General features: G+C 59.7%; 48 protein-coding genes, 7 tRNA genes and 1 riboswitch (1 of these 56 running past the window's edge). Of the genes, 15 read left to right on the forward strand and 40 right to left on the reverse strand.

From position 1 onward, the window contains the following. The 4 genes from QLG12_RS00005 to QLG12_RS00020 form a co-directional block, all read right to left on the reverse strand. Window positions 1-356: hypothetical protein (locus QLG12_RS00005; protein ID WP_282473679.1), on the reverse strand; the 356-nt coding region annotated here is incomplete at its 3' end. Window positions 357-582: 226 nt separating this feature from the next. Then, entirely contained in the window at window positions 583-1,929 is a 1,347-nt protein-coding gene (locus QLG12_RS00010; RefSeq protein WP_041475405.1) for an ATP-binding protein, read from the reverse strand. Beyond that, window positions 1,926-2,603: a response regulator transcription factor gene (locus tag QLG12_RS00015; protein WP_011335499.1), complete on the reverse strand. Its 678-nt coding sequence runs from the start codon at window positions 2,601-2,603 to the stop codon at window positions 1,926-1,928. The genes QLG12_RS00010 and QLG12_RS00015 overlap by 4 nt, the downstream gene beginning before the upstream one ends. A gap of 123 nt (window positions 2,604-2,726) precedes the next feature. Then, the gene (locus QLG12_RS00020) at window positions 2,727-3,332 is read right to left on the reverse strand and encodes a hypothetical protein (RefSeq protein WP_064598671.1); all 606 of its coding nucleotides are present in this window, start codon (window positions 3,330-3,332) and stop codon (window positions 2,727-2,729) included. 141 nt (window positions 3,333-3,473) lie between these two features. On the opposite strand from QLG12_RS00020, the gene QLG12_RS00025 reads away from it, so the two are divergent. Continuing rightward, window positions 3,474-4,265: a dienelactone hydrolase family protein gene (locus QLG12_RS00025; protein ID WP_197871857.1), complete on the forward strand. Its 792-nt coding sequence runs from the start codon at window positions 3,474-3,476 to the stop codon at window positions 4,263-4,265. 92 nt (window positions 4,266-4,357) lie between these two features. Then, window positions 4,358-5,083: a 4'-phosphopantetheinyl transferase gene (locus QLG12_RS00030; protein ID WP_282473680.1), complete on the forward strand. Its 726-nt coding sequence runs from the start codon at window positions 4,358-4,360 to the stop codon at window positions 5,081-5,083. 6 nt (window positions 5,084-5,089) lie between these two features. On the opposite strand, the gene QLG12_RS00035 is transcribed toward QLG12_RS00030, so the two are convergent. Together QLG12_RS00035 and QLG12_RS00040 are read right to left on the reverse strand one after the other, a co-directional pair. After that, window positions 5,090-6,700, reverse strand: a complete 1,611-nt coding sequence (locus QLG12_RS00035; RefSeq protein ID WP_282473681.1) for an ATP-binding protein — start codon at window positions 6,698-6,700, stop codon at window positions 5,090-5,092. Continuing rightward, complete coding sequence (locus tag QLG12_RS00040; RefSeq protein WP_236194817.1) at window positions 6,697-7,419, reverse strand: response regulator; 723 nt, start codon at window positions 7,417-7,419, stop codon at window positions 6,697-6,699. The genes QLG12_RS00035 and QLG12_RS00040 overlap by 4 nt, the downstream gene beginning before the upstream one ends. Before the next feature lie 736 nt (window positions 7,420-8,155). On the opposite strand from QLG12_RS00040, the gene QLG12_RS00045 reads away from it, so the two are divergent. Next, window positions 8,156-11,050, forward strand: a complete 2,895-nt coding sequence (locus QLG12_RS00045; protein WP_011335505.1) for a ribonucleoside-diphosphate reductase subunit alpha — start codon at window positions 8,156-8,158, stop codon at window positions 11,048-11,050. Between the two features lie 160 nt (window positions 11,051-11,210). Here the strand turns inward: QLG12_RS00045 and QLG12_RS00050 are convergent, their stop codons facing one another. From QLG12_RS00050 to QLG12_RS00080, 7 genes are all read right to left on the reverse strand, one after another. Continuing rightward, window positions 11,211-14,474 carry a calcium-binding protein gene (locus QLG12_RS00050; RefSeq protein WP_282473682.1) on the reverse strand — a complete coding sequence of 1,088 codons (3,264 nt, stop codon included), beginning with the start codon at window positions 14,472-14,474 and terminating at the stop codon, window positions 11,211-11,213. Between the two features lie 210 nt (window positions 14,475-14,684). Beyond that, entirely contained in the window at window positions 14,685-16,016 is a 1,332-nt protein-coding gene (gene flgE, locus QLG12_RS00055) for a flagellar hook protein FlgE (RefSeq protein WP_197871820.1), read from the reverse strand. Window positions 16,017-16,046: 30 nt separating this feature from the next. Continuing rightward, complete coding sequence (flgD, locus tag QLG12_RS00060; protein WP_011335508.1) at window positions 16,047-16,775, reverse strand: flagellar hook assembly protein FlgD; 729 nt, start codon at window positions 16,773-16,775, stop codon at window positions 16,047-16,049. Between the two features lie 15 nt (window positions 16,776-16,790). After that, window positions 16,791-17,234, reverse strand: a complete 444-nt coding sequence (gene flgC, locus QLG12_RS00065; RefSeq protein WP_007960329.1) for a flagellar basal body rod protein FlgC — start codon at window positions 17,232-17,234, stop codon at window positions 16,791-16,793. 3 nt (window positions 17,235-17,237) lie between these two features. Then, window positions 17,238-17,645 carry a flagellar basal body rod protein FlgB gene (flgB, locus tag QLG12_RS00070; protein ID WP_007960328.1) on the reverse strand — a complete coding sequence of 136 codons (408 nt, stop codon included), beginning with the start codon at window positions 17,643-17,645 and terminating at the stop codon, window positions 17,238-17,240. Window positions 17,646-17,881: 236 nt separating this feature from the next. After that, complete coding sequence (gene cheR / locus QLG12_RS00075) at window positions 17,882-18,709, reverse strand: protein-glutamate O-methyltransferase CheR (protein ID WP_007960327.1); 828 nt, start codon at window positions 18,707-18,709, stop codon at window positions 17,882-17,884. A gap of 47 nt (window positions 18,710-18,756) precedes the next feature. After that, the gene (locus tag QLG12_RS00080) at window positions 18,757-19,689 is read right to left on the reverse strand and encodes a chemotaxis protein CheV (protein ID WP_197871824.1); all 933 of its coding nucleotides are present in this window, start codon (window positions 19,687-19,689) and stop codon (window positions 18,757-18,759) included. Window positions 19,690-19,771: 82 nt separating this feature from the next. Here QLG12_RS00080 and flgA point away from each other — a divergent pair, with 82 nt between their 5' ends. The 4 genes from flgA to QLG12_RS00100 all read left to right on the forward strand — a co-directional run bounded on the left by flgA (window position 19,772) and on the right by QLG12_RS00100 (window position 22,412). Further along, complete coding sequence (gene flgA, locus QLG12_RS00085; protein ID WP_084777063.1) at window positions 19,772-20,533, forward strand: flagellar basal body P-ring formation chaperone FlgA; 762 nt, start codon at window positions 19,772-19,774, stop codon at window positions 20,531-20,533. Between the two features lie 206 nt (window positions 20,534-20,739). Beyond that, complete coding sequence (gene flgM / locus QLG12_RS00090; RefSeq protein ID WP_007960324.1) at window positions 20,740-21,066, forward strand: flagellar biosynthesis anti-sigma factor FlgM; 327 nt, start codon at window positions 20,740-20,742, stop codon at window positions 21,064-21,066. Between the two features lie 48 nt (window positions 21,067-21,114). Beyond that, window positions 21,115-21,582, forward strand: coding sequence for a flagellar protein FlgN (locus tag QLG12_RS00095; protein WP_011335511.1), 468 nt, complete (start codon window positions 21,115-21,117; stop codon window positions 21,580-21,582). Between the two features lie 95 nt (window positions 21,583-21,677). Beyond that, a complete protein-coding gene (locus tag QLG12_RS00100) occupies window positions 21,678-22,412 on the forward strand; it encodes a flagellar brake protein (protein ID WP_085654889.1) in 735 nt (244 codons plus the stop codon). A gap of 61 nt (window positions 22,413-22,473) precedes the next feature. Here the strand turns inward: QLG12_RS00100 and QLG12_RS00105 are convergent, their stop codons facing one another. The 4 genes from QLG12_RS00105 to QLG12_RS00120 form a co-directional block, all read right to left on the reverse strand. Then, window positions 22,474-23,838 carry an MFS transporter gene (locus tag QLG12_RS00105; RefSeq protein WP_236194819.1) on the reverse strand — a complete coding sequence of 455 codons (1,365 nt, stop codon included), beginning with the start codon at window positions 23,836-23,838 and terminating at the stop codon, window positions 22,474-22,476. Between the two features lie 68 nt (window positions 23,839-23,906). Further along, window positions 23,907-25,148 carry a glutamine synthetase family protein gene (locus tag QLG12_RS00110; RefSeq protein ID WP_181457874.1) on the reverse strand — a complete coding sequence of 414 codons (1,242 nt, stop codon included), beginning with the start codon at window positions 25,146-25,148 and terminating at the stop codon, window positions 23,907-23,909. A gap of 202 nt (window positions 25,149-25,350) precedes the next feature. Next, entirely contained in the window at window positions 25,351-26,043 is a 693-nt protein-coding gene (locus QLG12_RS00115) for a HAMP domain-containing sensor histidine kinase (protein ID WP_011335515.1), read from the reverse strand. Then, window positions 26,040-27,644: a tetratricopeptide repeat-containing response regulator gene (locus QLG12_RS00120; protein ID WP_085745116.1), complete on the reverse strand. Its 1,605-nt coding sequence runs from the start codon at window positions 27,642-27,644 to the stop codon at window positions 26,040-26,042. Before QLG12_RS00120 ends, QLG12_RS00115 begins: the two co-directional genes overlap by 4 nt. A 215-nt stretch (window positions 27,645-27,859) precedes the next feature. Here QLG12_RS00120 and QLG12_RS00125 point away from each other — a divergent pair, with 215 nt between their 5' ends. Continuing rightward, window positions 27,860-29,230: a lysozyme inhibitor LprI family protein gene (locus tag QLG12_RS00125; RefSeq protein ID WP_197871828.1), complete on the forward strand. Its 1,371-nt coding sequence runs from the start codon at window positions 27,860-27,862 to the stop codon at window positions 29,228-29,230. 75 nt (window positions 29,231-29,305) lie between these two features. Here QLG12_RS00125 and QLG12_RS00130 read toward each other — a convergent pair whose 3' ends face one another. Genes QLG12_RS00130 through QLG12_RS00140 form a run of 3 tightly spaced genes read right to left on the reverse strand, consistent with a single transcriptional unit; the run spans window position 29,306 to window position 32,895 of the window. Continuing rightward, entirely contained in the window at window positions 29,306-30,940 is a 1,635-nt protein-coding gene (locus tag QLG12_RS00130) for a GMC family oxidoreductase (protein ID WP_282473683.1), read from the reverse strand. Continuing rightward, on the reverse strand, window positions 30,937-31,491 hold the full coding sequence (locus tag QLG12_RS00135) for a sorbitol dehydrogenase family protein (RefSeq protein WP_197871832.1): 555 nt from the start codon (window positions 31,489-31,491) through the stop codon (window positions 30,937-30,939). Before QLG12_RS00135 ends, QLG12_RS00130 begins: the two co-directional genes overlap by 4 nt. A 3-nt stretch (window positions 31,492-31,494) precedes the next feature. Further along, on the reverse strand, window positions 31,495-32,895 hold the full coding sequence (locus tag QLG12_RS00140; protein WP_197871834.1) for a cytochrome c: 1,401 nt from the start codon (window positions 32,893-32,895) through the stop codon (window positions 31,495-31,497). A 365-nt stretch (window positions 32,896-33,260) separates the two neighbouring features. Here QLG12_RS00140 and QLG12_RS00145 point away from each other — a divergent pair, with 365 nt between their 5' ends. Next, window positions 33,261-34,901 (forward strand): methyl-accepting chemotaxis protein, encoded by a 1,641-nt coding sequence (locus QLG12_RS00145; protein WP_197871836.1) that lies wholly within the window; start codon window positions 33,261-33,263, stop codon window positions 34,899-34,901. 55 nt (window positions 34,902-34,956) lie between these two features. Here the strand turns inward: QLG12_RS00145 and QLG12_RS00150 are convergent. Then, a tRNA-Arg gene (locus QLG12_RS00150) sits at window positions 34,957-35,033 on the reverse strand. Window positions 35,034-35,316: 283 nt separating this feature from the next. On the opposite strand from QLG12_RS00150, the gene QLG12_RS00155 reads away from it, so the two are divergent. Together QLG12_RS00155 and QLG12_RS00160 are read left to right on the forward strand one after the other, a co-directional pair. After that, on the forward strand, window positions 35,317-35,544 hold the full coding sequence (locus QLG12_RS00155) for a hypothetical protein (RefSeq protein ID WP_282473684.1): 228 nt from the start codon (window positions 35,317-35,319) through the stop codon (window positions 35,542-35,544). Window positions 35,545-35,564: 20 nt separating this feature from the next. Further along, the gene (locus QLG12_RS00160; protein ID WP_064383611.1) at window positions 35,565-35,744 is read left to right on the forward strand and encodes a PA3371 family protein; all 180 of its coding nucleotides are present in this window, start codon (window positions 35,565-35,567) and stop codon (window positions 35,742-35,744) included. Here the strand turns inward: QLG12_RS00160 and phnN are convergent. Continuing rightward, window positions 35,719-36,288 carry a phosphonate metabolism protein/1,5-bisphosphokinase (PRPP-forming) PhnN gene (gene phnN / locus QLG12_RS00165; protein WP_236194836.1) on the reverse strand — a complete coding sequence of 190 codons (570 nt, stop codon included), beginning with the start codon at window positions 36,286-36,288 and terminating at the stop codon, window positions 35,719-35,721. The two genes, QLG12_RS00160 and phnN, sit on opposite strands and share 26 nt — an antisense overlap. Window positions 36,289-36,677: 389 nt before the next feature. Here phnN and QLG12_RS00170 point away from each other — a divergent pair, with 389 nt between their 5' ends. Beyond that, window positions 36,678-37,004 (forward strand): Arc family DNA-binding protein, encoded by a 327-nt coding sequence (locus QLG12_RS00170; RefSeq protein WP_003178899.1) that lies wholly within the window; start codon window positions 36,678-36,680, stop codon window positions 37,002-37,004. A 116-nt stretch (window positions 37,005-37,120) separates the two neighbouring features. Here QLG12_RS00170 and mgtE read toward each other — a convergent pair whose 3' ends face one another. Then, a complete protein-coding gene (gene mgtE / locus QLG12_RS00175; protein WP_064383614.1) occupies window positions 37,121-38,563 on the reverse strand; it encodes a magnesium transporter in 1,443 nt (480 codons plus the stop codon). 320 nt (window positions 38,564-38,883) lie between these two features. Between mgtE and QLG12_RS00180 the strand changes: the two genes are divergently transcribed. After that, window positions 38,884-39,402 (forward strand): cell envelope protein SmpA, encoded by a 519-nt coding sequence (locus QLG12_RS00180; protein WP_197871271.1) that lies wholly within the window; start codon window positions 38,884-38,886, stop codon window positions 39,400-39,402. 19 nt (window positions 39,403-39,421) lie between these two features. Here the strand turns inward: QLG12_RS00180 and QLG12_RS00185 are convergent. From QLG12_RS00185 to ltaE, 10 genes are all read right to left on the reverse strand, one after another. Further along, window positions 39,422-39,498 (reverse strand) — tRNA-Arg (locus QLG12_RS00185). Window positions 39,499-39,570: 72 nt separating this feature from the next. Continuing rightward, a tRNA-Arg gene (locus QLG12_RS00190) sits at window positions 39,571-39,647 on the reverse strand. 72 nt (window positions 39,648-39,719) lie between these two features. Continuing rightward, window positions 39,720-39,796 (reverse strand) — tRNA-Arg (locus QLG12_RS00195). 72 nt (window positions 39,797-39,868) lie between these two features. Continuing rightward, a tRNA-Arg gene (locus QLG12_RS00200) sits at window positions 39,869-39,945 on the reverse strand. A gap of 72 nt (window positions 39,946-40,017) precedes the next feature. Beyond that, window positions 40,018-40,094 (reverse strand) — tRNA-Arg (locus QLG12_RS00205). Between the two features lie 107 nt (window positions 40,095-40,201). Further along, window positions 40,202-40,292 (reverse strand) — tRNA-Ser (locus QLG12_RS00210). Window positions 40,293-40,354: 62 nt separating this feature from the next. Beyond that, window positions 40,355-40,543, reverse strand: coding sequence for a carbon storage regulator CsrA (csrA, locus tag QLG12_RS00215; protein ID WP_002554426.1), 189 nt, complete (start codon window positions 40,541-40,543; stop codon window positions 40,355-40,357). 186 nt (window positions 40,544-40,729) lie between these two features. Next, window positions 40,730-41,971: an aspartate kinase gene (locus tag QLG12_RS00220; RefSeq protein ID WP_007951048.1), complete on the reverse strand. Its 1,242-nt coding sequence runs from the start codon at window positions 41,969-41,971 to the stop codon at window positions 40,730-40,732. 90 nt (window positions 41,972-42,061) lie between these two features. Further along, on the reverse strand, window positions 42,062-44,686 hold the full coding sequence (gene alaS, locus QLG12_RS00225; RefSeq protein WP_039772080.1) for an alanine--tRNA ligase: 2,625 nt from the start codon (window positions 44,684-44,686) through the stop codon (window positions 42,062-42,064). Window positions 44,687-44,832: 146 nt separating this feature from the next. Then, window positions 44,833-45,837 carry a low-specificity L-threonine aldolase gene (ltaE, locus tag QLG12_RS00230; protein WP_197871267.1) on the reverse strand — a complete coding sequence of 335 codons (1,005 nt, stop codon included), beginning with the start codon at window positions 45,835-45,837 and terminating at the stop codon, window positions 44,833-44,835. 197 nt (window positions 45,838-46,034) lie between these two features. Next, window positions 46,035-46,206, forward strand: a riboswitch (FMN riboswitch). 102 nt (window positions 46,207-46,308) lie between these two features. Here ltaE and QLG12_RS00235 point away from each other — a divergent pair. After that, window positions 46,309-46,818, forward strand: a complete 510-nt coding sequence (locus tag QLG12_RS00235) for a 6,7-dimethyl-8-ribityllumazine synthase (RefSeq protein WP_011335530.1) — start codon at window positions 46,309-46,311, stop codon at window positions 46,816-46,818. 99 nt (window positions 46,819-46,917) lie between these two features. On the opposite strand, the gene astE is transcribed toward QLG12_RS00235, so the two are convergent. The 7 genes from astE to QLG12_RS00270 form a co-directional block, all read right to left on the reverse strand. Next, window positions 46,918-47,928 carry a succinylglutamate desuccinylase gene (gene astE, locus QLG12_RS00240; protein WP_282473685.1) on the reverse strand — a complete coding sequence of 337 codons (1,011 nt, stop codon included), beginning with the start codon at window positions 47,926-47,928 and terminating at the stop codon, window positions 46,918-46,920. A gap of 12 nt (window positions 47,929-47,940) precedes the next feature. Continuing rightward, window positions 47,941-48,231, reverse strand: coding sequence for a hypothetical protein (locus tag QLG12_RS00245; RefSeq protein WP_011335531.1), 291 nt, complete (start codon window positions 48,229-48,231; stop codon window positions 47,941-47,943). Window positions 48,232-48,290: 59 nt separating this feature from the next. Further along, the gene (gene astB / locus QLG12_RS00250) at window positions 48,291-49,637 is read right to left on the reverse strand and encodes an N-succinylarginine dihydrolase (RefSeq protein WP_064598800.1); all 1,347 of its coding nucleotides are present in this window, start codon (window positions 49,635-49,637) and stop codon (window positions 48,291-48,293) included. A 137-nt stretch (window positions 49,638-49,774) separates the two neighbouring features. Next, entirely contained in the window at window positions 49,775-51,244 is a 1,470-nt protein-coding gene (astD, locus tag QLG12_RS00255) for a succinylglutamate-semialdehyde dehydrogenase (RefSeq protein WP_282473816.1), read from the reverse strand. Further along, the gene (gene astA / locus QLG12_RS00260; RefSeq protein WP_011335534.1) at window positions 51,241-52,266 is read right to left on the reverse strand and encodes an arginine N-succinyltransferase; all 1,026 of its coding nucleotides are present in this window, start codon (window positions 52,264-52,266) and stop codon (window positions 51,241-51,243) included. Before astA ends, astD begins: the two co-directional genes overlap by 4 nt. Window positions 52,267-52,317: 51 nt before the next feature. Further along, the gene (gene aruF / locus QLG12_RS00265; protein WP_064598807.1) at window positions 52,318-53,337 is read right to left on the reverse strand and encodes an arginine/ornithine succinyltransferase subunit alpha; all 1,020 of its coding nucleotides are present in this window, start codon (window positions 53,335-53,337) and stop codon (window positions 52,318-52,320) included. A 131-nt stretch (window positions 53,338-53,468) separates the two neighbouring features. Beyond that, entirely contained in the window at window positions 53,469-54,689 is a 1,221-nt protein-coding gene (locus QLG12_RS00270; protein WP_011335536.1) for an aspartate aminotransferase family protein, read from the reverse strand. 308 nt (window positions 54,690-54,997) lie between these two features. Here QLG12_RS00270 and QLG12_RS00275 point away from each other — a divergent pair, with 308 nt between their 5' ends. Further along, window positions 54,998-57,671, forward strand: the 5' end (the start) of a protein-coding gene (locus QLG12_RS00275) for a DUF6543 domain-containing protein (RefSeq protein WP_282473686.1). Its footprint extends 5,069 nt past the window's final position; the window shows 2,674 of its 7,743 coding nt (coding positions 1-2,674); the start codon lies at window positions 54,998-55,000; its stop codon lies beyond the right edge, outside the window.

Below are 57,671 nucleotides of genomic sequence, written 5' to 3' on the forward strand. Positions count from 1 at the left end.
GGTGGCGTAAAAGGTTCTGGTGCCTGGTTGAAGCGCGTCACCCGATAGGCCAGATGCCACGTACCGCTCTGAAAACGGCCCGGTGCGACGAACAAGGTAGCGCGCTGGGTCAGTTCGGCATCCTGGGTAACGGTTTGCTGATCGACCACGAGGTTGTTGAGCAACAGCTCAACCTTGTCGGCCAGACTTTTGTTCGACCAGACCGGGATCTGCACTTTCATGCCCAGAGTAGGAAAGTTGAGCAGTGCGGCGGCGCGGTTGATGGCCCATTCTCCGTTCGGCAGCTGCTTGGCGCCGGGAAGGTCTGGGTCGAGCAGGGCGAGTGTGCCGATGGCTTTTTTCGGTTGGACGAGCATGGCGAGAACTCCTGCCGAAGGATGTGGGCGATGGAGTGATTGAGCGATCAGACGGATGCTTTGGCTACTGTCAGATGTGACAGGTGGGAGAGGTTTTTCGACCGACGGGCTCGATCCCATGATGGACAAAAACAGAGTGTTGGAAATGCGCGGAATGAACCACTGTCAGATCTGACAGTGGCGATGAATGGCCATAACCCAGGCGCCGCCTGAAAGAGACTCGGCTTCACACAGCCGGGAAATGAATCCTGAACGCCGCCCCACCCATCGGAGAATCCCCCAGCGTCAATTTCGCGCTGTAGCTCTCGATGATGTCCTTGACCACCGCCAGCCCGATGCCCTGCCCCGGATGCTGGCGGTCCAGGCGTTCGCCGCGTTCGAGAATCCGTGCGCGCTGATCCGGTGGTACGCCGGGGCCGTCGTCTTCGATGCACAGTTCGATTCCGTCCAGACTTTCGCGCACGCTGATGCGCACTTCGCCCAGGCACAGGCGATAGGCGTTTTCCAGCAGGTTGCCCATCATTTCCAGCAAGGCGCCCTGCTCGATCGGCACGTAACAGTGCTCCGGCAGATCGAAGGCGACACGCACGTGCTTGTCGCGGTAGACCTTGTCCAGCGTGTCGCACAGGCTTTGCAGCACCGGGCGCAGGCGCACCTGATGGCGCACCAGACCGCTTTTGCGCAGGCTGGCGCGTTGCAACTGGTAGCCGATCTGCTGGCTCATGCGTTCGATCTGGGTTTGCAGCACCCAGGCCTGATCGCGGTCTTCGGGGCGCTGGGCCATGTCTTCGCTGACGCCTTGCAACACCGCCAGCGGGGTTTTCAGGCTGTGGGCCAGATCGTCGAGGGAGTCGCGGTAACGGCTGCGCTGCTGGCGTTCGCTGTGCAGCAGGCGGTTGAGCGAACCGGTCAGGCGCAGCAATTCGCGCGGGTGTTGTTCGCTGAGGCTTTCGAGGGTTCCGCCTTCGATTTCGTCGAGTTCCTGACTGAGCCGGCGCAAGGCTTTCAGGCCCCAGGTCAGGCCGATCCACAGCAGTGCGAGCAGCACCAGCAACGCCGCACCGAACCCGAGGTAGAGGTTTTCTCGCAGGCCTTCGAGGGTGGTTTCGTATTCGCGCACCGGTTGCAGGGCCACGATGCTGAAGGCCGCGCTCTTGCCGCCGAGCAGTTTGACTTCAACGTCGTAGACGAAGAATTCCTGACCGTTGGCTTCACGGATCCGCGCGAACTCGTTGCCGAGGCCGTCGTAGCGCGGCGTGTAGTTGATCTTCTCTTCCTGGGTGCCCTTCGAGCGCCAGACCAGGTGCCCTTCGCGGTCATAGATGTAGCCGAGCAGGCGATTGTCCGTGAGGTTGAAGCGCTCGTCGGGCAACTGTGCCGGCATCATCAAGCGGTTGTTTTCAACCCGTGCGGCGGAGATCAGCGTGGTGACGTCGGACGCCAGCCGCTGCTCGATCGAGTCCTGCAGCGCCAGGCTGAAAGCGCCCTGCATCGCCGGGAGCAACGCGAGCATGAACAACACCGCCAGGGTGGTGGCGGCGAGCATCAGGCGGACGCGAAGGGAACGGATCAAGTGCAACGCTCATTGAACAGGTAACCGAGGCCGCGCACGGTGTCGATCGGCTTGAACCCGGCCGGGCCTTCGAGCTTGCGGCGCAGACGGCCGACCAGCACTTCGATCACGTTCGGATCGCGCTCGTCGTCATCCGGGTACAGCTGCTCCATCAGCCGATCCTTGGGCACCACTTGCTGGTGATGACGCATGAGGTATTCGAGAATCCGGTATTCGTAGGCGGTCAGCGCCAGCGGTTGCTCGTCGAGGGTCGCCTGCTTGCGATTGAGGTCGAGCAACAGCGGGCCGGCGACAATGGTCGACTGGGTGAAACCGCTGGAGCGGCGCAGCAAGGCATTGAGTCGCGCTTCAAGTTCTTCGAACTGGAACGGCTTGACCAGATAATCGTCAGCCCCGGCTGCCAGACCTTCGACCTTGTCTTGCCAGTTGCCGCGCGCGGTGAGGATCAGGATCGGAAACGTCTTGCCGCCCGAACGCAGTTGGCGGATCAGGTCGAGGCCACTCATGCCCGGCAAGCCAAGGTCGATCACCGCCAGGTCAAAGTTGAATTGCCCGGTCTGGTACAACGCCTCTTCGGCATTGGCCACGGACTCGACCACGTGACCGCTCTCCGTCAGGCGGGTTTGCAGGTGATGGCGCAACAGCGCTTCATCTTCGACGACCAACAGTTTCATGACGCTCTCCCGGGTAAATCGACAACTCCAAAGGCTTTCGCCTCACATGGCTGCGCCGGGTCGCCCCTCGAAGGACGACCCCCCCCCCCCCCCCCCCCCCCCCCCGGGCCTGACGCCAATCGCTTAGAAAGCGTAGTTGGCCGACAGGTAAGTCTGGGCGCTGCTGGTCAAGTCCAGCGAGCCTTGCTTGCTGCCGCCGCTCTCTTTCATCTCGGTGCTGGCGTTGCTGCGCAGGTAACGGTAACCGAGTTCGACCGAGGTGTTCTGCGAGACTTGCTGCAGCACACCGAACTGACCGCCGACCGCGTAACCGATGTCGCTGTCGCGGCTGTAGCCCGGCGAATCCTGGGTCAACTTGGTCAGACCGGCCGTGGCACCGCCGAACAGCTTGGTGCTGCCGCCCACCGGGTAGAACAAATCGTAGCTGCCCAGCAGGTTTTCCTGGCGCAGTTTAATGCCATTGTGCGAGCCCGACACGTTGTCGTAGGTGGCGTAGTAGCGGCCCTGGCTGTTTTGCTGACCCAGGCGCAGGCCGTAGGTGTTGTTGCCGTCGATGGCCGCAGTGGCGTCCGGGTGGCCGAGGTTGTCGTTCAGGGCGTTGGATTTTTTGATCTTGTCGCTGGTCTGGCCAAAGGTCAGGCCGGCGAAGTTGCTGGTGGTGTCGGCATGGGCCGCGATACTGGCGCTCATTACGGTAAAAGCCAGCAGCAGTTTATTTAAACGAGTCATGGAGTTTCCTCTTTCACAGTGCTGTTTGGTATGGCGCAAGGTTACTGCCCCTCCCCTGTACCGCCCCTGAACGCTCTCTGAACCTGGCCTGAATGAAATGAACTAGTCTGTTTTGACCCTTTATTGTCAGGAGACCCGATCATGCGCCTGCTTCTAACCCTCGCCCTCCTTGTCTTCAGCGGCCTCAGCCAGGCTGCGATCAAGACCGAGGAAATCCCCTATCAGAGTGCTGACGGCACCAAGCTGATCGGTTACTACGCCTACGACGACGCGATCAAGGGCCCGCGCCCCGGCGTGGTGGTGGTGCATGAATGGTGGGGACTGAACGACTACGCCAAGCGTCGCGCCCGGGATCTCGCCGGGCTCGGCTACAGCGCGCTGGCCATCGACATGTACGGTGAAGGCAAGAACACCGAGCACCCGAAAGACGCGATGGCCTTCATGCAAGCCGCCACGCAGAACGCCGATGCAGCGAGCAAGCGCTTTCAGGCCGGGCTGGATCTGTTGAAGAAACAGCCGCAGACCGACAAGGATAAAATCGCCGCCATCGGTTACTGCTTCGGCGGTGGCGTGGTGCTGAATGCGGCGCGTCAGGGTGTGCCACTGGCCGGCGTGGTGAGTTTCCACGGTGCGCTGGCCACCAAGACCCCGGCTGCGCCGGGCAGCGTGAAGGCGAAAATTCTCGTCGAACACGGCGCGCTGGACAGCATGGTCACCCCGGACAACGTCGCGGCGTTCAAGTCGGAAATGGACAAGGCCGGCGCCGACTATCAATTCGTCAGCCTCGACGGTGCCAAGCACGGCTTCAGCAATCCTGACGCGGATCGCCTGAGCCACGGCGACCACGGTGGCCCGGATATCGGCTACAACAAGGCCGCCGATGAAAAATCCTGGTCGGACATGCAGGTGTTCTTCAAGAAAATCTTTGGCTGATTCCGGTTAACCGATCGCTCCTGCGCTCTGCGTGGGAACGATCACTTCCTCTGCACTATCCAGCCTGAAGACAACCCGGCAAAATGCCCGACATGACTGCCAGCCCTTTCCTCCCCGTCTGCTGCACCCCGCTCGATGCCCATTGGCCGCTGCCGACGGTCTTGCCTCATACCGTGCTGCTGAGCACCCATTTCGACCCGTCGCAACTGCTCGGCGATGACTTTCGTCGTAGCGCCATCGAGCCGCCGCCGAGCATTCAGCGTTCAGTGGCCAAGCGGCAAGCGGAATTCCTCGCCGGGCGGATTTGCGCCCGGGCAGCGTTGCAGGAGCTGGAGGGCACAAGCTGCGTTCCGGCGATCGGCGAGGATCGCGCTCCGGTATGGCCGGCACACATCTGCGGCTCGATCACCCACAGCACCGGCCGCGCGGCGGCGATTGTCGCCAACAGACAGCACTGGCGCGGGCTGGGCATGGACCTGGAAAACCTGCTCAACGCCGAACGCGCCGAACGACTGGCCGGAGAGATCCTGACCCCACCGGAATTGCAGCGCATGGCCGCCGGCTCTCGGGATCAGATCGCGTTGTGGGTGACCCTGACCTTTTCGGTGAAAGAAAGCCTGTTCAAGGCGCTGTACCCGATCGTGCAGCAGCGCTTCTACTTCGAACACGCCGAAGTGCTGGAATGGAATGAACAGGGTCAGGTGCGGCTGCGGCTGCTCACGGATCTGTCCAGTGAATGGCGCAACGGCACAGAGCTCGATGCGCAATTCGGTGTGCAGGACGGGCAGTTGCTGAGTCTGGTCAGCATCCCTGCCTGAAGTTTTTTAGCGCCGCTCCTGATTCCTCGGCCAGCTCAGGCTGAAGCACGCTCCGCCCAGACTCTTGCTCTTGCCGATCAGCGCCCGGCCGTCGTGCCAGTGGATGATCCGCCGCACGATCGACAGGCCCAGCCCGTGTCCGCCGGACGCCCGGGTGCGACTGTCGTCCAGGCGCAGGAACGGCGTGAAGATTTTCTCCCAGGCGGTTTCCGGCACACCGGGGCCGTCGTCCTCGACATCCACCCGGCAACGCATCTGCCCGACCTGATAACTGACCGTGACCTTCGAACGCGCATGGCGCATGGCGTTGCCCACCAGATTCTGCAAGGCGCGGTGCAGGTAACGCGGCTCGGCCTCGACCCACGCGTCATCGCAATCCGCCGCCGACAGGCACAGACCGCGTTGCACCGTGACTTCGGCACGCAGAGGCGCCAACTCTTCGATCACCTGATTGACCAGCGCATCCAGATCGATGCGCTGGAAGGTCAGCGCCGGTGAGCCCTGCTCCAGCCGGGCGTACGTGAGCATTTCGTCGACCAGCTTGTCGAGGTCCTCGATGTCGTGGTCCATGCCCTCGCGGTATTTTTCCAGCGCCTGCGGGGTGGTGGCCGAGCCGATCATCTCCAGACCGAAACGCAGACGCGCCACCGGCGTGCGCAGTTCGTGGGACACCGCGCGCACCAGTTCTCGCTGAATGGCGAGCAACTGCTGCAAGTGCTCGGCCATGCCGTTGAACGCCGCTGCCAGTTTGCCCACCGAGTCGGCACCACGGGCCGGCACCCGGGTTTCCAGACTGCCCTTGGCGATGCGCGTGGCCGCAGCTTCGAGCCCGCGCAAACGCCGCTCGAGCTGGCGCACCAAAAAATAGACGATCAGGCCGATCAGGGTCAGGCCGAGGGCGGCGATCAAAACCAGCCATTCCGGCGGGTACGGGTTCATCTGATACAGCGGCCCGATTTCCAGCACCCACGGCGTGCCGACCATCCCGGCGAACACCCGGATCGAATCGCCACCCTTGCCCAGCGCCATCACCGTATCGCCTTCGGATACCCGACGGCTCTGGTCTTCGTCCATATCCGCGTCGCTGACCGTGACCAGCCGCAAATCAAAGCCAAAGCCTTTTTCTTCCTTCAATTGCGCCAGTCGTTTGGGTTGCTCGCCCACCGGCACCCGCACCAGCTCATCGGCCAACAGGTAAATGGTCGCCCGGGCCAGTTGCTCGCTGATTTGCTGGACCTCGCCCACCAGCACCAATTGCTCTTTGTCGCTGACCAGCCGATAGACCTTGGCCGCGTGCGGCCCGGTCTGCTCCACCAGGGCCTGGCCGCGCTGCACGCGAGTGCGCTGGGTCAGGTCGAGATCGGTCTGAGCAAAGGTTTTCAATGCCAGCGGAATCCCGAGCAGCCGCTCCCACACCAGCAAGGCGCGATGGCGCTCGGTTTCGTTCATCGGCTGCAGGTCGTCGGCCATCAGCGAAAACGTGCCGTGGGCCAGACGCTCGCGGTACTGCTCGCTACGCACCTGGTTGAGCAGATGCAACGCGAGAACACCCAGCACCGCCACCAGGATCAGCGCCGCGCACATGCCGCCATAGATGCGCAGGAAGATCGAGTTCAAAGCGGCAGGTCTGCGCAGGCTTCCGGTACGAACAGGTAGCCTTTGCTGCGAATGGTCTTGATCAGGCGCGGATGATCGGGGTCGTCGCCGATCTTCGGGCGGATGCGCGAGATGCGCACATCGATCGAACGGTCCTGGCCGTCGTAGCCGATGCCGCGCAGTGCGGTGAAGATCTCTTCCCGGGACAGGATCCGCCCGGCGTTGGACACCAGCAGCCAGAGCAGATCGAATTCGGCACTGGTCAGCTCGATACCGCTGTCACTGAGCCACGCTTCGCGCAAGGCGTTGTCCACCACCAGCGGGCCGAATTGCAACCGACGCGAATTGCCTGCCGCCGGCTCCGGTGTGTCACTGCGTCGCAACAATGCCTGGATGCGTGCCAGCAACAGCCGCGGGCGCACCGGTTTGCAGACGTAGTCGTCGGCGCCGAGGTCGAGGCCGAGGATCTGGTCGGCATCATCGGTGCGCGCGGTGAGCATCAGGATCGGCCCGTCGTAGCGATCGCGAACCTTGCGGCAGATGCTCAGGCCGTCTTCGCCGGGGAGCATCAGGTCGAGGATCACCAGATCCGGTTGTTCCTTGATGATCCGCGCCGCCGCCAGTGCACCGTTGCCTTCGATTTCCACGCGCAATCCGTTGGCTTGCAGGTATTCGCGGGTCAGTTCGGCCAGTCGCTGGTCGTCCTCGACTATCAATACCTGCCAGGCTTCTTGCTCCACGGGTGACCTCTGCTTGCCGATGCTGCCTATAAAGGAAGGATCCTCCCGTCTTTTTGTCATCTTTAAGGAGGATAAGAATGCGTGCGCATGGGCCGATTGTATAAACGGCGTACAGCCAGAACACAAGTCGGTAAATGCGTTCGGACAAGGCGGATTTTTGTGATAGGGTTCGCGCCCTTAAAAATCCGCTGAAGCGTTTTTCCCGACTGAAAAACAGTGACAAACGGTCTAGCTCAACAGGTTAGCGGCCTACACGGGAATTCCTGGTTTCTTACACAATTTACGCACAGGTTTATCCACAGCTCGTACGTTGCAAGCCCCCTCGAAACGCATTATCTTGTAGCACGGCGCAAAGAGACCCCCTACATATAGGGTTTTCCGTTCTAGAGCCCAACCACATTTCAGACCTGAAACTCAAGTGCTTTATTGCCGGTTTCCGGTTGAACCAAGCAAGTTTTTCAAAGCCCAAACCGCACTTGCGGATGGCACCGTTTTTAAGGTTGGCAACGACCGGAACGGTACGGGTGTTGCAGTCGTTACTGTCACCCTGGAAGTAATCCGGCTTGAGCCTTGGCTCGCGGCCGAAAACTTCGGCAAGGATGCGGCGTCATTAGCCTTTTTCCTACTGATCCGAAGTTGTTATGCCCGACGCCCGTCGGTTGTAGTGCTTCGGACCAGAACGGTGAGCACCATGATGGTGCCCAAACAAACATAGAGAATGTGGAGATCACCCCCCATGCAAACCGACACAACTCGCGAGAACCCGCAGGGCACCTTGCCGCAGGCCGCCGATTCGAATTCGGATCTGGCTGCCACCGCGCCTGGCCAACTGCGTGTGATCAAGCGTAATGGCACTGTCGTTCCTTACACCGATGACAAGATCACCGTCGCTATCACCAAAGCGTTTCTCGCAGTTGAGGGCGGCACCGCTGCCGCCTCGTCGCGAATCCACGATACCGTTGCCCGCCTGACCGAACAGGTCACCGCGACCTTCAAGCGTCGCATGCCGTCGGGCGGAACCATCCACATCGAAGAAATCCAGGACCAGGTCGAACTGGCCCTGATGCGTGCCGGCGAGCAGAAAGTGGCTCGCGACTACGTGATCTACCGCGACGCCCGCTCCAAGGAACGCGCCACCCGCACCACCGCCGAAGCTCCGGTACAGGCGCATCCGTCGATCCGCATCACCCGCGCCGACGGCAGCCTCGCGCCGCTGGACATGGGCCGCCTGAACACTATCGTCACCGAAGCCTGCGAAGGCCTGGCCGAAGTCGACGGCGACCTGATCCAGCGCGAAACCCTGAAGAACCTTTACGACGGCGTGGCCCTGAACGACGTCAACACCGCTCTGGTAATGACCGCCCGTACCCTGGTCGAGCGCGAGCCGAACTACTCGTTCGTGACCGCCCGCCTGCTGATGGACACTCTGCGTGCCGAAGGCCTGGGCTTCCTGGGCGTGGCCGAGAGCGCCACTCACCACGAAATGGCCGACCTGTACGCCAAGGCACTGCCGGCCTACGTGGCCAAAGGTATCGAGTTCGAACTGCTGAACCCTGTGCTGGCCTCCTTCGACCTGGAAAAACTGGGCAAGGCGATCAACCACGAGCGCGACCAGCAATTCACCTACCTCGGCCTGCAGACCCTGTACGACCGTTACTTCATCCACAAGGATGGCGTGCGTTTCGAACTGCCACAGATCTTCTTCATGCGCGTGGCCATGGGCCTGGCGATCGAAGAGAAGCAGAAAGAAGACCGTGCGATCGAGTTCTACAACCTGCTGTCCTCGTTCGACTACATGGCTTCGACCCCGACCCTGTTCAACGCCGGTACCCTGCGTCCACAGCTGTCGAGCTGCTACCTGACCACCGTGCCGGATGACCTGTCGGGCATCTACCACGCGATCCACGACAACGCCATGCTGTCGAAATTCGCCGGTGGCCTGGGCAACGACTGGACCCCGGTTCGTGCGCTGGGTTCGTACATCAAGGGCACCAACGGCAAGTCGCAAGGCGTGGTTCCGTTCCTGAAAGTCGTGAACGACACCGCCGTCGCCGTTAACCAGGGTGGCAAGCGCAAAGGCGCTGTGTGTGCCTACCTGGAAACCTGGCACATGGACATCGAAGAGTTCATCGAGCTGCGCAAGAACACCGGTGATGACCGTCGTCGTACCCACGACATGAACACCGCCAACTGGATTCCTGACCTGTTCATGAAGCGCGTCTTCGATGACGGCAAGTGGACCCTGTTCTCGCCATCCGAAGTTCCGGACCTGCACGACCTGACCGGCAAGGCCTTCGAAGAGCGCTACGAGTACTACGAAGCCCTGACCGAATACCCGGGCAAAATCAAGCTGTTCAAGACCATCCAGGCCAAAGACCTGTGGCGCAAGATGCTGTCGATGCTGTTCGAAACCGGCCACCCATGGCTGACTTTCAAGGACCCGTGCAACCTGCGTAGCCCGCAGCAGCACGTCGGCGTGGTTCACAGCTCGAACCTGTGCACCGAGATCACCCTGAACACCAACAAGGACGAGATCGCGGTCTGCAACCTGGGCTCGATCAACCTGCCGAACCACATCGTCGACGGCAAGCTGGACACCGCCAAGCTCAAGCGCACCATCGACGTCGCCGTGCGCATGCTCGACAACGTGATCGACATCAACTACTACTCGGTGCCGCAGGCGAAGAACTCCAACTTCCGCCACCGTCCGGTCGGTCTGGGCATCATGGGCTTCCAGGACGCGCTGTACCTGCAGCACATCCCTTACGGCTCCGACGCTGCCGTCGAGTTCGCCGACAAGTCGATGGAAGCGGTCAGCTACTACGCGATCCAGGCTTCCTGCGACCTGGCTGACGAGCGCGGCTCGTACGAGACGTTCCAGGGTTCGCTGTGGTCCAAAGGCGTACTGCCGCTGGATTCGCAACAGATCCTGATCGAAGCACGTGGCCAGAAGTACATCGACGTCGACCTGACCGAGTCCCTGGACTGGGCACCGGTTCGCGCCCGTGTACAGAAAGGCATCCGAAACTCGAACATCATGGCCATCGCACCGACCGCGACCATCGCCAACATTACCGGCGTCTCGCAGTCGATCGAACCGACCTACCAGAACCTATACGTGAAATCGAACCTGTCGGGCGAATTCACCGTGATCAACCCGTACCTGGTTCGCGACCTGAAGGCTCGCGGTCTGTGGGACTCGGTCATGATCAACGACCTGAAGTACTACGACGGTTCGGTTCAGCAGATCGAGCGCATCCCGCAAGAACTCAAAGAGCTCTACGCGACCGCGTTCGAAGTGGACACCAAGTGGATCGTTGACGCCGCCAGCCGTCGTCAGAAATGGATCGACCAGGCCCAGTCGCTGAACCTGTACATCGCCGGCGCATCGGGCAAGAAACTCGACGTGACCTACCGTATGGCCTGGTACCGTGGCCTGAAAACCACCTACTACCTCCGTGCCCTGGCCGCGACCAGCACCGAGAAGTCGACCATCAACACCGGCAAGCTGAACGCTGTATCCAGCGGCGGCAACCACGGCGACGACTCGGTCCTGGCAGCGCCTGCCGGCCCTGCTCCAGTGCCGAAGGCTTGCGCCATCGACGAGCCGGATTGCGAAGCTTGCCAATAAGCTGAGCTGAATCAGGCGTTGCGAAACGCCTGATCCGAGAAACCCCCGACAGACTTCTGGTTTGTCGGGGGTTTTCTTTTGACCGGTGAAAAACTCCAGGCAAAAAAAACGGCGAACCCTGAATCACAGGTTCGCCGTTTTTGCGAGTAGCGACTTACCGTCAGACCATCGACAGCTCGGCAGATGCCTGCCCTACTACCGGAATGGTGAATGACTCACCGTTGTTGGTGTAGAAGGTTTCGATTGTGTTGGCGCCCTTGTACCAGTCTTTGAGGAACACGCCGGAGTCCAAGTTGCCGCTTTGCAGGTCGGCTGCGTTGAAGATGTAAGCACCCAGATCATTTTTGACGATCCGGACCTCACTGACGCTCTGAATGTTCTTCAGGGTAACGGTATCGATACCCGTGCTCCCCAGGTCTTGAATACCAACCATAGTTTTGGAGAAGACGATGTAAGCATCACCACCCTCGCCTCCCAAAGCGTCACCCGAACCACGCAAGTTCAACGTATCCGAACCCGCCCCACCCTGAAGCACATAGCCATACCCCGTGCCGGTCAATGTATCGTTGCCGTCACCGCCATCGGCAATTGCGGACGACACAGTGATATTGTCATTCCCGGATTCGCCATATAAAACGCTACCAGCGTCATCGTCAGCGCTTCGCATCGTGTCGTTACCGTTGCCACCGTAGAGCATATCGACTTGAACACCTCTGATTGGCAGGCCACCAAAAGCGCTGGTATCGGTGGCAGTGCCGCCGTAGATAAAGTCATCGCCGTCGCCGCCGTAAATAACGTCGTTACCGGCTCCACCTTCCAGCTTGTTCGAATAGGCATTCCCTGTCAGCGAATCGTTGAAGTTCGACCCCATCAGATTATCGATATTGATTAATACATCACCTTGAGCGTCACCGCCCGAAGCAGTTCCATCCAGCAAATTGATTTGCACGCTCCCTGCACTTGTCAGGTACCAGGCACCATCACCTCGTCCCACGCCAGTCAAAAGATCCGCGCCCGCGCCCCCGACAAAGTTTTCCGCTGCTGCCACGCTGCCGGTAAAGCTGTCAGCCTGTGAAGTCCCCTGGAATATTTCGATGGACGAATAGATATCGCCCGCAGCAATCCCGGTCAGAACCGGCGCATTCAAATCAAGAACAATGCCGGTACTTTCGTCGGCGAAGCTCAGCATGTCCATGCCGATACCACCGTCGAAGCGGTTGATCCCTGCGTCCCCGACAAACACGTCACTGAAGTTCGAACCAATGATGGCTTCAATACTGGAGTAGACATCACCGGCCGCAATTCCGGTATGAAGACCGGTTTTCGTGTTGATAGTTAATCCTGTCGCGCTATCGGCATAACTTACTGTGTCGAAGCCCTCTCCACCATTGAACTGGTCGGCACCTGCACCACCCTTCAGGGTGTCATTGCCGGCACCGCCGGTAATGATGTTGTCCGATGCGTTACCCGTACCGATAAAGTTGCCAGTGCCAGTGAACGTCAGACGCTCGACCTCCGCAGCCAAGGTGATGATGTTCTGGTTGGTACGCACTTCATCATCACCACCACCGGCCATTTCCACCACGTTCTGGCTGGCCGAACCGTTGATGATGTACACGTCATTGCCGGCGCCACCGTAGAAGGTTGTGGTGCCAAGCGATGCGGTAAAAACATCGTTGTAGTTCGTGCCGACGATGTTTTCGAAATCTGAGAAGGTGTCGCCCTGAGCGTCGCCCCCCAGACCGGTACCGGACCGCGCAGCCGTCATGGTGATGTTGATGCCCTGCTCCGACTGCGCGTAACTCAGCGTGTCGATGCCGTTGTAGCCATCGAGGTTGTCGGCCGCCGCACTGGCGTAGAACGTATCGTTGTAGTTCGAGCCTTGATAGCTTTCGATGCCGACAAAGGTATCGCCTGCTGCGAAGCCGGTATGAACACCGGTTTTCAGGTTCAGGCTCACCCCTACCCCCGCGCTGGCAGGCGCGTCTTCATAACTGGCGATGTCGAAACCTGCACCACCAATCAGTTGGTCGGCACCTGCCCCCCCCTTCAGAGTGTCATTGCCGGCACCGCCGGTAATGATGTTGTCCGATGCGTTACCCGTACCGATAAAGTTGCCAGTCCCGATGAATGTCAGGCGCTCGACCTCAGGCGCCAGGGTGATGATGTTCAGCGTGGTGCGTACTTCATCGTCACCACCACCGGCCATTTCCACCACGCTCTGACTGGCCGTACCGTTGATGATGTACACGTCATTGCCGGCGCCACCGTAGAAGGTTGTGGTGCCAAGCGATGCGGTAAACACGTCGTTGTAGTTCGTACCGATGATGTTTTCGAAGTCGGAGAATGTGTCGCCCTGGGCGTCGCCACCCAGACCGGTACCCGACCGCGCAGCCGTCATGGTGATGTTGATGCCCTGTTCCGACTGCGCGTAACTCAGCGTGTCGATGCCGTTGTAGCCATCGAGGTTGTCGGCCGCCGCACTGGCGTAGAACGTATCGTTGTAGTTCGAGCCTCGATAGCTTTCGATACCGACAAAGGTATCGCCTGCCGCGAAGCCGGTGTGCACACCGGTTTTCAGGTTCAGGCTCACACCCACGCTGGTGGGCACATCCTCATAACTGGCGATGTCGAAACCTGCGCCGCCGATCAGTTTGTCAGCACCAGCGCCGCCCATCAAAGTGTCATTGCCGACACCGCCGGTGATGACGTTGTCCGATGCATTGCCACGCGCGATGAAGCTGCCAGTCCCGGTGAACGTCAGGCGCTCGACCTCAGGCGCCAGGGTGATGATGTTCAGCGTGGTGCGTACTTCATCGTCACCACCACCGGCCATTTCCACCACGTTCTGGCTGGCCGAACCGTTGATGATGTACACGTCATTGCCGGCGCCACCGTAGAAGGTTGTGGTGCCAAGCGATGCGGTAAACACGTCGTTGTAGTTCGTACCGATGATGTTTTCGAAGTCGGAGAAAGTGTCGCCCTGGGCGTCGCCACCCAGACCGGTACCCGACCGCGCAGCCGTCATGGTGATGTTGATGCCCTGTTCCGACTGCGCGTAACTCAGCGTGTCGATGCCGTTGTAGCCATCGAGGTTGTCGGCCGCCGCACTGGCGTAGAACGTATCGTTGTAGTTCGAGCCTCGATAGCTTTCGATACCGACAAAGGTATCGCCTGCCGCGAAGCCGGTGTGCACACCGGTTTTCAGGTTCAGGCTCACACCCACGCTGGTGGGCACATCCTCATAACTGGCGATGTCGAAACCTGCGCCGCCATTGAGCTGGTCAGCGCCATCACCTCCCATCAATACATCGTTGCCGTCTCCGGCATTCAGAACATCATTTCCCGCCAAACCTCGCATCTGATCAGCGTCCGCAGTTCCTGTCAGAGTATCTGCACCGGGAGTTCCGTTGATTATCGCCATTACATCGTCCTTGTTTAAGTGTGAAGCAAAAGGGTTAAAGCTGCCTGATCTCCATCTCGCAGAATAATCTCCCGGCTCAATGGAGCAGGTTGTGCACCTGGGTTCAATGCGCACGAATCGTTATCGGCAAAGGTCATGGGTTCAACATAAAAACAGATATAAAAAAACCGACGCCACAGCGTCGGTTTTCGTTGTCGCGAGTACCTTGCCTCAGGTCATCTGAATGATGGTCTGCATGATAGTGCTCTGAGTCGAAATGGTCTTGGCATTCGCCTGGTAGTTGCTCTGGCCCTTGATCAGGTCCACCAGCTCATTGGTCAGGTTAACGTTGGACTCTTCCAGCGAGTTCGACACAACCTCACCCAACGTACCGGTTTTCGGCGCGTCATAACCCGGGACACCCGATGCGAAAGTCTCTTTCCAGCCGGTGCCACCGATCGGCTGAAGGCCTTGCTCGTTGGTGAAGCTGGCCAGTGCAACCTGGCCGATGGCCTTGCTCTGGTTGTTACTGAAGTTGGCGAACAGCGTGCCGGTGCCGTCGATGGTCAGGTTGGTGATCTGGCCGGTGGCGTAACCATCCTGAGTCGGGATCGAACGCGCGGTGTCAGCGTTGTACTGAGTGGTCTTGGCCAGGGAAATGGTCACACCTGCCGGGTTGGCTGCCGCACCGTTAGGGGTGAAGACGCCGTTGGTCACGGTGCCCGGTACCCAGCCAGTCAGCTTCAGGTCGCTGCTGATGATCGGGTTCGGTGCAGGAGGCGGCAACGTGCTTGGCGTGCTGACCTGCAGCAACTTGCCAGAACTGTCGAAGGTCAGGGTCGACGCGACTGGTGGCGTAGTGACCGGGTTGCTGCCGGTTGCGTCCGGGTTGCGCCCGTCTACCAGGGTGTAAACCTTCCAGGTGTTGTCGGAAGTTTTCACCATGTACTGATCCATGACGTGGGAGTTGCCCTGGGTGTCATAGATCGGGGTGCTGAACTGCTTGGTGTAGGACTCGAGCTTGGACGGATCGAACGGGAAAGCAGTCTGGTCGATCGGCTTCTCCGACGAGTTCAGGTTGATCGTCGACGTCACCGACGAAGTCGACTTCGGCGCCAGGTTCGAAGTGTCGATCTTGAGGTCGGTCAACACGCCGTTGATGATCTTGCCGTTGGAGTCCACACCGTAACCTTGCAGGCGCGAAGTGTAGTCGGTGTTGGTGATAAAGCCGTTGTTGTCGACCTTGAACGTACCGGCACGGGTGTAGGAAATCGAGCCGTTGTTGCTCATGGTGAAGAAACCGGAACCGTTGATGCCCATGTCCAGCACGTTGCCGGTGTTGTTGATGTCACCCTGGGTGAACTGCTGGGAAACGTTGGCCAGGCGCACACCGTTGCCGATGACCTTACTGCCGCTGCCCAGTCGAGTCGACGAGTACACGTCTTCGAATTCCGCGCGGGAGGATTTGAAACCGGCGGTCGCGACGTTGGCGATGTTGTTGCCGGTCACGTCCAGTTGTTTGTTGGCTGCATAGAGACCGCTAAGGCCGATATTGAAAGACATATTCCACTCCTTTGTGCCGGTTAGTCGGCTCTATATACCAATGGTTTGTACTTTGGACAGGGCGACCGTGCCCTTGCCGGACAGATTGAGCATCAGCTCGCCGCCGGTCTGGCTGATCGTCACGCTGTTGACGGTGGCCGGCAGATAAGTTGCGAGGTCCGTCGCGGTGCCGTTGATCGACGCGTTGGCCTTGAAGGTGTAAGTACCGACTGGCACCAGGGTGCCGGACGAATCCTTGCCGTCCCAAGTGAAGCTGGCAGGACCGGCAGCGCGACTGCCCAGATCGATGGTACGGACGGTTTTGCCGCTGCTGTCGGTAATGGTCACCGTACCGCCGGCGATGGACGACGGAACAGTCGCCGTACCGGTCAGGCCTTTGCTCGGATCATCGAGTTGCGCGGTGTTGGTCTGCACGATTACATTGCGACCCACCAGCGACGAAGCCTGCAACGCTTGCGACGAGTTGTAGTTGCCGGCCAGCGAACTGACGGTGCTGTTGAGGGTGGTGATCCCCTCGAGGCTGCTGAACTGCGCCAGCTGGGCAACGAATGCGCTGTTGTCCTGCGGGTCCAGCGGGTTCTGGTTCTTCAGCTGGGTCACCAGCAGTTGCAGGAACGCGTCCTTTCCAAGCGCCTGACCGCCGGTCGCGCTGTTGGTGGCCGAAGCAATGCCGCCGGTGGTGGTGCTACTGGTCTTCTTCGAAGAGTTGGCCAGTATGTCCTTCATCGTCAGGCTGCTGGTGGTATCGGAAACACTCATGGCAGTCGCCCCTTATCACTGACCGAGGGTCAGTACTTTCTGCATCATGGTTTTGGCGGTGTTCATCATTTCGGCGTTGGTCTGGAACGACCGGCTCGCGGAAATCATGTCAGCCATTTCTTCCACCACGTTGACGTTCGGGTAGTAGACGTAGCCCTTGGCGTCGGCCGCCGGATGATTCGGCTCGTAGCGCGCTTCGAGGTTGCTCTGGTCTTCGACCACACCCATGACCTGCACGCCCTGACCAGCTGCGTCCTGGTTCTGGAACAGCGAATTGCTGCCGCCGCTCTGGCCGCCCTGGAACATGGTGGCGAACACCGGGTGACGGGCACGGTAGGTCTGGTCGATGCTCGACGAGACGGTCTCGGCGTTGGCGATGTTCGAGGCCACGGTGTTGAGACGGGTGGTCTGGGCGCTCATGCCGCTGCCGGCAATGTTGAAAACGCTGGACAGGGACATGGATTACTCTCCGCGCAGGGCTGACACCAGCCCTTTGAATTTGCTGTTGAGCAGGGTGAAGCTGGCCTGGAAGCCGACCGCGTTTTCCGCGTAGTTCGACTGTTCCAGTTGGGCGTCCACGGTGTTCTGGTCGATCGACGGCTGCATCGGCGTGCGATACATCAGCGACTCGTCGCCATTGCCCAGGCCTTCAGCTTCGATGTGACGGCTGTTGGTCATGTTCAGGGCGATGGTGCCGTTGGCGTTCTTCTGGCTCTGTGCTTCGAGCACTTTGGAGAACTCCAGATCCCGCGCCTTGTAATTCGGGGTGTCGGCGTTGGCGATGTTGTTGGCCAGCACTTCGGCACGCTGGGCGCGGAAGCCCAAAGCCTTTTCGTGAATGCCGAGCGCTTTATCGAAGCTGATGCTCATGTCGGGAACCTTCAGGTGACCGGATTTTTCGTAACAGGGTTATAGCAAGCGTCGTGCCAGTTTTAGAAAGCCCCGGATTACGGGGCTTTGCACGCAATCGGCAACACGGCAATGCCAGAAAAGCGGCAACCGGTTTCCGCCGGATGCCGCTTTTCTGCCGCCTGCCACCGGCAAAACCTTCAGGCATAAAAAAACGGGAGCCCCTGAGGACTCCCGTTTCTTGTGTTGCCGGTGTTTCACTTCGCCTGGTAGATGATCCCCGGGCTGCACTGAACCATCTGGTAATGATCCGGCAGACCGTTCAGCGCTTCCGAAGCGCCAAGGAACAGATATCCGCCCGGCTTCAGCGTGCTGTGGATGCGCAACAGGATGTCTTTCTTCACCTCGGCGGAGAAGTAGATCAGCACGTTGCGGCAGAACACGATGTCGAACTTGCCAAGGCTGGCGTAGCTGTCGAGCAGGTTGAACGAGCGGAACTCCACCCGGTTCTTGATTGGCGCCTTGATCACCCAGCGCCCCGGCCCTTTAGGGTCGAAGTAACGCTGCAGACGATCGGCAGACAGGCCGCGACCGATCGCCAGGCTGTCGTACTCGCCGGTCTTGCAGTTGGTCAGCATGCTGCCGGACAGATCGGTGGCAACAATCTGCACGCCCATCTTCAACTGGCCGATGTTGGTCCGCTCGAACTCATCGATCGACATCGACAGCGAATAGGGTTCCTGACCCGACGAACAGGCCGCCGACCAGATCCGCAGACGCTGGTTGGGAGCGGCCTTGATCGCTTCGGGCAGCACCTTGTTCTTCAAGACTTCAAACGGATAGGTGTCGCGAAACCACAGGGTTTCGTTGGTCGTCATGGCATCGACCACCTGCTCGCGCAAACCGCTGCGCGGCTGGGTCTGGATGCGCTGTACCAGCTCCCCCAGGGACTTGATGCCTTGCTGCTCCATCAGTTTGTTGAGGCGGCTCGACACCAGATACTGCTTGTTTTCACCGAGCAAAATGCCACAGGCTTTTTCCAGGAAGACCCGGAACTGTTCGAAATCCAAATTACCCGTAGACAAATGATGCCGCCTCTTAAATCGTGTTGAACGCCGAGGGCAGAAGGCCCTTAGCTGATATCTGCTGCTTTGATCCGGTCGACTACCCGGGATGCCAGGTCATCAGGACGGAACTTGGCCAGGAAGTCATCGGCACCGACTTTCTTGACCATCGCCTGATTGAACACACCCGACAACGAAGTATGCAGGATGATATGAAGCTTTTGCATGCGAGGGTCGCTGCGGATCTCGGCCGTCAGGGTGTACCCGTCCATCTCCGGCATTTCGATGTCGGAGATCATCATCAGGAACTCTTCTTCCGGCTTCTTGCCCTCGTCGACCAGCTTGCGCAGGTAATCCAGCGCTTGCCTGCCGTCGTTCAACGCCACCACTTCGACGCCGACCGTCTGCAGGCAACGCGTCACCTGCTTGCGCGCCACCGACGAGTCATCGACCGTCAGCACCCGCAGCGACAACGCCTTGCTCTGGGTCTCGACATCCACCACGCCGACCGAAATCGATTCCGGTGTCGGCGCGACTTCCGCCAGCACCTTCTCGACGTCGATGATTTCGACTAACTGATTGTCGACCCGAGTCACAGCGGTCAGGTAATGATCGCGTCCGGTGCCCTTGGGCGGCGGATGAATCTCTTCCCAGTTCATGTTCACGATACGTTCCACCGAGCGCACCAGGAAACCCTGGGTCTTGGTGTTGTATTCCGTGATGATCACGAACGGACTGTTCTTGTCTTTCAAAGCACCGGAGCCGGTCGCCATCGCCAGATCAAGGATCGGAATGGTCGCCCCCCGGATATTCGCCACCCCGCACACGACAGGACTGGACTTGGGCATCAGCGTCAGTTGCGGGCACTGCAGCACTTCCCGAACCTTGAACACGTTGATCCCGTAGAGCTGCTGGCCGTCAAGACGGAACAACAACAGCTCCAGGCGATTCTGCCCCACCAGTTGCGTGCGCTGGTTCACCGAATCCATTACACCAGCCATGCCCAGACTCCTACACCAACGCCAAGTGTTGTTGCGACGCACATTCATTGCTAAACGGCACGGCGCTTGCTTTTTAACTCGTATGAACGCTCAAACGACATTTTTCCGACGCCTGACATCTCCCCTCCGCAGAGGGCTTTGCGCCATGTCCGCCGTTTGCCTGTTTTTCGCTGGCAGCCCTGCCATTGCTGATGCGGTTACCTTGCCTGACATGCTTATCGGCGTCACTCAGGGCTTTCTTGAATTCACCGTAGAAGACTATCTGGCTACCAGTCAAACGGAAGGCCGTTATGAAATCGAGGTCAACCAGCTCGATCCGCGCATGCGCATGCCTATGTGCGACAAGGAATTGACAGCGACACTGGAGAGTCCGGCACGCCCTCTGGGCCGTGTCACGGTGAAGGTCCGCTGCGAAGGCGCCTCCCCCTGGACGGTGTTCGTGCCCGCTCAAGTCCGCCTGTTTCGCGAGATTGTCACCACCACACGACCACTCAAGCGCGCCGGCATCATCGAGCCGCAGGACGTGACCTTGCGCGAGCGCGACGTCAGCACGATCAACCAGGGTTTCCTGACGTCGGTGGATGAAGCCATCGGACAGAAATTGACCCGACCAACGGTCGCCGATCAAGTCATTACCCTGGTGCATCTGGAACAGGCGGAAGTGGTTCGCAAGGGCGACCAGGTGGTGATCACCGCCCGCAGTGGCACCCTCGCCGTGCGCATGCCGGGTGAAGCCCTGGCCAACGGCGGCCTCAAGGAACAGATTCGCGTGAAAAACCTCAATTCCCAGCGGGTCATCAAAGCGCAGGTTGTGGCGCCTGGCCAGGTGGAAGTGGCGATGTGACCGGAGACGTGAGCGGGAATATGAGCAGATATTTGAAAAGCCCCTGAGCGTTTGGCAGAAAACTGGCGCTGACCCGAGGTGTTCCCTAAACTGTGCCGCAGCAGGATCTGCAACGGCGCATGCAAGCTCATTGCTAAATGAGCCTAAAGTTTTCCAGGGGATGGCCGAGAACATGGCAAGCGTCCAAATTCCCAGAGGTTTTTAACATGGTCATCGATTTCAGCCGTTTGAACAGCTCCTCGTCACTTACGGGCAGTACACGTACCAGCAACGCCAAGGAAACCGCCGAAACCGGCACCTCCGCGCCGCTGAATACCCCGGCCGAACAGGCCAGTACCGCAAAAAGCGGGGAATCGGTACACCTCAGCAATGAGGCTCAACAGTTGCAGAAGGTCACTGACAAGCTGCGCGATCAGCCTGCCGTCGACAAAGCCCGTGTGGCCGAATTGAAAGCAGCGATTGCCGATGGCAGCTATAAAGTCGACAGCAACCGTGTAGCCAGCAAACTGCTCAACTTCGAAGCCCAGCGCTAGGCCTCGGTCTGCGCCAGGCTTTTGGACGCTTAAAACCCAAGGCCAGCCATGCACGACACTAATTTATTGCAACTGATCATCGACGACTTTGCTCCAGCTCAACAATTGCTGGAGTTACTGCAAACCGAGTCCCTCGCCTTGCACGGTCGCGACATGCCTCTGCTGGAAGAAATTCTGGCGAACAAGCAGGCATTGATCATTCTGCTCGAACAGCATGGCCGCAAACGCAGCGAAATTCTCGCCAGCCTCAACCTGTCGATCGACCGCGCCGGCCTGGAACAACTGGCCAGCCAGTCGAGCATCGGCGACCAGTTGCTGAGCCAGAGCGATGTCCTGACTGACCTGATCGCCCAATGCCAGGCAGCCAACGCCAGGAATGGCCAATCGATCGTCATGCAGCAGGCCGCCACGGCCAATCAGCTGAAAATCCTCACCGGCGGCGAGCCACCTGCGCTCTACGATGCCAGTGGCACCTTCTCCAAACTGCAGAAACCACGCGCGCTCAGCCAGGCGTGATGCTTTCTTCCATGCTTGCGCCCTATCAACGTGCGAAACATGCTGGCAAAATACTGGCCAGCCGTAGTCAAATTTTGTCTGGAGATTGATTTAACGTGTCCAACGATGACGCTCCGCAGCCCCCAAAGGTGCTCACCACGCCCCTGGAGATCTCCAGCAACCTGCGCCAGCTGCAAGAGAGCCATGATCCTCTGATCATCACCTTCCACGAGCGCAGCCAGCGCTTCCAGAGCTACCTGATCAAGGTTGACCGGGAAGCCGCCACGATTGCCCTGGACGAAATGATCCCGCGCGATGGCGAACGCTTCCTGCTCGCGGGCGAGCCGTTCAAGGTCGAAGGTTTCCATGACGGCGTGCGCATTGCCTGGGAATGCAACGGTACGCTGGACATCAAGGACTCCGACGGTGACCGCTTTTATATTGGCGAGATGCCAACCGAAGTGGTTTATCACCAGCGCCGCAATGCCTTCCGAGCCGCTTTGAAACTGACCGACCTGGTCAGCGTCGAACTGGGTGGCGAAAAGCTCAAGTCGCCTATCGGCGGCAAACTGCTGGATATCTCTGCCACCGGTTGCAAGCTGCGTTTCGAAGGCGACATCACCGACCGCCTGCAACTGGGCCAGGTCTATGATCGCCTGATCGCCGCGCCACTGTTCGGCAACCAGCCGACCTCGGTCGAACTGCGTTACTTGCACTTCGAAGAAAAACTCAACATCACCTTCGCCGGCCTGCGCTTTCACAACATCAGCGGCCCGGCGGCCCGCAACGTCGAGCGTTTCGTTTATCAACTGCAACGCGAAGCGCGTCGGTTCGATAAAGACGACCTCTGATCGGCAGGCATTAAAAAACGGGCAGCCACTGCGGTGACTGCCCGTTTTTTTTATGCCCGAATCAAGGCCTGGCGGTGCTGATGTCCGGCCCCTCGCCCTCAACTGTCGAGTCGGTTGGCGCGACAGGTTCTGGCTCAGGATCCGGTTCAGGCTCTGGAGCGACCGTATTCTGCATCTGCTCCTGCACCACTTGCTCATCGACCCGCGGGTCAAGCGCCGCCACCAACGGCGAACTGGACATGCTGTCCGGCATCGCCACGTGATGCAGCGGCGCATCGTCGACCTGGTGCAGATTGGTCACGGCTTTCGGCCGGATCCGCCACACCAGCACCAGCGCGAAAAAGGTGAAGAATGCATACAGACTCTGCGGCCCGAACAGCTTCATCAACACCCCCGCTGCCAGCGGGCCGACGCTGGCACCCACGCCGTAAGTGACCAGCAACATCGCCGTCAGCGACACCCGGCGCTCGCCTTCGACGTGATCGTTAGAGAACGCCACCGCCAGCGGGTACAGGCAAAACTGCACCAGCGAACACAAGAAGCCGACCACGAACAACACCTCCAACGGCACCTGCGGCAGGATCGCCAAGGGTAATGCAGCAACCGCCAGGAACAGCGCAAAGCAACGGATCAGCAGCGCCCGGTCATAGCGGTCGGACAACCAGCCCAACGGCCACTGCACCACCAGCCCGGCAAAGATGCAGCTACCCATGAACAGACCGACCTGCTCGGTGGACAGCCCTTGCTGCGAGGCATACAACGGCGCCAGACCGTAGAACGAACCGATGATCAGCCCTGCCCCGAGCACCGTACTCAGCGACTGCGGCACGCGTTTGATAAAGAAGCGCGGCTCCATCGGCGCCGGATGCAGCGGCGCCGGGTGAATCCGTCGGGTCAGCGCCACCGGCACCAGACACAGGGCAAAACACAACGCGACCAGCATCAGCAGTTCCAGGCCCAGGCCCGGGTGCATGACCAGAATCAACTGACCGAGCACCAACCCCAGATACGACGCGATCATGTAGCCACTGAACACCAGACCGCGCTGATTGGCGTCGGCCTGCTCGTTCAGCCAGCTCTCGATTACCATGTACTGGCACATCATGCCGAGGCCGACGATGGTCCGCAGCACCAGCCACGCCGGCAGCCAGTCCACCAGACCATGACCAAGCACCGCCGCGCCGACGATCCCGGCACACGCCGAGTAGGCACGGATATGCCCGACCCGGGCAATCAGGCGGTGACCGATCTTGCCGCCCAGCACCAGACCGAAATAGTTGGCCGCCATCAACGCACCGACCCACAACCCGTCGACATGGTCGGCAGCCAGACGCAAAGCCAGATAAGTAGAAAGAAGGCCCGAGCCGATCAACATCATCAGCGAGGCGAAATACAGCGCTCGAAAGGATTTCCAGATTTGGCGCATCGGCGTTCCGAGCGGCTCCTTGCAGTAAGTATCGGGCTATCAAACGATAGCCCGACGGCGACATTTCGTCAGGCCTGGGCTGCTAGAACACGGCGTTCCCAGGGAGTGATTTCATCAAAGAAGCTGGTCAACTCCATGGTCTTCGAAGCGATGTAGCCTTCGATGAACTCCGTGCCGAACAGTTCCTTCGCAAGCTGGCTGCGTTTCAGACGTTCGAGCGCTGCGTGCAAGGTACACGGTAGCGAAAGATGGTCCGGCACGTCGAACTCGCCCTGGATCGCTTCGCTTGGTTCGAGTTCATGCTCGATGCCGTACAAGCCGGCGGCCAGGCTTGCAGCGATGGCCAGATACGGGTTGGCATCGGCCCCCGGCAAACGGTTCTCGACCCGGCGCGCAACTGGCGAACTGGCCGGAATGCGCAGGCCGGCAGCGCGGTTGTCGTGGGACCAGCAGGCGTTGTTCGGCGACGCAAACGGATGGCACAGGCGCTGGTAGGAATTGACGTTCGGCGCAAACAACGCGGTGAAGTCAGCCATGCCCGCCTGCTGCCCGCCGATGAAGTGGCGGAACATCGCGGTCGGCTGGCCATCCGCGTCGCTGAACACATTTTTGCCGCTGCCGATCTCGACGATGCTCTGGTGAATGTGCATCGAACTGCCCGGCGTGTGCGCCAGCGGCTTGGCCATGCACACCACGGTCAGGCCGTGTTTGAGCGCGACTTCCTTGAGCAGGTGCTTGAACAGGAAGGTCTGGTCGGCCAGCAGCAGCGGATCACCGTGCAGCAGGTTGATCTCGAACTGGCTGACGCCCATTTCGTGCATGAAGGTGTCGCGCGGCAGACCAAGAGCCGCCATGCATTTATAGACTTCACTGAAGAACGGTCGCAGACCGTTGTTGGAACTGACGCTGAACGCCGAATGACCGTCCTCGCGACGACCGTCGAGACCGACGGGCGGCTGGAACGGCTGGGTCGGGTCGGTGTTCGGCGCGAACACAAAGAATTCAAGTTCGGTCGCCACCACCGGCGCCAGACCGAGGGCTGCGTAGCGGGCAATGACTTTCTTGAGCTGACCACGGGTCGACAGGTTGGAGCTTTCACCGGTCAGCTCGTCGGCATCACAGATGGCCAGGGCCCGTGGTTCCTCGCTCCATGGCAACGGGTGAATCTGTGCAGGATCGGCCACCAGCGCCAGATCGCCGTCATCGCTGCCATAGAATTTCGCGGCAGGATAACCGCCCATGATGCATTGCAGCAGCACCCCTCGGGCCAACTGCAAACGCCGGCCTTCGAGGAAGCCCTCGGCGGTCATTACCTTGCCCCGTGGCACGCCGTTCAAATCCGGCGTGACACATTCAATCTCATCAATGCCCGTCAATCGCTGCGCGAGTGAACGCTGGCCATCGGTTGTCATGACGCAATCCTTGTTATTGTGCGAGCCGCGAACGGCGACCCGGACAAAATAGGCTTCGGCCGTTCGGAATATCAAGCAGCGCCCAACAAAAAGCCGTGAGTCAGGGCAGGTAGATGCTGAACACGCCGCCGCCCAACGGTCCGCCATTGCGGATTTCGGTCCGGCCGCCAACACCGTTGCGCTGATGCAGCGCGGCGATGCGTCCGGCGAAGTACAGACCGAGGCCGGTGCTGCCACTGCTGTGGTTGATGCCCTGCACGTAATCGGACTGACGTTCGAGCATTTCGGCCGGGTAACCGTCGCCGTCATCGTTGATGCTCAGCACCAATTGCCCGGCTTCGTCGCTGACGGTGATCAGCAGCGATTCGCGGGCGTAGCGGATCGCGTTGTTGATGCAATTGCCCAGCACCGAGGCGATCAGTTCGCGATCGAAGAAGCCCAGGGGACTGAGCGGATCGACTTCGTAAGTGGCGATGATTCCACGGCTGGCGAACACGTCCTGATGCGCCGCCAGTTGCGCCTCGATGAAGTCGTCCAGCTCGTGATAAGCCGGCTGCAACGGCATCTGATTGACCCCGAGCTTGTACAGCCCGAGCAGCTGCACCAGCATGCCGTTGAGATGGGCGAACTCGAAGTCGATCACGCCCTGCTCCGGCCCTTGGCGCTGGGCCTCGGGCAGGCGCGCCAGCCATTGGCTGTGGGCCTGCATCAGCATCGCCAGAGAGTTCTTCATGTCGTGCACGGTGGAGGCGATCACCGTGGAAAAATCCAGTGCCTGCTCGTCTTGGTTCATTCGCCAAACGCCTTGCTTTTCAGCTTCTGATAACGCGGATAACGCGCGTCGGTATCGGGCATCATGCCCACCAGTTTCAGGCAGGCCCGGCATTCTTCCAGCTCCGCCGACGGCACATTGGTGTCGGTGCCGTGCAGCAGCGACTGGGCCATGTTCAGCGCGATACTGATGTTCTTCGGTTGCATCTTCAGCGCCTTGCGGAACACCTCGCGGGCCTCGACCAGATTACCGGTCTTGTACACGCGCACGCCCTGCCGGTTGAGGTCGGCGGCGGCGTTGCTGGAGCTGAGAATAGTCGGGTCGTCGGTGAGCTTGGCGATGTCTTTCATCACCGTCGGGTCATCACCGTAGATTTCTGCGCAGCTCTTGAGCATCGAAGTGCCCGCCTCGGCCTGGCCGAGCATCTGCAATTGCTTGGCGACCAGCAACGCCGCCTCGGGGCTCATGAACTGCTCCATGCCGTCGAGGCGCATCAGCGCTTGTTCGGTGAGTTTCTCGGCGGTCTCGGCGTCATTGAGCAACAGGCTGGTGGCCTTCATCAGACGCGCACGAATCTGCAGGCCCGGATCGGTCGGGTTTTCCTTGGCCACGGCGCTGAGGGTGGTGTTGATCTCCAGCCGCGTACGGGTGTCGAGCCCGCGTTCGCTGCCTTTGCTGATCAGCGCGTGGGCCAGGCCGAGATTGCTTTCCGGATCCTTGAACCGCGATTGCGCGCCCTGATTCACCGCCTGGCGATAAGCCCGGGAAGCGGTGTCGAAATCTTCGTTGGCCATCGCCAGCTTGCCCAGCAACGCCTGACGGCGCACTGCCAGCGGCGACAGGCGAATCGCTTCTTCCAATACCTGTTGAGCACCTTTGGTATCGCCTTCGGCGACCAGCACGTCGGCCATGCCGTCGTACAACGCCGGCATCATCGGGAAGACCTTCAGGGCTTTTTCGTAAACGCCCTTGGCCTGACTGACCTGCCCGCGCTTGAACAGCAACTTGCCCAACCCGGCAAACGCCCACGGCAACGGCCGGTCAGCAATGATGCTGTCGTAAAGGCGCTCGAGCGCTTCGTTCTGGTTCATGTCGCGCAACGCATCGGCGCGATAGCGCAGGCACAGCGGCGAATAACGGATGTCCTGTTTGCACAGGGCGATGCAGGCGTTGAGCACCTCGACCGGTTTACCACGGTCGAGGGCTTGCAGAATCGGCTTGAGCAGGGTCTTGCGCTGCTCCAGACGTTCCAGCCGCTGAGCCAGGCCAGAGCGGTTGAACGGTTTGGTCAGGTACGCGTCCGGCTCGTGCTCCAGGGCACTGAGCACCATCGCCTGACTGGTCTCGGCCGTGACCATCACGAACACCGCTTCGTGGCTGATCAGCTTTTCCATCATCAGGTCTTCCAGCACCTGCTGACCGTTCTTCTTGCCGTCACCGAGGTGGAAGTCCTGGAGGATGAAATCGTAGGACTTCTGCGCACACATTTTCAGCGCCTGCTCGCCGGTGTCGGCGGTATCCACATCCTTGACGCCCAACTCGCGCAACATCGAACGCACGGAACTGCGGAAATCCGAGAAATCATCGACGATCAGAAAACTCTTTTGGTGATACGACAGCATCGAGGATTTCCAGGCAATTGAAGAAGATGGACCATTTCCAGGCGCGCAGATGATAGCTGCCGGCCAAATGCTATCAAGCGATTTCGCGCGACTCTGAAGTCACCGAACGGGTTATCGGCCGGATCAGCGATTCTCTTGAAGCGGGGGTTCAAGATTCGTTGCGCAAGGATTACCCTGCGCGGCGGTTCACACCTTCCAACGGCAAAGGATTCATCGTGTACATCAAGGGACGCTACATCGTGTCGGCCTGTGCGCTGCTGTTTTTTCAGCAGGTACTGGCGAGCGGAATGGACTGCACAAAGGCGGCGAGTGCCGTGGAGAAGGCGATTTGCGCGGACAAGCCTTTGTATGAGCTGGATGCGCAGATGGGGGCGGCTTATCGGAAGCTGATGAAAGCTGCCCCGGCGCAGGCCGGAGTGAAAAACGCCCAGCGCCAGTGGCTGAAGGAGCGTGATCGATGTGGCGAAGAGGTCAGCTGCCTGAACCAGCGTTATCAGGATCGTTTGCAGGTCTTGCACGCTCAGTGGATCGACGCGGTGGCCTACAAGCCGGACGACATTGATAAACAGGTCATGGAGGATCTGCAGCAACGGATTCGGGAGATGAGCAAGGAGAACCCGGAGTTTGCGCTGGAGCAGGTGCTGGGTTCTCTGACCCTTGGCTCCGTCGGCAGCTCATTTTCAGCCGAGCTGGATGAAGATGAGCAACCACTGTTCCCCACAACCATCCCCGAAAAAGTCACGCAAGACGAGTGGAAAGCGCTGCAGGCATCCGACATCAAGGGAGCTGCAGAGTCAGGTCCAACTTCCTACACCCTGATGGATCTGGATGGTGACGGCCAGCGCGACCTCATCGTGGAAACCTACGCTGGTGGCACCGGGATGTTTCATTACACGGAAACCTGGCGTCGCGTCGACGGCAGATTTATCAGGAGAGCGGCTGAGATTGGCCCCCAGACCAGTAACGACAGCGTCCTTTTCTATACCAATGACCGCGGCGCCAATCAGTCCGCGTACCTGATCGGTGCTCGCGGAAAAATCTATTTTGCCTATCGAAACGGCAGCTACGGCGAAGATCAGGTCTATCTGCTCACCCCCCTGAAGATCAACCGGCAGGCGCCGACGGTCAGCGTGCGTTATGACTACCGACTGACCGTTCCACACACTCAGCACATCGAGGACAGCGATAAAACCTACGAACTGGAACCGTCCCTGCACAAGGTGCTAGCCCAGGCTGTGTCCGGCATGAATGCAAATCCAGGGATGACGGGCCAGCAGAAAACACCACTCTGCCCCATCCCTCCATCCGCCAAGGACAGTGAGGAGTACTACGGCTATGGCGCGAGCTACTACGCGATCGAACCTGTCGCCGATTTCCCCTTGATCATTGGTGAAGATTGTTATGTCGCAAGACTGATCAACTGGTTCGGTACCTACGACGAAAAAAGCGGTCTGCCTGCGTTACTGTTGATGCGTAAACCCGAGTCCGAAGATCCGCAGCGCAGTTATTCAGTGAACGGGCGCCGGCATATCACGCAAGTCAGCACGTCAGTCGGCAAAACCGAAGGTGGAGCTGAAAGTTTCTAAAGCTTCGAGCCCTTGGAAATACAAAAAAGCCCCACCAGACACCTCTGCGTGGGGCTTTGTACTTCAGGGCGCTTCTCAGACCTCCGCCACCAACACATCGGCAATCCGGATGCTCAACGCCGCGCCTGTCAGCGTCGGGTTCACGCAGGAGGACGATGGCATGACGCTCGTGCCAGCGATGAACAGGTTGGAATGGTCGTGACTGCGGCAATCGCGGTCCACCACCGAGTCTTTCGGCTCATCGCCCATGATGGTGGTGCCCATGATGTGCTGACGGTTCTGGAAGCCCGTGTCGGTGCTGAGGATGTCGGCGTCGAGCAATTTCGCAAACTGTTTGAAGTCTTCCAGCGCCTTCTCTTTACCGGCGTGCCAGTAGTCGGGAACGCTGTAGTAGATCTCGGGAACCGGCAGGCCGATGGCGTCGAACTTGGTCTTGCTCGGGGTGACCCGGTTCTCCGGCAGTGGAAGGGTTTCGAAGTCGACGGCCCAGTTCAGGGAGCGCGCCGATTGCAGGCGGATCTGCTCATCGAGCTTCGAGCCCAGCACGCCTTTGGCGATCAGGTTCGAGGTGATTTGCGACGTCGGCACGGTGTTGCGCACCTTGATCTTGTAGCTCGGATAATCGTTGCGGAACGCGCCATCGCGACTGTTCAGATAGACCAGCAATTGCGTCGGCCCTTCGCCCGGCCACATGTCTTCCTTGGTCATGACGTTCATGCTGATGCCGGTGTGGTCCATCAGGTTGCGCCCGACCTGATCCGAGGAGTTGGCAATCCCGTTCGGGTACTTTTCCGAGGTCGACATCAACAGCAGCTTCGGCGACTCGATACCGTACGCCGCCAGTACAAAGGCCCGGGCGGTCAGCTTGTGTTTGGACTTGTCGGGGCGCATGTACCAGATCGCGGTGATCTTGCCGTCGTCGCCCGCCTCGATCTTGTAGACGACAGAGTTGTCCAGCACCTTGGCGCCATGACGCTCGGCCTCATCGATGTGCATCGAACCGTCGTACTTGGCGGCAATCGGACACACCGGGTTGCAGTTGTTGTTGCCAGCGCAGGGAGGCCGCTTGCCATAGGGGCGGGTCGCCCGGCCATTCGGCTCGAGGATCGGGTTATACCCACCCTTGCTGAGCAATTCGGAAAGGCGCTTGAACATGTAGCTCGGTTTCAGGCCCTCCATCGGATAGGGAATCGAGCGCGGTGGGTAGGCGTCCCCGCCCTGCCCGCTTTCGTCCTGGCCGTCGACGCCGGAAACGCCCAGTTCGATTTCAGCCCGAGCGTAATACGGTTCGAGTTCGTCATAACTGATCGGCCAGTCACGACCACGGCCATACAGCGATTTGAGACGAAAATCGTTGGGCAGCATGCGCCACAGCGAGGAACCGAAATGCCAGGTGGTCCCACCCACTACACGCAGATACGAGGTGTTGTATTTCACCGGCCCTACCTGCTGCAAATAGTCGCCATAAGTAGAGGGCGCGTGGGGCAGGCTCGGATAAGGCGACCCGGCGCCCTGCAGCTTGGCATTGGCCAGCGAGAGTTTCACCGGAGCATTACGGAACGTTTCCACCACATCACGGCGATTCACCCGAGGCCCGGCCTCGAGCACGATCACCGACTTGTTCGCTTTGGCCAGGCCCGTGGCGATCAGACCGCCCATGACACCGGAACCGATGATCACTACATCGGCATCGAATTGATCGCTGCTCATACTGTCGAGTCCTGAATGACTGCTGGTTTGGGACCCCATGAATCCGGGCCGCCACCGTAGGTTGGAATGATGAGAATGCCGTGAGTGGGCTGATACATCATGGCGAGGGAATAGCTGATCAGCTCGGCATCCGCCGGCTCACCGACAATGCCCAGATACCAGGCGGAAATGATGCTGGTGGCCGTGGCCCGCAGCGACGGATCCGGGTTCGGCTGCGCCAGGTATTCATCGACATGCCGGTACCCCTGTGCGCCGATCAACTGCTTCAGGGCAATCACGTTGGTCGAGAAATTCGGCGCGCGCTTGTCCAGCGCAGCGTAATAACGACCGGCCAGAACCGGATTGACCGCACGGCTGACCAGAAACTGCGACAGCGCAATGAAATCGTCACTCGATACCTGGGCTGCCAGCACCGACTGCCAGGGCAGCGCACTGCCGATCATCGCCGCCAGGCCCAGCGTCACGGAACCGCGCAATAGATTGCGGCGAGTGAGCCCCGCCGAGCTTTCGGTTTGATTTTTTACGTGTTTGTGCGTCATTGAAGTGTCCATTGCTCAGGCCTCCTTGCGCCGACGTGCAATCAAGGCCCATGCGCCCAGGCCGAACAGCAAGCACACGAGAATGATGACCGGGATCGTGAACTTCGCCATCACTGCCAGTGGCGCCTGAGGCCCACCGTTGCGGACCTGTGCCACATCGGCGGCGGTGACAACCGCGTCGGCATTGCCGTAGCGCGACAGCACGTAGTTGCTGACGTCGGCAATCTGCTGATCGTTCAGGCGATCGGTGAACAGCGCGTCAGGGCCGAAACCCGGCATGTCGATGGCCACACCGTCGACTTCACGATGCACGCCGTACACGATGGCGGCGATCAGGTTGTCGCTGCGACTGGTGGCGGTGTTGTGAAACAGCGATGGGTATTCCCGGGTGCCCTGACCGTTCGGCTGATGGCAGTTGGCGCAAGTGCCACTGAATATGTGCCAACCCGGGTTGTCCCCCGGTTTGCCTCCGCGCAGCGTCAATTCGTCGACCGAAGCCTGACCGTACTCGTGCCGGGCCTTGCTCTCCCCGGTCTTGATCGGCGTCGTCTGCAACAGATAAGCCGCGATGGCTTTGAGATCCACATCGCTCAGATGCTGCAGGCTGTTCTCCACCGCCTCGGCCATCGGCCCCGCCGCCTGAGCCTTGCCCTCGACGTGTCCGGTACGCAGATAGGCCACGATCTCGTCGCTTGACCAGGCCCCGATGCCGCTGACTTTGTCGGAGGTGATATTGGGGGCATACCAACTGCCCAGTGATCCGCCGGCCAACGGCTTTGCGCTGTCGGCCGCCATCAGGACATTGCGCGGTGTGTGGCAGGTGTCGCAGTGAGCCAGGCCGTTGACCAGATAGTCGCCGCGATTGACCTCGGCGGACTTGGCCGGATCCGGCGTGAAGCGTGTTTTGCTGTGGAACAGCGCGTTCCAGCCAATCATCGATGCACGGATATTGAACGGGAAATCCAGTGCGGTTTTCTGGTTCGGCGTATCGACCGGCGTCACTTCGTGCATGAAGTAGTCGTAGAGCGCAGCAATGTCGCTGTCGGTCATTTTCGAATAGGAGGTGTAGGGCATCGCCGGGTACAGCCGAGTGCCATCGGCCGCCACCCCGTCTCGCACCGCGCGGGCGAATTGCTCTGAGGTGTAATTGCCGATACCCGCCGTTTTCGAAGGCGTGATGTTGGTCGAGTAAATAGTGCCCATCGGCGAACTGAGCGGATAGCCGCCCGCAAAAGCCTTGCCGCCTGGCGCCGTGTGGCAAGCCACACAGTCAGCCGCTACCGCCAGACGCTTGCCCACCGACGCGGTGCTGTCGAGCGCCTCGCCATGCGCTGCCCCGGCCGTGGCGATCAACAGCGTCACCCATCCGGCAAAGGCGTACCCCTTGCATTTCCCTTTATCAATGCGACGCGACATGAGTCCTACCCTAGGCTGCTTCGTTCTTTTTTTTCACGGTTCTGGAAATCACGAACACGGCATCCTCGTCATCTTGGAGCCCAAGGACGAAGAGGTACGATGTCGTACGTATTTTTTGGAATATTCCACACAATGTAACACTTGGCAATAAATAGAAAAGGCCAAGTGCCATCTTTTGTATGTATGTGCTGAGTGCTCTAAACCGATGGTTACAAGGAATTTCATGCAGAATATATTTACGTAAGAAACAACTGGTAACCCTACAGTTGTGGACTCAGCAGCCGAAAGATGTACGACGACACGCCATTTTCTTACGAGCTGCACTCGATATTGTCCCGACCCCACATGTCAGCAGGATGCCCCTTATGAGTTGGTTGAATGACGCAAGACTTTCCACGAAATTGATCACCGCCTTTGCCGCATGCGCCTTCATCACCCTGGGGGTGGGCCTGCTGGGAAGCCGAGGAGTGACCGAGCTATCGGCGAGCCTCAGATCGGTGTTCGGCAACAACCTCGTCGCTGTCGCCAACATCGCGCAGACCAAAATCAAGGCCGTCGGACAGACCCGTGACATGTATCGGCTTTACGTCGCCACTGCGGCCAACCTGCCACAGAGCACCAAAGACGAATTCCTCGCCTCGATGAGCGCGAACCAGTTGGCGAGTGAAAAAGCCTTTGCCGAATATCGAAAAACCAAGCTTGCCGACGACGAACGTGCAGCAGGCGACCGAATGGAAAAAGCCTGGCCCGTTTACCAGGCGATCGTGCAAAAGTATCTGGCCCTGATGAAGGCCGGCGACCTGGAAAACGGCCGCGAACTGCTGCTCGGCGACCTGCAAAAGAACTACCGCGTCGTCATGGACGAATTGACCATCATGACCAACTCCAACGACATGCAGGTCAGCGAAGCCGCAAAGCGATCGGTTCTGACGGAGTCGTCCGCCAAGACGTCGCTGTACATCGGCATCGTGCTGGCCTTCGTCGCTGCGATTTTGCTCGGCCTGTTCATCAGCCGACTGATCAGCCGCCCCATCTCCAAAGCCGTTGAAAGCGCCCGAAGCATCGCTGGGGGAGACCTGACTCAAAACATCGTCAGCACCGGCCGCGACGAGGCCGGTCAGTTGCTCACGGCCCTGGCCGAGATGCAGGGCAGTCTGAAAGGCACTATTCAGCAGATCGCCAACGCGGCAGATCAACTGGCTTCAGCTGCCGAAGAACTCACCGCCGTCACCGACAACGGAAGCCGTGGTCTGATCCGTCAGAACGACGAGATCCAGCAGGCAGCGACCGCTGTCACGGAAATGACCTCCGCCGTGGAGGAAGTCGCGCGCAACGCCGTGTCCACCTCCGAGGCCTCCCAAGCCACCAGCCGGGAAGCCGGCAATGGCCGCGATCAAGCGCGAAGCGCCGTCGCCGCGATCAACCATGCAACCACGGAAATCGCCACCTCCACCACCATGGTCAAAGACCTGGCAGAGAAAGTTCGAGACATCGGCAAGGTCCTGGATGTGATCCGGGGAATTGCTGAGCAAACCAATCTTCTGGCGCTTAACGCCGCCATCGAGGCCGCACGCGCGGGTGAGCAAGGTCGAGGTTTTGCCGTCGTCGCCGACGAGGTACGAGCCCTGGCGGCAAGGACTCAGGCTTCGACGGGGGAAATCGAAGGCATGATCAACGACGTGCGTAACAGTGCAGACGAAGCCGTCGGCGCCATGGGGAAAAGCCAGGCGCTGGTCAGCGAAACCCAGTCACTGGCGCAAGCGACCGGCCAGGCACTGGAGCTGATTGCCGACGGCATTTCGCAAATCAATGATCGCAACCTCGTCATCGCCACGGCCTCGGAAGAACAGGCACACGTCGCTCGCGAAGTGGATCGTAATCTGGTGAACATCCAGGATCTGTCCACCCAAACGGCGGCAGGTGCGCATCAGACCAGCGCTTCGACCCAGGAACTGTCCAACCTGGCGGCGTCCTTCAACACGATGGTCAGTCGCTTCCGCTTGTAAAATCGCGAAAACAAAAAGCCCCGCCAGATCACTCTGCGCGGGGCTTTTCAATAGATGGTGTCCCAGGGCAGGTTCGAACTGCCAACCTTCCCCTTAGGAGGGGGATGCTCTATCCAATTGAGCTACTGGGACACAGGACTGTCGGTGCGACAGACGGCGTGCATGTTAACGGCCGGGCCCTGATTTGTCATGTCGTCCGCAGGGCTTTTTAAGTGTAGGCAGGCGTCTTGCAAGGGTGCCGGACGTTTTACCGTGCAATTTGCATCTCCGCAAAACGCCATCATTGCAGAATGCAATGCGCCCTCCTCTAAAAATCCATTTAAATGCTTGTTTTTAAAGGACTTAACAGCAGTTAGACTATTGGCACGACGGCTGCTTTACCGGTTCTATACAAGAACATTCGGAGACTCGTCTCATGAACAGCGCCCTCGTCCTCGCAAACGTAATCGCACTGGCTGTTCTCGTGGGCTTTCACTTCCTCCCCGAGGACAACGAGAAACTGGCCGGGCGCATGCCACATTACCTGCAAGTGCAGAAAGCGCCCCAATGGGCGGTATTGAGCGATCAGCGCTCCGCCCCGCAAGCGGTCAGCGAGTCTGAACAGGTGTTGCCGGCGCAGTCGGCTGAACGTCTGGTTTTTTGAAATATCTTCAGGAGTACAGCATGTCCAAGTCAGCCGCAGGATTTCTGATCCTCGCCTTATTGAGTGGCCTCGGGCATTTTTCGCTGTTCGAGGAAACCGAAATATCCCTGCCCCTGATCGGGTGCGGCGTGTTTTCGACGCTATTCGTATTGGCGCTGGTGGCCGGGCGCAAGATCAAGTTTGATCCTGTACTGCGCTGACCCTGACCAGCTTCAGCAGCTGATTGACCGCATCCGCCAGGTCACCCGAATTGTCGATCAGATGCACAGGGCTGTCAGTTGAACGCCGGTCCTTGAACAGCGCGTTGCGGGCCAGTCTCGCATCGATCTGTTCAAGCGTCTCCCGGCCACGCCGGAGCAGCCGCTCCCGCAAGACGTTATCTCGCACCGTCAGCAACACCGGCAACAACGCCGGATAACGTTCCAGCGCTTGTCGAAGGTTCGCCCGAGAGCCGTTCACCAGGACGTGCTTACCGGCTTTCAACCATTCATCCATTTCCGCCGGAATACCATAGGCGAGACCATTAGCCTCCCACGCCAGCGAAAACTCGCCAGCGCGCCGACGTTGCTCGAACTCCTGAGGCGTCACGCCGATCGCATCCTCGCCCACGGATTCAGCCGAACGGGTGATCACTCGCCTGATGATTTCGCAGTTCAACGCCCGCAAGGGTTCACGCGCAGCCTCGATCAGACTGTCCTTGCCGGAGCCGGAAGGCCCCATAAGGTAAATCAGCCTGCCATCCATCCTGAAAACGCCCTCCGGCGGGCATTTGCCCCTAGTAAATCGGCCATTTGCCACTATCCTGTACAAGGTAAGGAACAACGATTCAACCCGCATAGCATGCACGTTCTGACGCCCTCGGGCATCAGTCAACGTGTTTCAGGACGCGGTCAGCAATACGGACTGATGCTTTCTTTTCAAACCAGTCCGCATTTCTGATAATTGGTGCTGGCATTACGCCTTTACCCGGATCAATATTTGTCACAGAATTGACGCCAATGATCTGGCAATTTTGAGGCATGATGCGCGCCTCTTAACAATTCAGGTTGAACCATTTGGCGCGGATGCTTGTCCTACCACACATCCTGCGGCCAATCCCGAGAACCGCTCCCCTGAACTAACCGGTTAAATATATGCGCCCATTGAAACAGGCAATTTATTCCAGCCGTACGGCTGACAAGTTCGTCGTACGTCTGCCAGACGGAATGCGTGAACGCATTGCCGAGGTGGCTCGCAATCATCATCGCAGCATGAACTCCGAGATCATTGCGCGCCTTGAGCAGAGTCTTATTCAGGAAGGTGCACTAGGCGAAGAGCTGAGCATGCGCCTGGACAGCCCGGAGCTGTCGCTGCACGAGCGCGAGCTGCTGCAACGCTTCCGTCAACTCTCCCACCGCCAACAGAACGCGCTGGTTTCTCTGATCGCCCACGACGCCGAAATGGCCGCAGACGCATCCTGAGTCAAACCGAACATCTCAAGCCAGCATGAATGCTGGCTTTTTTTTGCCCGCAATTCGGGCTTCTCACAGGCAAAAAACAGCCCGCCAATTGGCGGGCTGTTTTTTTATGCAGTCGGTCAGAGCAGGAAAATCGTCGCCAACCCGAGGAAGATGAAGAAGCCACCACTGTCAGTCATGGCGGTGATCATCACACTTGCACCCATCGCAGGATCGCGGCCCATCTTCGCCAGAGTCATCGGGATCAACACCCCCATCAAAGCGGCAAGTAGCAGGTTCAACGTCATGGCAGCGGTCATCACCACGCCCAGCGACCAGCTGCCATAAAGCAAGTAAGCCACCACACCGATCACCCCACCCCAGACCAGGCCATTGATCAACGCCACGGCCAGCTCTTTGCGCATCAGGCGCGAGGTGTTGCCGGTGCTGACCTGATCGAGCGCCATGGCACGAACGATCATGGTGATCGTCTGGTTGCCGGAGTTGCCGCCAATGCCCGCCACGATCGGCATCAGCGCCGCCAGGGCCACCAGCTTCTCGATCGAACCTTCGAACAGACCGATCACCCGCGATGCGACGAATGCCGTGATCAGATTGATCGCCAGCCACGCCCAACGGTTGCGCAGGGACTTCCAGACCGAAGCGAAAATGTCTTCTTCTTCGCGCAGACCCGCCATGTTGAGGACTTCGCTTTCGCTCTCCTCACGAATCAGGTCGACCATTTCGTCGATGGTCAGACGGCCGATCAGCTTGCCGTTCTTGTCGACCACCGGGGCCGAGATCAAGTCGTAACGTTCGAACGCCTGAGCGGCGTCGTAGGCGTCTTCATCCGGGTGAAAACTCACCGGATCACTGGCCATGACTTCAGAAACCTGTTTCTCCGGATCATTGACCAGCAAACGCTTGATCGGGAGCACGCCCTTGAGCACACCGTCGTAATCGACCACGAACAGTTTGTCAGTATGACCCGGCAGCTCTTTCAGGCGACGCAGGTAACGCAGAACCACTTCGAGGCTGACATCCTCACGGATGGTCACCATCTCGAAGTCCATCAGCGCGCCGACCTGCTCCTCGTCATAGGAGAGCGCCGAACGCACACGCTCGCGTTGCTGCTGATCCAGAGTCTCCATCAGCTCATGGACGACGTCTCGCGGCAGCTCGGAGGCCAGGTCAGCAAGTTCGTCGGCATCCATGTCCCTGGCCGCAGCCAGGAGCTCATGATCATCCATGTCGGCGATCAGCGTTTCACGGACGGAATCGGATACTTCGAGAAGAATGTCGCCGTCGCGATCGGCCTTGACCAGTTGCCAGAGCGTCAGACGATCGTCCAGCGGCAGGGCTTCAAGAATGTAGGCGACGTCAGCGGAGTGCAGATCATCGAGCTTGCGTTGCAGCTCGACGAGGTTTTGCCGGTGGACCAGGTTCTCGACCCGGTCATGATGCGGGCCTTCCTGGCGATGAGTCAGGTCTTCGACGACCCGCTGGCGCTGCAGCAGCTCGACCACCTGAGCCAGGCGATCCTGCAGGCTTTCCTGTGTTTTCTTTACTTCGATTTCGGACATAGGCGAACTCCACTCCCAGCAGCGGGGCACGCCGGAAGGATCAATCAGTCAATTCATGATTGGTGAAACGGGTTACTGAATAACTACTGGGTAAGTCCATGGAGGTTTTCCATAAGCCCCGGCGGGGCTGACGGGCGCAATGATACACCGCCTGACGGTTTTAAACGTTAAAAAATCGTGGCTGAAACAAGCGCTTGCGAGACAAAGCTGAGCGCTGTCCTGATCCTTCAAAGTGCGACGACTCATCCTGAAAAGAAAACACACCGCCAGTGAAAAAACTGCCGGCTACGCTTGAACAGGATCGTCATGGAGGACGCCGAATGCCATCGAAAACATCCCGATTCATGCTGACCACTCTGCTCTTCCTGCCCACCATCGGGAGCACAACCACACTTCATCGCTGCGAAGCTTCTGATGGCAGCGTCACGTTCACCACATTGAGCTGTGCGAACGATGAACACCTTTCATTGCAGGAAGTGCACCCCTATTCGCCCGGCTCGACCGTGACACTGATACCCGAAGCCCGGCACGAAGAAACATCGGGTATGAATATCAGAAAAAGAGAAATGGCCGTCGTCGGTCGCACTCACGATAAATGTGGAGATCTGATCGACGCGCGACAGAAGCGCGAGGCAATCATCAATCAACGAATCATCGCCGGCATGAGCCAACAGGATGTGGAAAGCGCCCTCGGCAAACCCGACAAGGTAAGCATCCGCAATTCGGCAACGAGTTATCGTTACGACCTCAAGCGAGGCCGCAGTGCTCAAATCGATTTTGATGAGAAAGGATGCGTGACAGGAAAAGCCAAATCCCGGACAGCAAAAAGCCCGCGTTAAACGCGGGCTTTTCGGTATATGGTGCACTCGACAGGATTCGAACCTGTGACCGCTCGGTTCGTAGCCGAGTACTCTATCCAGCTGAGCTACGAGTGCAATTTGTGTTTTTAGACCAGACCACAACTGGCTGTAACCAAGTCATTTGCATTGCTGCAACTGACTCTTAAATGGTGCACTCGACAGGATTCGAACCTGTGACCGCTCGGTTCGTAGCCGAGTACTCTATCCAGCTGAGCTACGAGTGCAATTTGTGTTTTTAGACCAGACCACAACTGGCTGTAACCAAGTCATTTGCATTGCTGCAACTGACTCTTAAATGGTGCACTCGACAGGATTCGAACCTGTGACCGCTCGGTTCGTAGCCGAGTACTCTATCCAGCTGAGCTACGAGTGCAATTTGTGTTTTTAGACCAGATCACAACTGGTTGAAGCCGAGCCATTTACATCGCTGCAATTGACTCTTAAATGGTGCACTCGACAGGATTCGAACCTGTGACCGCTCGGTTCGTAGCCGAGTACTCTATCCAGCTGAGCTACGAGTGCAATTTGTGTTTTTAGACCAGATCACAACTGGTTGAAGCCGAGCCATTTACATCGCTGCAATTGACTCTTAAATGGTGCACTCGACAGGATTCGAACCTGTGACCGCTCGGTTCGTAGCCGAGTACTCTATCCAGCTGAGCTACGAGTGCATTTGTTGCGCCGCATTATAGCCCGTCTAATCTCTATTCCAACCACTTTTTCTAATAAATTCAACAACTTACAGAAAAAGCCAGATTACAACGTACTAAGCAAATAATGGCGGAGAACGGGGGATTCGAACCCCCGACACCCTTTTGAGGTGTACTCCCTTAGCAGGGGAGCGCCTTCGGCCACTCGGCCAGCTCTCCGCAACACGGGGCGTATATTAACCACCTTCTTCCCCGTTTGCAAACATAAAAATCGATAAAAATTAATGGCTTGGTTCTTCGTCCTTCTCTTTCTTTATACGCAGATAGATTTCTTCACGGTGCACGGCCACCTCTTTCGGGGCGTTGACGCCGATACGCACTTGATTTCCTTTAACGCCGAGCACGGTCACGGTGATTTCGCCATCACCGATAATCAGGCTTTCTGCGCACCGACGAGTCAGAATCAGCATACCTTTCTCCTCACGCGAATCATTTCAGGGACAACAGTCTGCAAAAAAAAGGCACCCGACCTACAACCGGAGCGATCGTAGCCCTACATGCCTGAGTATTGACCAGCGCGAGCAAAAGAACAGTTCGGGGCTCGCGCCATTCAAAAAATAAAGGGCGCGGTCAGACCGCGCCCTTCAGACAACGCATCACTCGCCCTGACGGGCCGGAGCGTCGAGTTCGAAAGCCGTGTGCAGGGCGCGCACAGCCAGTTCCAGATACTTCTCTTCGATCACCACGGAAACCTTGATTTCCGAGGTCGAGATCATCTGGATGTTGATGCTTTCTTTCGCAAGGGATTCGAACATGCGGCTGGCCACGCCTGCGTGGGAACGCATGCCGACGCCGACGATCGAGACCTTGGCAATCTTGGTGTCGCCGACCACTTCACGGGCACCGATCTCGCGAGCGGTGTTTTCCAGCACGGTTTGCGCGGACTGGTAGTCGTTGCGGTGCACGGTGAAGGTGAAGTCGGTGGTGTTATCGTGCGCGACGTTCTGCACGATCATGTCGACTTCGATGTTCGCGGCACTGATCGGGCCGAGAATCTTGAATGCCACGCCCGGGGTGTCTGGCACGCCACGGATGGTCAGCTTGGCTTCATCGCGGTTGAAAGCGATGCCGGAAATGATCGGCTGTTCCATGGTTTCCTCTTCATCAATAGTAATGAGGGTGCCCGGACCCTCCTTGAAGCTGTGCAGTACGCGCAGCGGAACGTTGTACTTGCCGGCGAACTCCACCGCGCGGATCTGCAGCACCTTGGAACCGAGGCTGGCCATTTCCAGCATCTCTTCGAAGGTGATCTTGTCCAGGCGCTGAGCAACCGATACCACGCGCGGGTCAGTGGTGTAGACACCATCGACGTCGGTGTAGATCTGGCATTCGTCAGCCTTCAGCGCAGCGGCCAGCGCCACGCCGGTGGTGTCGGAACCGCCACGACCCAGGGTCGTGATGTTGCCGTGCTCGTCGACGCCCTGGAAACCGGCGACCACCACCACGCGACCGGCTTTCAGGTCACCACGAATCTTCTGGTCATCAATCTGCAAGATACGCGCTTTATTGTGTGCGCTGTCCGTCAGGATCCGCACCTGGTTGCCGGTGTACGATACCGCCGGCACACCGCGCTTGATCAGCGCCATGGCCAACAGGGCGATCGTCACCTGCTCACCGGTGGAAACGATCACGTCCAGTTCGCGCGGAACCGGTTGATCTTCGCCACTGATTTGTTTGGCCAGATCGATCAGACGGTTGGTTTCGCCGCTCATTGCAGACAGCACAACCACCAGGTCATCGCCGGCATCGCGGAATTTCTTAACCTTGTCGGCGACCTGCTCGATTCTCTCGACAGTGCCGACCGAGGTGCCTCCAAATTTCTGTACGATCAAAGCCATTTCAAAGCCGCCTCTGCCCATGAAGGGCGCCCAATAATCACTCGAACAGCCGCCGGGCCCGCCACTAGACTGCGGGCCCGACGGGCCGTCTTATAAACCCTGCTCGACGAATGGAACGGTCAGCGCCAGTGCGCCATCCAGTGCGCCGGCGTCGACACCGCCGCCCTGCGCCATGTCCGGACGACCACCGCCCTTCCCGCCCACTGCCGCAGCAGCCTGTTTCATCAAATCACCGGCTTTGAGTTGGCCAGTCAGGTCCTTGGTTACGCCTGCAACCAGCACGACCTTTTCCTCATGGACACTGCCGAGCAGGATCACTGCGCGGCCGAGTTTGTTTTTCAGCTGATCGACCAGCGCCAGCAGCGCCTTGCCGTCCTGACCATCCAGACGCACGGCCAGCACTTTCACGCCCTTGACGTCCACGGCCGAGGCCGACAGATCGTCGCCGGCGGCAGCAGCGGCCTTGGCCTGCAACTGCTCGAGCTGCTTTTCAAGCGCACGGTTGCGCTCCAGCACCGCCGACAGTTTGTCGATCAGGTTGTCGCGACTGCCCTTGACCAGGCTCGCCGCTTCCTTGAGTTGTTCTTCAGCAGCGTTCAAGTAAGCCAGAGCCGCAGCGCCGGTAACTGCTTCGATACGACGCACGCCCGATGCCACACCGCCTTCGCTGATGATTTTCAGCAGACCGATGTCACCGGTACGGTTGGCATGGATACCGCCGCACAACTCGACGGAGAAATCACCGCCCATGCTCAGCACGCGCACGTTGTCGCCGTACTTCTCGCCGAACAGCGCCATCGCGCCTTTCTGCTTGGCGGTTTCGATGTCGGTTTCTTCGGTTTCAACGGCGGAGTTCTTGCGGATCTCGGCGTTGACGATGTCTTCCAGCGCCTTGATCTGCTCCGGCTTGATCGCTTCGAAGTGGCTGAAGTCAAAGCGCAGGCGCTGACTGTCGACCAACGAACCTTTCTGTTGAACGTGGTCGCCCAGCACTTTGCGCAATGCCGCGTGCAGCAAGTGAGTGGCCGAGTGGTTCAGCGAAGTAGCGTGACGCACGTCGGCTTCGACGTGGGTTTCCACGGGTGCGCCAACGATCAGGCTGCCCGACGCCAGTACGCCGTGGTGCAGGAACGCGCCGCCAGTCTTGGTGGTGTCGCGCACGTCGAAACGGCTGTTGCCGGCCTGCAGATAACCACAATCGCCAACCTGGCCACCGGATTCGGCGTAGAACGGCGTCTGGTTCAGCACCACAACGCCTTCCTGCCCTTCACTCAAGACGTCCACGGATTGGCCATCTTTATAGAGAGCGACGACTTTCGCCGAACCACTGGTGGCGTGATAACCGGTGAACTCGGTGTCGACGTCAACCTTGACCAGGCTGTTGTAGTCCAGACCGAACGAGCTGGCGGAACGTGCACGGACGCGCTGGGCTTCCATTTCGCGCTCGAAACCGGCTTCGTCAATGGTCAGGCTGCGCTCGCGGGCGATGTCCGCGGTCAGGTCCATCGGGAAACCGTAGGTGTCGTAGAGTTTGAACACCACGTCGCCTGGAACCACGTCGCCTTTGAGCTCGGCCAGATCCTGCTCGAGGATTTTCAGGCCCTGTTCCAGGGTCTTGGCGAACTGCTCTTCTTCGGCTTTCAGTACGCGCTCGATGTGCGCCTGCTGGGATTTCAGTTCCGGGAAGGCTTCGCCCATCTCGGCCACGAGAGCGGCAACGATCTGGTAGAAGAAGCTGCCCTTGGCGCCCAGCTTGTTGCCGTGACGGCAGGCGCGACGGATGATCCGGCGCAGTACGTAACCGCGACCTTCGTTGGACGGCAGCACGCCGTCGGCAATCAGGAAGCCGCAGGAACGGATGTGGTCAGCCACGACTTTCAGGGACGCCTGATTGTCGTTGCTGCAACCGATCGCCTTGGCCGATGCGGCCAGCAGGCTCTGGAACAGGTCGATTTCATAGTTCGAGTGAACGTGCTGCAGCACGGCACTGATCCGCTCAAGACCCATGCCGGTGTCGACCGACGGCGCTGGCAGCGGGTGCAACACGCCATCGGCGGTGCGGTTGAACTGCATGAACACGTTGTTCCAGATCTCGATGTAACGGTCGCCGTCTTCTTCTGGCGAGCCCGGTGGGCCGCCCCAGATGTCGGCGCCGTGATCGTAGAAAATCTCGGTGCAAGGACCGCACGGGCCGGTATCGCCCATGGTCCAGAAGTTGTCGGAGGCGTAAGGCGCGCCCTTGTTGTCACCGATGCGCACCATGCGCTCGGCCGGCACACCGACTTCCTTGGTCCAGATGTCGTAAGCCTCGTCATCGCTGGCGTAGACGGTAACCCACAGCTTTTCCTTCGGCAGGTTCAGCCACTTCTCGGAGGTCAGGAAGTTCCAGGCGTAGGTGATGGCGTCACGCTTGAAGTAATCGCCGAAGCTGAAGTTGCCCAGCATTTCGAAGAAGGTGTGGTGACGGGCGGTGTAACCGACGTTTTCCAGGTCGTTGTGCTTGCCGCCGGCGCGCACGCATTTCTGGCTGGAGACGGCGCGGGTGTAGGCGCGCTTTTCCTGGCCCAGGAAGCAGTCCTTGAACTGGTTCATCCCCGCGTTGGTGAACAGCAGGGTTGGGTCGTTGCCCGGAATCAAAGAGCTGGAGGCTACACGGGTGTGGCCTTGCTCTTCGAAGAAGCGAAGGAAGGCTTCACGGATTTCTGCGCTTTTCATTAGGTTCTTCCACGGAGGCTGCGGCCAAAGGCCTGTACGAAACGTCAACAGACGAAACGACGGCAAAGGGCCGCATTATATCGGCCCTGCGCGCGGGGTACAGCGTGTTTATACGATAGAAACGGTCAATTGGGCTGCTAACGCTGTCACTTGCGCGAAAACTCGACGAATGTCGCGATCACTTGCTCGATTTGCGAGCGATTGACGTCCATGTGCGTGACCATCCGCAGACGGGCGGCAGCGCTCAACTTGACCCCGCGTTCGGCGGCAAATGCCTTGATCGCCTCGGCACGGTCGCCCATCTGCACATAAACCATATTGGTCTGCACCGGCTCGACGCTGAAACCAGCCTCGCGAAGGCCTTCGGCCAGCAACTGCGCGTTGGCATGGTCATCCGCCAGACGCTCGACGTTGTGATCCAGCGCATACAGCCCCGCCGCCGCCAGCAGTCCGGCCTGACGCATGCCGCCACCGACCATTTTGCGCAGGCGCCGGGCCTTTGCAATCAACGCCGACGAACCGCACAGCACCGAACCGACCGGCGCGCCGAGGCCTTTGGACAGGCACACCGAGACCGAATCGAAATATTGGGTGATTTCCCGGGCATCGACCCCGAGCTTGACCGCCGCGTTGTACAGCCGCGCGCCGTCCAGATGCAGTTGCAGGCCGTTGTCCCGAGTGAACTGGCGGGCCCGGGCCAGATAGTCCAGCGGCAGCACTTTGCCCTGCATGGTGTTTTCCAGCGCCAGTAGGCGCGTACGGGCGAAGTGGAAATCGTCGGGCTTGATCGCCGCGGCCACCTGATCCAGGTCCAGCGAGCCGTCAGCTTGCACTTCCAGCGGCTGTGGCTGAATCGAGCCGAGCACCGCTGCGCCGCCGCCTTCGTATTTATAGGTGTGTGCCTGCTGACCGACGATGTACTCGTCACCGCGCTCGCAGTGCGCCATCAATCCCAGCAGGTTGCTCATGGTGCCGGTAGGGACGAACAGCGCGGCGGCAAAACCGAGCCGTTTTGCCAGTTCGACTTCCAGACGATTGACCGTCGGATCTTCGCCATACACGTCGTCACCGGTGTCGGCGCGGGTCATCGCGTCGAGCATGGCGGGAGTCGGTTGAGTGACGGTGTCGCTGCGAAGATCGATAACGCTCATGAACCTGGCCTCAAGTCAGCAGGGGAAATCCCTTTTCGAAGAGGAATTACTGCGGGCATGGCGCGGATTAATCAACCCTTGCGCAAGGAAAAGTCGTTTTCACGCTTCGAATAATCCGATGGCAATCATCACAAAGGCGCAATGCACGGTCCTGCAATCTGTGTTAAAAACGCTGCGCCGCCCGATAAAGGGCGGCGAAACGTTCTCAGGGCGGGGTGCAATTCCCCACCGGCGGTAATTGCGCGCAATGCGCATAGCCCGCGAGCGCTTGGTGACGGGCACGGCATAAGCCGTGAGCGGCAGCAAGGTCAGCAGACCCGGTGTGATTCCGGGGCCGACGGTCATAGTCCGGATGAAGAGAGAACGGGATTGACGCCAAAGGGCCGTCCGCCGCTTATGCGCGAGCGTGCGTACCCTTGAATCCCTTTCGATTCATAACGCCCTGTTTTTCACACAAACAGGAGTCAGAACATGCAACCCACCGCTATCGACAGCAAAAGCAAACACACTCACGGCGAGCGCGTCGCGTTCATCCAGGCCTGCTGGCACAAGGAAATTGTCGATCAGAGCCGTAAAGGCTTCCTCGCTGAAATGATCGCTCAGGGTTATCAGGAATCTGACATCGATTTCTTCGAAGTTGGCGGCGCCTTTGAAATGCCCCTGCACGCCAAGCTGTTGGCCAAGACCGGTCGTTATGCCGGTATCGTCGCGGCCGCTCTGGTGGTGGACGGCGGAATCTACCGTCACGAGTTCGTCGCCCAGTCGGTGGTCAGCGGCCTGATGCAGGTTCAGCTGGAAACCGAAGTGCCGGTGTTCTCGGTGTCGCTGACCCCGCACCACTTCCATGCCGGCGAAGAGCACCAGAAGTTCTTCTTCGAGCATTTCGTGCACAAGGGTCAGGAAGCGGCGAAGACCTGCGCCGATACGTTGCAGAAAGTGCGTGCATTGCGCCGCACCGAGCCGCGTGCTGTAGCGGTCTGATTCAAACCCTAGTCGAGTGAGGTCTTGAACTTCACTCAACCCCCTGTGGGAGCGGGCTTGCCCGCTCCCACAGGGTTAGGCATCTGCCCAAGGATTGGGTCAGGCAAGATTTTCGTCAGTGGTCGGCACGATCAGAATGCCCGCCCGCAGGCCGTTCTTGACCTTGGGGTTGGGGAAGATGATCCGCGCGCCCTGCTCTTCGATGATCCAGCGGGTATTGGCCAGGTCTTCGGCCAGCACATAACCCACATCCAGTTCGGAAAAGTTTTCGATGTCCGCCGGCAGGTTCAGGCGGAACGCATCGCTGTGCTTGATGATTTCACGGGCCACGCTGAACAGTTGCAGACCGACCAGGCCCTGCTCGGCCATCTCTGGCTCGGTACCTTCGATGATCTGCTTCAGACGGGTTTCCAGCAGCGACACATTGACCCCGGCGTTCTGCCCGAATGGCCGCGCCTTGCCCAGTTCCAGCGTGAAGGACTCGGCCCCCAGTTTGTCGTAGGTGTAGGAGCTGAACACGATCGACGGTTTGTTCTGCAACAGCACCGCCTCCATGCCGGCGGCGCGCAGGCGGGCCAGCTCAAGACGGGAATGCTGGCGACCTTCTTTCCACGGATAAAGGGCGAACTGCTCGATCTTCGAACCGCGAATCGCCGTGTGCAGGTCGTAGTGCAGGCGCTGACGATCAGGAAGACTGAAGAAACTCGCCGCCAGGCGTTCCAGCTCGCAGGCGCGCAGGGCTTCGGAACCGCTGCTTTGTTCGTGACGGCCGTTGAACAGCCGATTGACGTCCTGCTCGACGAAACGCTCGCCCTTGCGAATCGCTTCCGGGTTGCCGAACAGGAACAGAATGCGTGCGCGCGGCTTCAGATCGCCGCGGGCGATGTCATGCAGCAACCGGTCGAGCAATTCGATCGGTGCCGTTTCGTTGCCGTGGATGCCTGCCGACAGCAGCAGGTCCAGGCCATTGTCACGCGCTTCGGGTGGCCGGACTTCCAGCGCACCCTCGCTCAACCAGCGCATGCGCACGCCTTCGACAGTCAGTTGAGTCTTCTCCGCCGGTTCACGGCCGGCGAGGGTCAGTTCAAGCAGTTTGCCGAGGGCGAGCATAGAGCGGTTTCCTTAGTGGTCGTGATTGCAATCCGGGCCGTGCACGTGGCCGTCATCGTCGCCGAGGTCAGCCGGTTCCATCTCCAGTTGCAGACTTACCAGATTAGTCGCCAATGGGCGCAACAGCAGGTTGGCGTACTCTTCGTCGCCCTCTTCGACGTCCACGCCGATCAACAGTTGGCCGCGGCCGTCCTGCTGGATCCACAGCTCTTTGCCTTGCCACATGACCGCGACGCGGGTGCAGGAAGTTTGCAGTTGCGTGCCGTCAGTGTCTTCAAGGATCAGCTGCAGGGAATCGCTCATGTTTTACGCTCTCTTGGGGAGATGGAACCGTGCGCCGCGACAAGGCGGCGCACCGGTCATCAATTGATCTGGAATGGATAAACCGCGCCCAGTTTAAGGATTTGCGTCAGTTCATCCAGTGCCGTCCGGCATTCAAGCAGCAATTGCGGATCCGCCAGATCGCTTTCGGTCAGGCGGTCGCGGTAGTGCTTTTCAACCCATGCGGTCAACGAACCGTACAACGGGGCGGTCATGATAACCCCTGGGTTGACGGCCGCCAGCTCGGTTTCGTTGAGCGCGACGCGCAGTCGCAGGCACGCCGGGCCACCGCCGTTCTGCATGCTTTGCTTGAGATCGAAGACTTTCACTTCACGAATCAGGCCGCCAGAGCTGGTCAGGCCTTGCAGGTAATTCCACACGCGCTCGTTGCCACGGCACTCCTCCGGCACGATCAGCAGCATCGAACCGTCAGGACGCGACAGCAACTGGCTGTTGAACAGGTAGGAACGCACCGCGTCATCCACGGTGACCGCCGAACGCGGCACGCAGACCGACTGAAACTTGCCGCCGACCTTGGCCAGTTTGGCTTGCAGCTCGGCCAGCATCTGATCGGTGTCGAGGAACGCGTCCTCGTGATAGAACAGCACCTCGCCGTTGCCCACCGCGATCACGTCGTTGTGGAACACGCCCTGATCGATCACCGCCGGGTTCTGCTGCGCATAGACCACGCCATCGTCACGCAGGCCGTGCAAACGAGCGACGGCTTGCGAGGCTTCGAGGGTCTGGCGCGCCGGATACTTTTGCGGTGCCGGGTAGCGGGTGTCGAACGCACTGCGACCGAACACGAAGAACTCGACGCCGGCCTCGCCGTACTCACGGCAGAAACGCGTGTGGTTCGCTGCGCCTTCGTCGCCGAACTGCGCCACCGCCGGCAACGCGGCGTGGTGAGCGAAGTGTTGCTGGTTGGCGAACATCGCGCCCAGCACGCGACTGGTGGTCGGGTGCTCGATGCTGCGGTGGTATTTGCAGTTCAGGTTGGCGGCGGTGAAATGCACGCGACCGTCAGCAGTGTCGGCACTCGGGCTGACCGTGGCGGCGTTGGCCACCCACATGCTCGATGCCGAGCAACTGGCGACCAGCAACGGCATCGCTTCCTTTGCGGCGCGCTCGATCACCTGAGCATCGGTGCCGCTGAAGCCCAGACGGCGCAGAGCAGCCACGTCCGGACGCTCCTGCGGTGCGAGAACGCCCTGCTGAAAGCCCATTTCCATCAGCGCTTTCATTTTCGCCAGGCCTTGCAGCGCCGCTTCCTTCGGGTTCGAGGATTGCTGGCTGTTGCTCTGGGACGCAACGTTGCCGTAGGACAGACCACCGTAGTTATGGGTCGGCCCCACTAGACCGTCAAAATTGACTTCATAGGATTTCATCAGCGAGGCTCCACGAGAATCTGTTGTTATAGGCTTCAGTAACTATTCTTTGAGACCGCGGCGCGGCCATCGCTGGCAAGCCAGCTCCCACAGGGAGCTCATCGCCCTTGTGGGAGCTGGCTTGCCAGCGATGGGCATCACGCCATCTTCACGCCAGGCGTCAGGGCCGCCGGCAACACCAGGCTCGGGGTTTCCAGCGAGGCCACCGGGTACGCGCAGTAATCCGCCGCGTAGTAGGCACTGGCGCGGTGGTTGCCCGAGGCGCCGACACCGCCGAACGGTGCGCTGCTCGCAGCACCGGTCAGCTGCTTGTTCCAGTTGACGATCCCGGCACGGCTTTCCAGCCAGAACTGCTGGTAGCGCTCTTCGGAATCCGACAGCAGACCTGCGGCCAGGCCAAACGCAGTGTCGTTGGCTTCGGCAATCGCCGCCGCGAAATCGGCGTAGCGGATCACCTGCAGCAACGGGCCGAACAGTTCTTCGTCGGAGCGATCGGCAACCGCCGTCACATCAACGATGCCCGGGGTCAGCAGTGCCGATTGCGCCTGTGGCTGAGTCATCGCCAGCAACGACACCGCGCCGTTGGCCAGCAGATGCGCCTGGGCATCCATCAACGCTTTCGCCGCGCCAAGGGAAACCACCGACCCCATAAACGGTGCCGGCTGCTGATCAAACGCGCCGACCTCGATGGTCGAGCTGACTTCCACCAGACGCTTGAGCAGGCTGTCGCCCCACGCGCCTTCCGGCACCAGCAGACGACGGGCACAGGTACAGCGCTGACCGGCGGAAATGAACGCCGATTGAATGATCGTGTACACCGCCGCATCGAGGTCAGCGACCTGATCGACCACCAGCGGGTTGTTGCCGCCCATTTCCAGCGCGAGGATCTTGTCCGGACGACCGGCGAACTGCTGGTGCAGGTGATTGCCGGTACGGCTCGAGCCGGTAAAGAACAGACCGTCGATGCCCGGGTTCGCCGCCAGAGCGATACCGGTTTCGTGGGCGCCTTGCAGCAGGTTCAGGACACCGGCCGGCAGACCGGCTTCAATCCAGCACTTGACCGTCAACTCCGCGACTTTCGGGGTCAGCTCGCTTGGCTTGAACAGCACGCTGTTACCGGCCAGCAGCGCCGGCACGATGTGGCCGTTCGGCAAATGGCCGGGGAAGTTGTAAGGGCCGAACACCGCGACCACGCCGTGGGGCTTGTGGCGCAATACGGCGGTGGCGTCGCCCAACGGGCCGCTCTTCTCGCCGGTACGTTCGCGGTAGCTCTGTACCGAAATCGCGATCTTGTTGACCATGCTGGTGACTTCGGTCGCGGCTTCCCACAACGGTTTGCCGGTTTCCTCACCGATGGTGCGGGCCAGCTCATCAGCGTGGTTTTTCAGCGCAGCGGCGAATGCTTCGAGCACGCTGATGCGATCTTCCAGGGTACGCCGGGCCCAGCCCGGGAACGCCTGACGCGCAGCCTGCACGGCCGACTCGACCTGAGCGGCAGTGGCGCCCTCCCCCGACCACAGCACTTGCTGGGTCACCGGGTTCAGCGATTGAAAGGCCTCGCCCTGACCGGCCAGCCACTCACCTGCGATGTATAGCGAATTCATTATTTCGACTCCCGGGCAGCAGACAACGCCACGGCGCGCACCTGATCGCCAGCGTTGAGTTGAAGACGTTTGGCGGTCAGCGGATCGACCACCAGGGTGCCGGCGGCCAGACGGGCCGGCGCAGCCGTGATGCGGCAGTCTTCGCGTTTGCGGTTATGGATGATGAACGGCGTGGCGTCGTCGCCCGGCGTGCCGATGGCCAGCACCAGCGCTTCGCTGTCGCGTACCGCGCGGATCTTGCTGGTCTCGCACTCGATGGCGGGACCTGCGTCGAAGATATCGACGTAACCCTGATAGCTGAAACCTTCGCTCTTGAGCATCGCCAGCGCCGGCTCGGTGTCCGGATGCACCTGGCCGATGACGTTGCGCGCGTCCGGCGACAGGAAGCAGGTGTACAGCGGGAATTTCGGCATCAGTTCGGCAATGAATGCCTTGTTGCCGACACCGGTCAGATAATCGGCCTGGCTGAATTCCATCTTGAAGAAGTGACGGCCCAGGCTTTCCCAGAACGGCGAACGACCGGCGTCATCCGACACGCCGCGCATCTCGGCGATGATCTTGTTGCCGAACAGTTCCGGGAATTCGGCGATGAACAGCATGCGCGCCTTGGACAACATGCGGCCGTTGAGGCCGGTGCGGTAGTCAGCGTGCAGGAACAGCGAGCACAGCTCGGAGTTGCCGGTCAGGTCGTTGGCCAGGAACAGCGTCGGGATCTCGCGATAGATGTTCAATTCCTGCGAGGCGCTGACGGTCAGGCCGACACGGAAGTTGTACCAAGGCTCGCGCAGACCGACGGCGCCGGCGATGGCGGAAATCCCCACCACGCGACCGTTGTCGTCTTCGAGCACGAACAGATAGTCCGCGTCGCCACGACCGGCTTCACCGCGAAAGGTCTTCTCGGCCCAGCCGACCCGGTGGGTCAGGCGCTCTTCGTTGGCCGGCAAGGTGGTCAGGCCGGTGCCGGTGCTGCGGGCCAGGTCGATCAGAGCGGACAAATCGCTGCTGCGTACGGGACGAACAATCATGCTATCTCCTCAAACGGGCCGCCGTGGCCACCCGTGAAACTCGCTAAGGCGTTAAACCGCCACCAGGCGCACGCTGGCACCTTCACCGACACCCAGGGCTTCGGCCGCTTCCAGATCCAGGGTCACCGGTTTGCCCGGTGCGTAATCCAGTTCCAGCAATACCGCGCGGTAATCCTGCAACTGGGCATTGGCCACCAGATACTGGCGCCCGGCACCTTTGACCGGCTCACCGAGTTTCACCGGCACCACGCGGCTCTGGGCGATCGAACGGATCCCCGAAACGCGCGCATGCAGGGTCGGGCCACCGTCGAAGATGTCGATGTAGTGATCGGTCTCGAAGCCTTCGCGCATCAGGATGTCGAAGGTGATCTGCGCACGCGGGTGTACCTGGCCCATCGCTTCCTGAGCGGAGTCCGGCAGCAGCGGCACGTAGATCGGGTAATGCGGCATCAACTCGGCGAGGAACGTGCGGCTTTTCAGGCCACACAGACGTTCGGCCTCGGCGTAGTTCAAATCGAAGAAGTTGCGACCGATGGCGTCCCAGAATGGCGAGTCGCCGTTTTCATCGCTATAGCCGACGATCTCGGTCACCACCGAATCGGCGAACCGCTCCGGATGGCTGGCGACGAACAACAGACGACCACGGGAGTTGAGTTCGGCCCACGGCGAACCCACCAGCTCGCGCTGCACGTAGAAACTGGTCAGCAAGCTGTTGCCGGTCAGGTCGTGGCATTGCGAGAGCACGTGGATCTTGTTGTGGATCTTCAGCTCGCGGGAAGCATGCACGAAGGTCTCGTTGCGAAAGCTGTAGAACGGCTCGGAATAACCGGCCGAAGCGACGATTGCCGAGCAGCCCACCAGTTTGCCGGTGGCGGTGTCTTCCAGAACGAAGAAGTAACTCTCCTCGCCGTTGAAGCTCACTTCGGCGGCAAACGAGGCTTCGCTCGCGGCGATCTTGTCGCTCAGGCGTTCAACGTCATCCGGCAAGGAAGTGACACCAATCGGGCTGTCCGCAGCCAGACGCTGTACCTCGCCCAGATCAGCCATTTGCGCGGGGCGCATCACCAGCATGGTGTCACTCCTTTCTCTACTTCAGGTCGGCGAAAGCGCCGACTCGGGAAAAAAATGCCGGGCAGGCCCGGCACAGGAAAATGGTCCCGGCACCTGTCGATGACGACAGACGCCGGGCGGTCTTGCATGAATCAGGCTTGAGTCAGTTTCGCCGCAGCACGTTCGAAGCGATCCAGACCGGCGTCGATGTCCGCGTCTTCCACCACCAGGCTCGGGGCGAAACGGATCACGTCCGGACCGGCCTGCAGAATCATCAGGCCTTCTTGTTCAGCGGCGTTGAAGATGTCCTTGGCCTTGCCTTTCCAGGCGTCGCTCAGCACGCAACCGATCAGCAGACCGAGACCACGCACCTGGGTGAACAGGCCGTACTTCTCGCCGATCTGTTGCAGGCGGGTCTTGAACTTGTCGTGCTTGGCATGAACGCCGTTCAGCACCTCAGGGGTGTTGATCACGTCGATCACAGCTTCGGCCACGGCACACGCCAGCGGGTTGCCGCCATACGTGGTGCCGTGAGTGCCGACGACCAGATGCTTGGCCAGCGCTTCGGTGGTCAGCATAGCCGCGATCGGGAAACCGCCGCCCAGGCTCTTGGCGCTGGTCAGGATGTCCGGGGTCACGCCGTAATGCTGGTAGGCGAACAGGTTGCCGGTACGGCCCATGCCAGTCTGCACTTCGTCGAACACCAGCAGCGCGTTGTTGGCGTCGCACAGTTCACGGGCGCCTTGCAGGTAAGCCAGCTCGGCCGGCAGCACGCCGCCCTCGCCCTGGATCGGTTCCAGAACGACCGCGCAGGTCTTGTCCGAAACAGCGGCTTTCAGTGCCGCCAGATCGTTGTACGGCACGTGGGTGATGCCGGTGATTTTCGGGCCGAAACCGTCGGAATACTTCGACTGGCCACCAACGTTCACGGTGAACAGGGTACGGCCGTGGAAGCTGTTGAGCGCGGCGATGATTTCGTATTTCTCGGTGCCGAAACGGTCGAACGCGACGCGACGGGCCAGCTTGAAGGCGGCCTCGTTGGCTTCGGCGCCGGAGTTGCAGAAGAACACGCGCTCGGCAAAGGTGGCGTCGATCAGCTTGTGCGCCAGGCGCAGGGCCGGTTCGTTGGTGAACACGTTGGACACGTGCCACAGCTTGTTCGCTTGCTCGGTCAAGGCACCGACCAGCGCCGGGTGCGCATGGCCCAATACGTTGACGGCGATGCCGCCGGCGAAGTCGATCAGCTCGCGGCCGGCCTGATCCCAGACGCGGGACCCGGCGCCACGCACCGGAATGAAAGCGGCAGGCGCGTAGTTGGGAACCATAACCTGGTCGAAATCGGCGCGTTGTACCGCAGCGTGCTCAACGGACATCGGAGTCTCCTGATGAGGGCCACCCGCCTGAAACTGGCGAGCGATGGGGGGATTGTAAGGACAGTTTTGTGCCCGGCCTTGCCGCCAAGCGACAACTTCTTATAGCGCAAACCCCGGATTTTCCCGGGTTTACGGCAATGCGACATATAGCGTCGCAAAGGCGCAGTTTAAACCGTCGCCAGCAATTGCAGCAGGCCTGAGAGGATATCAATTGCGGCAGCCGCCAATGTCATATCTATGTACCGCACTTTGTCGAAAGCAATTTGATTTGCTGGGCTCCTTTTCCGGATGCCGAAGGCAGGATCACCATGCAATCTCCGATCAATCGGGCCAGCGCCACGGCCGACACCGACGACCGACACAACCCGCCCTCTCATTATCAACCGCTCGTCAACGCCATGCCCTCATGGCTGGGCAATGCCTCGGACAAAAGGCGCGAGGCACTGAAGAACAATCGCAAGACACTTCCCGACACCATCAAGACTGCACCGCAGGCGGATCACGATGAATTGAGAACCGCGATTGCCGACCACATGTCCGCTCAGAACACCGTGGATCAGAGGCTCGAACGCGTGCAGGACGCCAGCGCGTTTGCAACACCGCTGCTTGCGCAAGCGTTGAAGTCCCGGTTCGGCGTGGAAGTGGACGTCAAGGAAACCTTCTTGCGCCTCTACATACCGGTGACCGTGTCCGGCTTTGCGATCAAAACCGGCGCCCGGGTCTGGACCGTATCGCTGGTAGAGGCGGCGCTGCACAATTTCGAAGAGAAGGAAACACGGCAAGGGGCTTACGAAAGTGGCTCGTCCTTCATTTCCAGACCGTCTGCGACAGGGCAGTTCGAGCCGCTGCCGCAGGTCAACGGCAAAATCACTATCCCGGCCTTCACCAGCCTGTGCCGGGAGCTGGACATCGGCGCCCGCTACAAAACCTACCTTGAAGACAACCTCGGTTTCACCAGTCCGGTCGCCGCTGCGGTGTTATCCCGCGAGGTCAAGGAAAGTCAGAAAGCCGCACTGAGGGCCGCCCTCCAACTGGCACGAATGAACCAGGACATCGGAGAGTTATATTTTCGACTGATCGGTGGCTTGCTCGATGGTCTGGAAGGCATGCGGATCGACCGTCAACCGCTGCGCTGTCACGACTTGACGATGATGTCGGCCACACTGACCGGCATCGTGATATTCACCCCGGATCTGGAACAGGCCAGGACCTCGACCCGGGTGGTTGCTTACATACCCGATGATCCCGAACACCCCATCAAGGAATACGCCTCGCCCGTCGAAATGGAGAAAGAACTGACCCGCCAATTGCGCGCCCCCGACTATCAGCGTTTCTTCAGCCGTTTCGTACTCCATGAACAACGTGGTCATTTCTTCAGCGAACTGAACCGGCGACTGAGCAAGGTGACATGGCACAAGCCTGAGGCGGGAAGCCCACTGCCTGCCTGGCGAGACACCCCTGTAAACAAGCCGAAACTGCAACTTGCCGTCACGCCCATCACCACAGAACTCTGGGAACACCTCTACCAGGGCAAGCTGAACAAGATCCTCAATGACGCAGCGACTATCGCCGTATCAACGGCCACGACGGACGCTAACGCCCGCTGGGCGCTCTGGGACTCATTCGTCAACGTGGCGTCATCGATTCTCGAGATCGCCTCCTTCGTCCTGATGCCGTTCGTACCGTTTCTCGGAGAAATCATGATGGCCTACATGGCCTACCAATTTCTCGACGAAGCCTTCGAATGGATTGTCGACTGGGCCGAAGGGCAGATTACAGAGGCCGCCGAGCATTTTTTCACCGCATTGGAATCATTGATCCAGCTGGGGGCCTTCGCCCTCGGTGGCGGGATTGCCCTGGCAGAACTGCCAAAAATATTGCCGGCAGAAGTCATGTCATTCATTGACCGGTTCCAGCCCGTCAAACTGCGCAATGGCAAAACCCTATACTGGAAACCGGATCTGAAACCTTACGAGCGCCAGGTCAAGCCACCCGAAGGGACCGGGCCCGACCACCAGGGCCTGCATCACTATCAGGGCGAAAGCCTGCTGCCACTCGAGCAGACGCATTACCTCGTCAGTCCGCATGAACATCCCGGCCAACTCTACATCGAACACCCCGCACGGGCAGATGCCTACCGCCCCATCGTGCGCCATAACGGCGAAGGCGCCTTTCATACCGAGCTTGAACGGCCGCTTGAATGGGACGCCCCTACCGTATTGCAACGGATCGGTCACAGCGTCGAGTCGTTCCCTGCGGTGCGACGTGAGCAGATCCTCAAGGTCAGCGGTTATACGCAAGACGCACTGCGCAAAATGCACGTCAACCAGGAGCGCTTGCCCCCCTTGCTGGCCGACAGCATTCAGCGCTGCCGGATTGATCAGGACCTGCAGGACTTCATCGACCGGATGGCCAGCGACCGCCCCGAGGATTATTCAGGTGCAGATCCGCTGCTCCAGCTCCGGCTGATCGCAGAGCAAACGCCCTGGCCCCAGCGCAAGACATTGCGTTTCATCAACGCTCAAGGTGAGATTGCATGGCAATCCTCTGCTGACGAACAGCTTCCTGTGACCGAGATTCGGCAGGACAGCCTGTCCGATGGCGACGTCCTCAAGACGCTGCTGCAAACGCTCAGCGAGCCGGAAATCAATACGCTGCTGGGAGAGGATTTCGGTGAGATGCACGCTATCGAAGCGCGCACGCGCAAGCTCAGAGCCAGACTGGCGCAGATCGCCCGAGAGCAGCGCACGTCGCTTTTCGAGCAACGCTACCAGGCGCTCCAACAGCGCGACGAGCCCTTGATCAGGCGTGCGGCCCTGCATGAGCCGCAGTTGCCTGCCAGGGTGACTGAAGAGTTGCTGAACACGGCCACCGGTTCGGAACTGGTGATGATCAGCAAAGGACAATGGCCCGAACGGCAACAGGCGCTGGCAGAACATGCCAGCCAGGAACTGCGCGTCACTCGCGCCTTCGAAGGGTTGT

The sequence above is a fragment of the Pseudomonas sp. V88_4 genome, assembly GCF_029967985.1.
Taxonomy (GTDB): domain Bacteria; phylum Pseudomonadota; class Gammaproteobacteria; order Pseudomonadales; family Pseudomonadaceae; genus Aquipseudomonas; species Aquipseudomonas glycinae.

Excerpts from the sequence above, each read along its gene's own strand:
- QLG12_RS00130 (WP_282473683.1), bottom strand. The coding sequence starts at position 30,940 with ATGAGCAGCGATCAATTCGATGCCGATGTAGTGATCATCGGTTCCGGT.
- flgC (WP_007960329.1), bottom strand. The coding sequence starts at position 17,234 with ATGTCCCTGTCCAGCGTTTTCAACATTGCCGGCAGCGGCATGAGCGCC.
- QLG12_RS00015 (WP_011335499.1), bottom strand. The coding sequence starts at position 2,603 with ATGAAACTGTTGGTCGTCGAAGATGAAGCGCTGTTGCGCCATCACCTG.
- aruF (WP_064598807.1), bottom strand. The coding sequence starts at position 53,337 with ATGCTGGTGATGCGCCCCGCGCAAATGGCTGATCTGGGCGAGGTACAG.
- QLG12_RS00095 (WP_011335511.1), top strand. The coding sequence starts at position 21,115 with ATGCACGACACTAATTTATTGCAACTGATCATCGACGACTTTGCTCCA.
- QLG12_RS00030 (WP_282473680.1), top strand. The coding sequence starts at position 4,358 with ATGACTGCCAGCCCTTTCCTCCCCGTCTGCTGCACCCCGCTCGATGCC.
- QLG12_RS00235 (WP_011335530.1), top strand. The coding sequence starts at position 46,309 with ATGCAACCCACCGCTATCGACAGCAAAAGCAAACACACTCACGGCGAG.
- QLG12_RS00220 (WP_007951048.1), bottom strand. The coding sequence starts at position 41,971 with ATGGCTTTGATCGTACAGAAATTTGGAGGCACCTCGGTCGGCACTGTC.
- QLG12_RS00140 (WP_197871834.1), bottom strand. The coding sequence starts at position 32,895 with ATGTCGCGTCGCATTGATAAAGGGAAATGCAAGGGGTACGCCTTTGCC.
- astA (WP_011335534.1), bottom strand. The coding sequence starts at position 52,266 with ATGATTGTTCGTCCCGTACGCAGCAGCGATTTGTCCGCTCTGATCGAC.
- QLG12_RS00050 (WP_282473682.1), bottom strand. The coding sequence starts at position 14,474 with ATGGCGATAATCAACGGAACTCCCGGTGCAGATACTCTGACAGGAACT.
- QLG12_RS00105 (WP_236194819.1), bottom strand. The coding sequence starts at position 23,838 with ATGCGCCAAATCTGGAAATCCTTTCGAGCGCTGTATTTCGCCTCGCTG.
- ltaE (WP_197871267.1), bottom strand. The coding sequence starts at position 45,837 with ATGAGCGTTATCGATCTTCGCAGCGACACCGTCACTCAACCGACTCCC.
- QLG12_RS00135 (WP_197871832.1), bottom strand. The coding sequence starts at position 31,491 with ATGGACACTTCAATGACGCACAAACACGTAAAAAATCAAACCGAAAGC.
- QLG12_RS00080 (WP_197871824.1), bottom strand. The coding sequence starts at position 19,689 with ATGGCTGGTGTAATGGATTCGGTGAACCAGCGCACGCAACTGGTGGGG.
- QLG12_RS00245 (WP_011335531.1), bottom strand. The coding sequence starts at position 48,231 with ATGAGCGATTCCCTGCAGCTGATCCTTGAAGACACTGACGGCACGCAA.
- astB (WP_064598800.1), bottom strand. The coding sequence starts at position 49,637 with ATGAAATCCTATGAAGTCAATTTTGACGGTCTAGTGGGGCCGACCCAT.
- flgD (WP_011335508.1), bottom strand. The coding sequence starts at position 16,775 with ATGAGTGTTTCCGATACCACCAGCAGCCTGACGATGAAGGACATACTG.
- QLG12_RS00115 (WP_011335515.1), bottom strand. The coding sequence starts at position 26,043 with ATGAACCAAGACGAGCAGGCACTGGATTTTTCCACGGTGATCGCCTCC.
- QLG12_RS00020 (WP_064598671.1), bottom strand. The coding sequence starts at position 3,332 with ATGACTCGTTTAAATAAACTGCTGCTGGCTTTTACCGTAATGAGCGCC.
- csrA (WP_002554426.1), bottom strand. The coding sequence starts at position 40,543 with ATGCTGATTCTGACTCGTCGGTGCGCAGAAAGCCTGATTATCGGTGAT.
- flgB (WP_007960328.1), bottom strand. The coding sequence starts at position 17,645 with ATGAGCATCAGCTTCGATAAAGCGCTCGGCATTCACGAAAAGGCTTTG.
- QLG12_RS00170 (WP_003178899.1), top strand. The coding sequence starts at position 36,678 with ATGCGCCCATTGAAACAGGCAATTTATTCCAGCCGTACGGCTGACAAG.
- QLG12_RS00110 (WP_181457874.1), bottom strand. The coding sequence starts at position 25,148 with ATGACCGCCGAGGGCTTCCTCGAAGGCCGGCGTTTGCAGTTGGCCCGA.
- flgE (WP_197871820.1), bottom strand. The coding sequence starts at position 16,016 with ATGTCTTTCAATATCGGCCTTAGCGGTCTCTATGCAGCCAACAAACAA.
- flgM (WP_007960324.1), top strand. The coding sequence starts at position 20,740 with ATGGTCATCGATTTCAGCCGTTTGAACAGCTCCTCGTCACTTACGGGC.
- phnN (WP_236194836.1), bottom strand. The coding sequence starts at position 36,288 with ATGGATGGCAGGCTGATTTACCTTATGGGGCCTTCCGGCTCCGGCAAG.
- QLG12_RS00025 (WP_197871857.1), top strand. The coding sequence starts at position 3,474 with ATGCGCCTGCTTCTAACCCTCGCCCTCCTTGTCTTCAGCGGCCTCAGC.
- QLG12_RS00145 (WP_197871836.1), top strand. The coding sequence starts at position 33,261 with ATGAGTTGGTTGAATGACGCAAGACTTTCCACGAAATTGATCACCGCC.
- mgtE (WP_064383614.1), bottom strand. The coding sequence starts at position 38,563 with ATGTCCGAAATCGAAGTAAAGAAAACACAGGAAAGCCTGCAGGATCGC.
- QLG12_RS00155 (WP_282473684.1), top strand. The coding sequence starts at position 35,317 with ATGAACAGCGCCCTCGTCCTCGCAAACGTAATCGCACTGGCTGTTCTC.
- QLG12_RS00180 (WP_197871271.1), top strand. The coding sequence starts at position 38,884 with ATGCCATCGAAAACATCCCGATTCATGCTGACCACTCTGCTCTTCCTG.
- QLG12_RS00120 (WP_085745116.1), bottom strand. The coding sequence starts at position 27,644 with ATGCTGTCGTATCACCAAAAGAGTTTTCTGATCGTCGATGATTTCTCG.
- astE (WP_282473685.1), bottom strand. The coding sequence starts at position 47,928 with ATGCTCGCCCTCGGCAAACTGCTTGAACTGACCCTCGCCGGCCGTGAA.
- flgA (WP_084777063.1), top strand. The coding sequence starts at position 19,772 with ATGAACGCTCAAACGACATTTTTCCGACGCCTGACATCTCCCCTCCGC.
- QLG12_RS00160 (WP_064383611.1), top strand. The coding sequence starts at position 35,565 with ATGTCCAAGTCAGCCGCAGGATTTCTGATCCTCGCCTTATTGAGTGGC.
- alaS (WP_039772080.1), bottom strand. The coding sequence starts at position 44,686 with ATGAAAAGCGCAGAAATCCGTGAAGCCTTCCTTCGCTTCTTCGAAGAG.
- QLG12_RS00270 (WP_011335536.1), bottom strand. The coding sequence starts at position 54,689 with ATGTCCGTTGAGCACGCTGCGGTACAACGCGCCGATTTCGACCAGGTT.
- QLG12_RS00045 (WP_011335505.1), top strand. The coding sequence starts at position 8,156 with ATGCAAACCGACACAACTCGCGAGAACCCGCAGGGCACCTTGCCGCAG.